General features: G+C 70.6%; 51 protein-coding genes (2 of these 51 cut by a window edge). 15 read left to right on the top strand and 36 right to left on the bottom strand.

The window, feature by feature from the left end; translation table 11 throughout:
* The 4 genes from AB0L45_RS11465 to AB0L45_RS11450 form a co-directional block, all read left to right on the top strand.
* A protein-coding gene (locus AB0L45_RS11465; protein ID WP_365838476.1) for a toxin glutamine deamidase domain-containing protein crosses the window boundary here: on the top strand, positions 1-5357 show its 3' portion. It extends 322 nt beyond the left edge of the window; the window shows 5357 of its 5679 coding nt (coding positions 323-5679); its start codon lies beyond the left edge, outside the window; its stop codon occupies positions 5355-5357.
* A complete protein-coding gene (locus AB0L45_RS11460) occupies positions 5354-5623 on the top strand; it encodes a DUF6406 domain-containing protein (RefSeq protein ID WP_365838474.1) in 270 nt (89 codons plus the stop codon). The genes AB0L45_RS11465 and AB0L45_RS11460 overlap by 4 nt, the downstream gene beginning before the upstream one ends.
* Before the next feature lie 75 nt (positions 5624-5698).
* Complete coding sequence (locus AB0L45_RS11455; RefSeq protein ID WP_365838472.1) at positions 5699-5968, top strand: DUF6406 domain-containing protein; 270 nt, start codon at positions 5699-5701, stop codon at positions 5966-5968.
* 54 nt (positions 5969-6022) lie between these two features.
* Positions 6023-8245, top strand: coding sequence for an SUKH-4 family immunity protein (locus AB0L45_RS11450; protein WP_365838470.1), 2223 nt, complete (start codon positions 6023-6025; stop codon positions 8243-8245).
* Between the two features lie 125 nt (positions 8246-8370).
* Here AB0L45_RS11450 and AB0L45_RS11445 read toward each other — a convergent pair whose 3' ends face one another.
* The 6 genes from AB0L45_RS11445 to AB0L45_RS11420 all read right to left on the bottom strand — a co-directional run bounded on the left by AB0L45_RS11445 (position 8371) and on the right by AB0L45_RS11420 (position 15569).
* Positions 8371-9690: an SUKH-4 family immunity protein gene (locus AB0L45_RS11445; RefSeq protein WP_365838468.1), complete on the bottom strand. Its 1320-nt coding sequence runs from the start codon at positions 9688-9690 to the stop codon at positions 8371-8373.
* Between the two features lie 234 nt (positions 9691-9924).
* Positions 9925-12084: an ATP-binding protein gene (locus AB0L45_RS11440; protein WP_365838467.1), complete on the bottom strand. Its 2160-nt coding sequence runs from the start codon at positions 12082-12084 to the stop codon at positions 9925-9927.
* Between the two features lie 220 nt (positions 12085-12304).
* Positions 12305-13303, bottom strand: coding sequence for a 2,3,4,5-tetrahydropyridine-2,6-dicarboxylate N-succinyltransferase (gene dapD, locus AB0L45_RS11435; RefSeq protein ID WP_365838465.1), 999 nt, complete (start codon positions 13301-13303; stop codon positions 12305-12307).
* A gap of 146 nt (positions 13304-13449) precedes the next feature.
* Entirely contained in the window at positions 13450-14541 is a 1092-nt protein-coding gene (locus AB0L45_RS11430) for a hypothetical protein (protein WP_365838464.1), read from the bottom strand.
* Between the two features lie 168 nt (positions 14542-14709).
* Complete coding sequence (locus AB0L45_RS11425; protein WP_365838462.1) at positions 14710-15249, bottom strand: TetR family transcriptional regulator; 540 nt, start codon at positions 15247-15249, stop codon at positions 14710-14712.
* Positions 15249-15569: a multidrug efflux SMR transporter gene (locus AB0L45_RS11420; RefSeq protein ID WP_365838460.1), complete on the bottom strand. Its 321-nt coding sequence runs from the start codon at positions 15567-15569 to the stop codon at positions 15249-15251. Before AB0L45_RS11420 ends, AB0L45_RS11425 begins: the two co-directional genes overlap by 1 nt.
* Before the next feature lie 101 nt (positions 15570-15670).
* Here AB0L45_RS11420 and AB0L45_RS11415 point away from each other — a divergent pair, with 101 nt between their 5' ends.
* Complete coding sequence (locus AB0L45_RS11415) at positions 15671-16555, top strand: alpha/beta hydrolase (RefSeq protein WP_365838587.1); 885 nt, start codon at positions 15671-15673, stop codon at positions 16553-16555.
* Positions 16556-16565: 10 nt separating this feature from the next.
* Here AB0L45_RS11415 and AB0L45_RS11410 read toward each other — a convergent pair whose 3' ends face one another.
* The 3 genes from AB0L45_RS11410 to AB0L45_RS11400 are packed head-to-tail and all read right to left on the bottom strand — an operon-like array spanning position 16566 to position 17983.
* The gene (locus AB0L45_RS11410) at positions 16566-16931 is read right to left on the bottom strand and encodes a VOC family protein (protein WP_365838458.1); all 366 of its coding nucleotides are present in this window, start codon (positions 16929-16931) and stop codon (positions 16566-16568) included.
* 40 nt (positions 16932-16971) lie between these two features.
* Entirely contained in the window at positions 16972-17172 is a 201-nt protein-coding gene (locus AB0L45_RS11405; protein ID WP_365838456.1) for a DUF397 domain-containing protein, read from the bottom strand.
* A complete protein-coding gene (locus tag AB0L45_RS11400) occupies positions 17159-17983 on the bottom strand; it encodes a helix-turn-helix transcriptional regulator (RefSeq protein WP_365838454.1) in 825 nt (274 codons plus the stop codon). The genes AB0L45_RS11405 and AB0L45_RS11400 overlap by 14 nt, the downstream gene beginning before the upstream one ends.
* Before the next feature lie 118 nt (positions 17984-18101).
* On the opposite strand from AB0L45_RS11400, the gene AB0L45_RS11395 reads away from it, so the two are divergent.
* The gene (locus tag AB0L45_RS11395) at positions 18102-18326 is read left to right on the top strand and encodes a hypothetical protein (protein ID WP_365838452.1); all 225 of its coding nucleotides are present in this window, start codon (positions 18102-18104) and stop codon (positions 18324-18326) included.
* Positions 18327-18410: 84 nt separating this feature from the next.
* Here the strand turns inward: AB0L45_RS11395 and AB0L45_RS11390 are convergent, their stop codons facing one another.
* Genes AB0L45_RS11390 through AB0L45_RS11355 form a run of 8 tightly spaced genes read right to left on the bottom strand, consistent with a single transcriptional unit; the run spans position 18411 to position 25081 of the window.
* Positions 18411-18743 carry a metal-sulfur cluster assembly factor gene (locus tag AB0L45_RS11390; protein ID WP_365838450.1) on the bottom strand — a complete coding sequence of 111 codons (333 nt, stop codon included), beginning with the start codon at positions 18741-18743 and terminating at the stop codon, positions 18411-18413.
* Positions 18740-19198, bottom strand: a complete 459-nt coding sequence (sufU, locus tag AB0L45_RS11385) for a Fe-S cluster assembly sulfur transfer protein SufU (RefSeq protein WP_003983960.1) — start codon at positions 19196-19198, stop codon at positions 18740-18742. Before sufU ends, AB0L45_RS11390 begins: the two co-directional genes overlap by 4 nt.
* A 20-nt stretch (positions 19199-19218) precedes the next feature.
* Entirely contained in the window at positions 19219-20475 is a 1257-nt protein-coding gene (locus tag AB0L45_RS11380) for a cysteine desulfurase (protein WP_365838448.1), read from the bottom strand.
* A complete protein-coding gene (sufC, locus tag AB0L45_RS11375; protein WP_003983958.1) occupies positions 20472-21236 on the bottom strand; it encodes a Fe-S cluster assembly ATPase SufC in 765 nt (254 codons plus the stop codon). Before sufC ends, AB0L45_RS11380 begins: the two co-directional genes overlap by 4 nt.
* A gap of 6 nt (positions 21237-21242) precedes the next feature.
* Entirely contained in the window at positions 21243-21578 is a 336-nt protein-coding gene (locus AB0L45_RS11370; protein ID WP_365838446.1) for a non-heme iron oxygenase ferredoxin subunit, read from the bottom strand.
* On the bottom strand, positions 21575-22759 hold the full coding sequence (gene sufD, locus AB0L45_RS11365; protein WP_365838445.1) for a Fe-S cluster assembly protein SufD: 1185 nt from the start codon (positions 22757-22759) through the stop codon (positions 21575-21577). Before sufD ends, AB0L45_RS11370 begins: the two co-directional genes overlap by 4 nt.
* Positions 22760-22814: 55 nt before the next feature.
* Entirely contained in the window at positions 22815-24236 is a 1422-nt protein-coding gene (gene sufB, locus AB0L45_RS11360; RefSeq protein WP_365838443.1) for a Fe-S cluster assembly protein SufB, read from the bottom strand.
* Positions 24233-25081: an ArsR family transcriptional regulator gene (locus AB0L45_RS11355; RefSeq protein WP_365838441.1), complete on the bottom strand. Its 849-nt coding sequence runs from the start codon at positions 25079-25081 to the stop codon at positions 24233-24235. The genes sufB and AB0L45_RS11355 overlap by 4 nt, the downstream gene beginning before the upstream one ends.
* 317 nt (positions 25082-25398) lie before the next feature.
* Here AB0L45_RS11355 and AB0L45_RS11350 point away from each other — a divergent pair, with 317 nt between their 5' ends.
* The 3 genes from AB0L45_RS11350 to AB0L45_RS11340 all read left to right on the top strand — a co-directional run bounded on the left by AB0L45_RS11350 (position 25399) and on the right by AB0L45_RS11340 (position 28288).
* Positions 25399-26361, top strand: coding sequence for an ABC transporter ATP-binding protein (locus AB0L45_RS11350; protein ID WP_365838439.1), 963 nt, complete (start codon positions 25399-25401; stop codon positions 26359-26361).
* Positions 26358-27164, top strand: coding sequence for an ABC transporter permease (locus AB0L45_RS11345; protein WP_365838437.1), 807 nt, complete (start codon positions 26358-26360; stop codon positions 27162-27164). The genes AB0L45_RS11350 and AB0L45_RS11345 overlap by 4 nt, the downstream gene beginning before the upstream one ends.
* 95 nt (positions 27165-27259) lie before the next feature.
* The gene (locus tag AB0L45_RS11340; RefSeq protein WP_365838435.1) at positions 27260-28288 is read left to right on the top strand and encodes a COX15/CtaA family protein; all 1029 of its coding nucleotides are present in this window, start codon (positions 27260-27262) and stop codon (positions 28286-28288) included.
* Here the strand turns inward: AB0L45_RS11340 and AB0L45_RS11335 are convergent.
* The 3 genes from AB0L45_RS11335 to AB0L45_RS11325 all read right to left on the bottom strand — a co-directional run bounded on the left by AB0L45_RS11335 (position 28252) and on the right by AB0L45_RS11325 (position 30890).
* Complete coding sequence (locus AB0L45_RS11335) at positions 28252-29307, bottom strand: amidohydrolase (protein WP_365838433.1); 1056 nt, start codon at positions 29305-29307, stop codon at positions 28252-28254. The genes AB0L45_RS11340 and AB0L45_RS11335 overlap by 37 nt on opposite strands.
* Before the next feature lie 126 nt (positions 29308-29433).
* Positions 29434-29805 (bottom strand): hypothetical protein, encoded by a 372-nt coding sequence (locus AB0L45_RS11330; RefSeq protein ID WP_365838431.1) that lies wholly within the window; start codon positions 29803-29805, stop codon positions 29434-29436.
* 134 nt (positions 29806-29939) lie between these two features.
* A complete protein-coding gene (locus AB0L45_RS11325) occupies positions 29940-30890 on the bottom strand; it encodes a heme o synthase (RefSeq protein WP_365838429.1) in 951 nt (316 codons plus the stop codon).
* A 520-nt stretch (positions 30891-31410) separates the two neighbouring features.
* Here AB0L45_RS11325 and tkt point away from each other — a divergent pair.
* The 5 genes from tkt to pgl are packed head-to-tail and all read left to right on the top strand — an operon-like array spanning position 31411 to position 38079.
* Positions 31411-33489 carry a transketolase gene (gene tkt, locus AB0L45_RS11320; RefSeq protein WP_365838427.1) on the top strand — a complete coding sequence of 693 codons (2079 nt, stop codon included), beginning with the start codon at positions 31411-31413 and terminating at the stop codon, positions 33487-33489.
* A gap of 35 nt (positions 33490-33524) precedes the next feature.
* A complete protein-coding gene (gene tal, locus AB0L45_RS11315; protein WP_365838425.1) occupies positions 33525-34643 on the top strand; it encodes a transaldolase in 1119 nt (372 codons plus the stop codon).
* A gap of 6 nt (positions 34644-34649) precedes the next feature.
* Positions 34650-36173, top strand: a complete 1524-nt coding sequence (zwf, locus tag AB0L45_RS11310; protein ID WP_365838423.1) for a glucose-6-phosphate dehydrogenase — start codon at positions 34650-34652, stop codon at positions 36171-36173.
* Positions 36170-37300, top strand: coding sequence for a glucose-6-phosphate dehydrogenase assembly protein OpcA (gene opcA, locus AB0L45_RS11305; protein ID WP_365838421.1), 1131 nt, complete (start codon positions 36170-36172; stop codon positions 37298-37300). Before zwf ends, opcA begins: the two co-directional genes overlap by 4 nt.
* On the top strand, positions 37297-38079 hold the full coding sequence (pgl, locus tag AB0L45_RS11300) for a 6-phosphogluconolactonase (RefSeq protein WP_365838419.1): 783 nt from the start codon (positions 37297-37299) through the stop codon (positions 38077-38079). The genes opcA and pgl overlap by 4 nt, the downstream gene beginning before the upstream one ends.
* A 326-nt stretch (positions 38080-38405) precedes the next feature.
* Here the strand turns inward: pgl and AB0L45_RS11295 are convergent, their stop codons facing one another.
* The 15 genes from AB0L45_RS11295 to AB0L45_RS11225 form a co-directional block, all read right to left on the bottom strand.
* The gene (locus AB0L45_RS11295) at positions 38406-38669 is read right to left on the bottom strand and encodes a hypothetical protein (RefSeq protein WP_365838417.1); all 264 of its coding nucleotides are present in this window, start codon (positions 38667-38669) and stop codon (positions 38406-38408) included.
* On the bottom strand, positions 38669-40321 hold the full coding sequence (gene pgi, locus AB0L45_RS11290) for a glucose-6-phosphate isomerase (protein WP_365838585.1): 1653 nt from the start codon (positions 40319-40321) through the stop codon (positions 38669-38671). Before pgi ends, AB0L45_RS11295 begins: the two co-directional genes overlap by 1 nt.
* Positions 40322-40560: 239 nt before the next feature.
* Complete coding sequence (locus AB0L45_RS11285) at positions 40561-40896, bottom strand: RNA polymerase-binding protein RbpA (RefSeq protein ID WP_003986538.1); 336 nt, start codon at positions 40894-40896, stop codon at positions 40561-40563.
* 157 nt (positions 40897-41053) lie between these two features.
* Positions 41054-41290 carry a preprotein translocase subunit SecG gene (gene secG / locus AB0L45_RS11280; RefSeq protein ID WP_003986537.1) on the bottom strand — a complete coding sequence of 79 codons (237 nt, stop codon included), beginning with the start codon at positions 41288-41290 and terminating at the stop codon, positions 41054-41056.
* 133 nt (positions 41291-41423) lie between these two features.
* Positions 41424-42200 (bottom strand): triose-phosphate isomerase, encoded by a 777-nt coding sequence (gene tpiA, locus AB0L45_RS11275; protein WP_365838415.1) that lies wholly within the window; start codon positions 42198-42200, stop codon positions 41424-41426.
* Between the two features lie 6 nt (positions 42201-42206).
* Positions 42207-43418, bottom strand: coding sequence for a phosphoglycerate kinase (locus AB0L45_RS11270; RefSeq protein WP_365838413.1), 1212 nt, complete (start codon positions 43416-43418; stop codon positions 42207-42209).
* Positions 43419-43533: 115 nt separating this feature from the next.
* Positions 43534-44538 (bottom strand): type I glyceraldehyde-3-phosphate dehydrogenase, encoded by a 1005-nt coding sequence (gene gap, locus AB0L45_RS11265; protein WP_365838411.1) that lies wholly within the window; start codon positions 44536-44538, stop codon positions 43534-43536.
* 171 nt (positions 44539-44709) lie between these two features.
* Positions 44710-47667, bottom strand: a complete 2958-nt coding sequence (locus AB0L45_RS11260) for a M14 family zinc carboxypeptidase (protein ID WP_365838409.1) — start codon at positions 47665-47667, stop codon at positions 44710-44712.
* A 120-nt stretch (positions 47668-47787) separates the two neighbouring features.
* Positions 47788-48684, bottom strand: a complete 897-nt coding sequence (locus AB0L45_RS11255; protein WP_365838407.1) for a GNAT family N-acetyltransferase — start codon at positions 48682-48684, stop codon at positions 47788-47790.
* 488 nt (positions 48685-49172) lie between these two features.
* On the bottom strand, positions 49173-50162 hold the full coding sequence (whiA, locus tag AB0L45_RS11250) for a DNA-binding protein WhiA (protein ID WP_003987139.1): 990 nt from the start codon (positions 50160-50162) through the stop codon (positions 49173-49175).
* Entirely contained in the window at positions 50153-51217 is a 1065-nt protein-coding gene (gene yvcK, locus AB0L45_RS11245) for a uridine diphosphate-N-acetylglucosamine-binding protein YvcK (protein WP_365838405.1), read from the bottom strand. Before yvcK ends, whiA begins: the two co-directional genes overlap by 10 nt.
* Positions 51214-52104 carry an RNase adapter RapZ gene (gene rapZ, locus AB0L45_RS11240; protein ID WP_365838583.1) on the bottom strand — a complete coding sequence of 297 codons (891 nt, stop codon included), beginning with the start codon at positions 52102-52104 and terminating at the stop codon, positions 51214-51216. The genes yvcK and rapZ overlap by 4 nt, the downstream gene beginning before the upstream one ends.
* 101 nt (positions 52105-52205) lie before the next feature.
* Positions 52206-54281 carry an excinuclease ABC subunit UvrC gene (gene uvrC, locus AB0L45_RS11235; RefSeq protein WP_365838403.1) on the bottom strand — a complete coding sequence of 692 codons (2076 nt, stop codon included), beginning with the start codon at positions 54279-54281 and terminating at the stop codon, positions 52206-52208.
* Between the two features lie 150 nt (positions 54282-54431).
* Positions 54432-55322 (bottom strand): hypothetical protein, encoded by an 891-nt coding sequence (locus AB0L45_RS11230; RefSeq protein WP_365838401.1) that lies wholly within the window; start codon positions 55320-55322, stop codon positions 54432-54434.
* Between the two features lie 4 nt (positions 55323-55326).
* Positions 55327-55977 (bottom strand): papain-like cysteine protease family protein, encoded by a 651-nt coding sequence (locus tag AB0L45_RS11225; protein ID WP_365838399.1) that lies wholly within the window; start codon positions 55975-55977, stop codon positions 55327-55329.
* 360 nt (positions 55978-56337) lie between these two features.
* Here AB0L45_RS11225 and AB0L45_RS11220 point away from each other — a divergent pair, with 360 nt between their 5' ends.
* Entirely contained in the window at positions 56338-57258 is a 921-nt protein-coding gene (locus AB0L45_RS11220; protein ID WP_365838397.1) for a hypothetical protein, read from the top strand.
* An 84-nt stretch (positions 57259-57342) separates the two neighbouring features.
* On the opposite strand, the gene AB0L45_RS11215 is transcribed toward AB0L45_RS11220, so the two are convergent.
* Positions 57343-57671, bottom strand: the 3' portion of a protein-coding gene (locus AB0L45_RS11215) for an MTH1187 family thiamine-binding protein (RefSeq protein ID WP_365838395.1). 58 nt of this gene lie beyond the right edge of the window; the window shows 329 of its 387 coding nt (coding positions 59-387); the start codon falls outside the window, past its right edge — the gene reads right to left on this strand; it ends in the stop codon at positions 57343-57345.

Raw genomic sequence — 57671 nt, 5'->3', positions numbered from 1 at the left:
TGCACCAGGTCGACCGCGATTCGGGCACCACCACGCCCGCAGCAGCCCAGGGCCCCACGCCGGGCGACTCAAGCGACGGCAACAACAACGGCAACCAGAACCAGGGCAGCGGCCGCGTCTCCATGCCGAGCGCCGCCATGCCCGGCAACGTGTCCACCGCCAGCCCCAGCCCTGGTCAGGGCCACGCGCCGACACCGTCGTCACCGACGCCGCACCACCCGGACGACGACAGCCTCGACCTCATGGGCAACGTCGCCACCATGGCGCCCCCGGCTTCCGGTACGCAGCCTGGTGACGCGGGCATCCCGCAGCAGGGGCCCTCGCCGTCCGCTACGCCCTCGACGCCGCCCCCGGGAGCCATGCCACCACCGGCGGCCGGCCCCATCCCGACACAGGCGCCGGCAGCAGGCAACCCCACGAGCACACCACGGGCCACCAGGCCCAGCGCCACGACGCCGCGTACGGAACGGCCGAGCACCAAGCCCACGACGCCTTCGCGGGACACCCAGCAGAACCGTCCCGCGTCGTCGCTGCGCACCGAGACGCCGCGCACCCAGACGCCGCGCACCGATACGCCTGGGCGCCCGGCCACGCCGCCCCGCGGCGAGCAGCCGGCGAACCGACCGGCCAACCGTCCGACGGACCAGCAGTCACCGGCCTCGTCCCCCAACCCCACCCCCACGCCGAACGACCAGGGGATGCCGGCACCGAACAACCAACAGCCACACCCTCAGCAGCCGGACGCCACCAACCAGACGCCCGACCAGCACCAGCCGCCCACTGACGGCAGCGCGCCCAAGCACCCCACGGCGCCTCCGCCGCCGCCCCAGGCGGACAGCCTTTCGGACATTCGCGACAACCTGAACATCCCGTTCGAGGGCCTGACCACACCCGACCCCGCCCATCAGCAGGACCTCGAAAACGCCCACCCGAAGAACCCCGACGGCACCCCGCAGGTGTACGCGGACCCGCGGCAGGGAAACTGGGCCGGTCTGCAGAACGACGGCGGCGTGGGGGTGCCCGGCCGGTCCAACAACTGCGCCGACTGCACCCGCTCGTTCCTCGAAACATGGTTCGGCCGCCCGACGGTGTCCGCCCCGCGCACCTTGGACCTCAACACGGACGGCACCCTGAACACCTTCTCCGCGGAGCGCGACTCGGTCGCCAACCAGGAGCGTTGGGCCGGCGCACCTGCCACGTACGCGGGCAACGACCATCCCAACCCGTACGCACGTATCGCCTACGAGCTGTCGCAGGCCGGGCATGGCTCGGCAGCCGTGATCGGCGTCAACTGGCCCGGCGGTGGCGGCCACGCCTTCGCCGCGGTCAACCACAACGGCCAGGTCCTGTTCGTCGACGCGCAAACCGGCGTCGTCAGCGAGAATCCGATCCACCTGGGCGCCCAAGAGGTCTTCTACACCCCGCTGGACGCCAATCGGAAGCCGATCACTCCGTACTTCCTGACCCCGTCGACGCCTCAGCCGTCCACTCAGAACACCCCGAGCACCCCGAACACCTCGAACACTCAGAACACTCCGAACACCAACAACAGCTCGGGCTCCGACCCGTCGACGCCCCCGGAGTCCTCCACAACGCCGGAGACGACGCCGACTCCCGAAACGACGCCGCCCCAGGATCCCGAGCCGGAGCAGGAACCCAAGCCGAACCAGGAGCCCAAGCCGGACCAGGCGTCCGAGACCACCCCGGACACGGACCCCACCCCGGACCGGGACGCGGAAACGCCCCAGGACTCGGACGCGCCGGCCCAGGACAGCCCACAGCCCGACAGCACACAGGACCAGCAGGACACCCACGCCACCCAGGACAACGCCACCCAGGACACCCAGGAGGCCCACACCCCCCAGGACGCCCACGACACCCCAACCCCTCCCGACACCGACCACCAATCGGAGTCGAGGGAACCGGTCTTCCCGGCCACCGCCACGCGCCCCTCCGGTCCGCCGGATGGTTACGACGACCCGAGCGACGCCGACAACCGCGCGCAGCGGGAGAGGTTCCCGCGCAACGAGGACGGCTCGTTCCAGCAGGCCCCTGACCCGCGCGAGGGCACCTGGGTCGACGATCTGCGCGGCCAGAACCCGGACGAGTCCGGCCGCGACGTCAACTGCCCGGACGCGTCGCTGGCGTTCGTCGAGTCGTACGCGGGCAACCCCACGGTCGCCGCCCGCCGCAGCCCGAATGAGGACGGCACCCCCGCCGACACGCCCGAGCCCAACGGCCGCGACCGTATCGAGAACGCGCTGGGCGCCGAGTTCGACGACTTCGGTGACGGCCGCGACGCGTACAACAACCTGGAGTCCACCCTCCTCAGCGAGGGCCACGGCGCCCAGGCCGTGATCATCACCCAGAACGCCGACGGCCGCGCCCACGCCTGGAACGTGGTCAACCACAACGGTCAGATCGTCTACGCCGACCCGCAGACGGGCCGGCACAGCACCACCCCGCTCCACAGCGGCGACAACGGCGTCTTCGCGATCCCGTTGGACGCCAACCGCCGCCCCATCGACACCACCAGCCGGCCCACCACGCAGCACCAGAACGGGACCACACCTGCCGATACCGCCCACGCCGCCCCCGAGCGCCCGGCCGGTACGCCTTCTGAGTCCGACCCCAGCGCGGAAGCCACTCGCAAGCGGCGCAACCAGAGCCTTCCCGACCCGGAAGCACGGACCGATGCGCATGCGGGCCTTCCTCCGGACAAAGCGCAGGGCGACCTTCGGGACAAGCGCAACGTCCATCGGATCGGCCTGAATCCGGTTCAGACGCAGATGCGGCAGTGGGCCCAGCCCCAGGGCGACCCGCCCCGGGTGCCGTTGGCCGACGTGCTGCGGGAATCCATCGTTCGCCGCCAAGCGCACGCGGAGTCGGCGAAGCTGGTACGTGCGGCCCGGCAGGACTACGACCGGGCGCTGAAGGAAGCCGCCGACGCCAAGGCGGAGCGGACCAGGGCGGCGACCGCGGAGCGGAAGGCCAAGACCGAGGACGCGAAGCAGGCGGCTCAGGCCAAGCGGGCGGCGGCGGAGCAGCGGCTCGCCCATGCCCAGCAGGCTCTCCCCCTGGCTGAGGCCGCCCACAAGTCCGCGATGGCGGCGCACCGGGCTGTTCCGATGCCGTCAACGAACTTCACCGACAGTGATCTGCGGCAGCATCTCGATCCGGCGTGGTCGCGGATGAACGACGGCCAGCGGTACACCGCGATCGCCGCGCTGGCCCGCATCAGCCAGTCCTTCCACGCCAACAACGCCGTCGGCGCGAGCCCGGATCCGGCCGCGCACAACGACGTGTACGGCAACGGGAAGTTCCACGAATCAGCGGCTCCCTGGCGACGTGAACTCGCCTCGCACCCGGACGGGACGATCCTCCGGGACGTGGAGGACCTCAAGCAACTGGTTGAGGAGACGGAGAGCAATTCTCCCGACTTCTCCGGCAAGAACTACGCGGTCGTGGAAGTTCTCGACCCGGACACCGGGGAAAGCCACTACATCGTCGATTCGTCGGTTCCGCCTGCCGTGGACGGCGCCGACCCGATGCACTCCGAATCCCACATTCTCAATTGGATCGACCAGCTCAACAAGAACCGCGAAGCCCAGAATCTAAAAAAAGTCGAGGTCAAGGGCCTCTACACCGAACGCGAGCCCTGCGGCCTGCCCAACACTCCATCCGGGCATCCCACCGGCCACGCCAACTGCTCCAAAACCATCAACGATTCCCGGGCGATGGACGGCGTGCCCGTCTACTACAGCACGACCTACCGAGCGGACCCGGACCTCAAAAATCTCAAGGCGGCCGAGCGGGACAGGCTGCGCGCGGAAGGCAAGACCGAGTCGCAGATCAAGGCTGCGCTCAACAAGTACCGCACACCGAGCCAGCAGCTCCAGGACCGGGAAATTCAGCAGCACCTGAAATTCGTCAACGACCTGGCGCAAACGCTGGCGAACCCGGGCCAGAACCCACCGCCGGCCCCCACACACGACCAGAACACACCCCCCACCCAGGCGCCTCAGTCCGGCCCGTCCCATCCCACCACGGACCCCGACCGCACATCCCCGTCCAACCCGGCAGGCACAGACCGCCGCGCCCCGGCGGCCCCCGCCGGCACGCCGACCACCGACCCGACCGGAACACCGACCACCGACCCCGCCGGAACACCGACCACCGACCCGGCCGACAGCAAGCGCACGCCTTCGGCAGACCGCCACGTTCCGCAGACGGAGACCACCATCGCGGGCACGGGAGAGACCCCGCGCCCCACCACCGCCGCCACCACAGGATCTGCCGAGCAGGCCGGCGCCCCGGCACCGTCCGCCGACGAGACTCGCGAGGGCTCCCCCGCCTCGGAGAACCAGCCGAAAAAGCCAGGCCGGCTGAAGCAGATGTGGCAGTCCATCACCCACTCAGGCCCGACCGAGCCCACCGAGCTCACCACCGAGGTGGACCAGCCGCGCTTCGGCAACCACGAGAAGTTGCCGGAGCACCAGCCCGACCGTTACGGCACCCCGCTGGATCGCCCCGACGGGACACGCGTGCCGCTGTTCGACGGACCTCCGTCGCGCGAGCAGACGCAGCAGGGTGAAATCGGTGACTGCGGCATGATCGCCACCATGGGAGCCGTCGCGAGCAGGTACCCGGATCTCCTCCAGGACATGATCCGGGAGACCGAGGACGGCAATTACGAGGTCCGTTTCCACGAGGTGCGGCGCAACAAGTACGGCAACCAGACTCCGACCGGCCGGATCCTGACCATGCGCGTCACTCCCGAGGTGCCCGTGTACAGCGACTTCCCCAACATCACCGTCTACGCCAACGCCAACGACACGGGCGTGGCCTGGCCGGTGATCATGGAGAAGGCCATTGCGGGTCTGGACCAGTTCTGGGACGACAAGAAGCGCGAGCACGAGTCACAGTTCCCCCGCAACACGGACTTCGACGGCAACCTGCTGACGGGTTACTCCCGTATCGGCCGGGGTTCCACATCGGGTGACCGTGCCGAGTTGCTCGCCCAACTGACTGGGCGTACGTCGGAGAACCACGAATTCCCGACACAGTACGATATGCACGGCCGCAGCCCGGAAAAACAACTCCTGGCCCACCTGCGGGAGCTCACGGAAAGTGGTAGGCCGGTCGTTATCGGCACCCGCTCCAAGGGCACGGGCGTGGAGAATAAAATGGAGAAGAATCTCTTGAGCTCCCACGTCTACGAGATCGTATCAGTTGACGACAAGGGCATGATTCACTTGCGCAACCCGCACAACAAGAGGCATCCTCAGCCGCTGTCCATCAAGGAATTCATGAAATACTGCAGCGACCAGTACACGTCTTTGGAGGACGAGAAGTGAGCCGCGACACCATTCAGCTCTGGCACGGAATTCAGCGAAACGCCGAGAAGGCGAGCTTCGCCGTGATGGACATCTACAGGGAGTCCGACGCCTCGATCAGGGTCAAGCTAGGGATCGTCACCACCGAAGAGCACTATTACACCCTCCGCGTTGGCGAAACCTTTCCCGTGAACGACGAGACGTGGCAGCTCGCCGAGTTGACCGGCTGGCCGAGCGAGGACGGCTGGACCGTGCTCCTGCACCGGGTCACCGCTGCCCCGGCCTGAATCGCCACCGCTCCACCCGGGTCATGCGACAGCGATGACCCGGGCTCAGCCACGCGACCTTTCGGAGGATGAGACGTGAGCGTTGACACGATTCAGCTCTGGCACGGGATCCAGCGAAAGTCCGAGAACGCGAGGTTCGTAGTGGGCGATATCTACAGGGAGTCCGACGCCTCGATCAGGGTTCGGCTCGTGAGCTTCGCCACCGAGGAGCAGAGTCACATCCTTCGCATCGGCGAAACCTTCCCCGTGAACGACGAGACCTGGCAGCTCGCCGAGTTGACCGGCTGGCCGAGCGAGGACGGCTGGACCGTGCTCCTGCGCCGCGTCACCGCTGCCCCGGCCTGACTATTCGTACCCAGCCACACGTAGGGTCGCATCACCGCGCAACTGAGGAGGACCATGCCCGAGCCCACCCCCGGCACCCCCCGCACCGCCGGAATCCCCGAGGAACAGGTCGCCGGTCGCGTCGGCGCGTGGTGGCGTGCGGGTGGGCTCGGTGGCCGTGTGGCCTTTCTGGTTTCTGCGGGTGGTCAGGACGTTTCGGCCGTTGTGCGGGAGGCGCACGAGTGCGTGCCCGGCAGTGTTGTCGTCGACGCCACCGGTCTGACCGCCGAGCAGGTCATGCACCAGGCCCTCACGGCGCTGGGAGTCGACCTGTCCGCGGACGAGCGGGACGACTGGCATTTCGCGCTCGGCGCGTGGCCCGAGGAGCGGTTGCTGCTGGTCGTCAACGCCCATCGGGCCGGGCCGACACGGCGGTCGTACGAGCCGGAGCGGTTGGTGACCCGGACCCTTCCGTGGCTGGCGCGTGGCAAGTTGGCCGTGCTGGTCCATGTGGTGCCCGAGTTGCTGCCGGCTGACGATGATCCTGGGGCGGTGTTCCGGCTGTCCGCGGCAGCCGTCGAGGTCCCGCCGGCGGTGACGGAGTCCATTGCCGTGCGGGCGTTGGCACTGGCCGAGCCCCGTTTCGTACCCGTTCCTGTCTGGGCCCAACTGGTCACCGCGCTGACCGGTGAAGCGGCGTCCGAGGACGAACTCGCTGAGTTGGCGAGGGAAAGGTCCGGAATTCTTCGGCTCGGCCCGCTCGGGGTTTCCTTTGTCGACGAAGGTCTGGCCGAGGCCTTGCGCCGGGAGACCGAATCTGTCGAACTGTCCCGGGTCAGCGGGCATATGGTGGCTTGGCTGACGCGCTCGGCTCCGGATTTCACCCACCCCGAGGGGTGGTCCAGGCGCAGTGCCGTCGGTCTGTATGCGGCCACGGGGCTCGCCATGCACGCCGTACAAGCGGGCACGTACGACGAACTCCTCCGGGACGGGCGTGTCGTCGCCAACCTGCCGCAGACGGCGCTCATGGACGCGGCACGCAGCAGCACGTACTTCGTTCCCGGAAACACGGCCGCCGCCGACGCGATTCATCTGTGGGGTTGGTGGGTCACTCCGCGGCATCAGGCGGAATGGGCTTCGTGGCTGCACCTGATGGCGCTTTCACGCGGCGATCTCGAATTCGCGTCGGCGGTCGCCTCCTCTCGTGTGGCACTGCCCTGGCAGGCCAAGTGGGCCCACTGGCGGCCGCCGGGTGGCTTCCATGCGCACTATCTGCGGGCCGGGAGGTTCGCCGCGCTGGCGGAGGTGCGCTGGCAGGGGCGACCCGCCATTGCCGGTTTGCAGCAGCGGACGGTGGAAGAAGAACAGCAGCCGTATGTCTCGATCTGGGACGCGGAGACCGGAGACCGTGTCGCGGGCCCTTGGGAGTACGACGAGATTCCGCAGGAGCATCGTGCGGATCTCACCTGGCCCGCGTCAGCCACGGGCCACTCCGCTTCGCCCGCTCTCGTCCGGGAACTGTTCGCCTCGTCCTCCCCCCGGCGAAGCAAGCAGGCTTTTGTCCTGCCCTGCACTCCATTGGCCGTGGGTGACGTCGTCATTTTCGCGGGCGACTCGGGGCTGATCGCCATCCGGCCTGCGGACGGTGCGGGCGGTATGGACGGTGTCGACATCTCCGGCTTCGGCGCCCGGCAGCAGCCCCTGAGCTGGGATTACGCCGATGCGGGCCCGAGCTGTCCGAGCGGCGCACCGGCTCCGAGCCACGAGGACGTCAGCATCCTGTTCGGCGAGGACGCGATCTATCCCATCGAGGTCGAGGATTTCCCTGATCGGCTCACTCACGCGGCGACCCGCGAACTCCTCCTGGAATTCGGGCTGCCGGTCATGAACGAGGGAGGCATGGGGCTGTTCCCGTACGGCAACTGGGAGATGGGCATTCTCGACGAACTGCCCTCCTGGCCCGAAGGAATCGAGCCCGTCCCCGAAACCGGGCCCTTCTTCCAGATCGGTAAGTGGATGGGCGGCAAGCTCGTGGTCGACGGGCCCACCGGACACGTCCTGCGCGTTCCCACGAAGCCGGGCCAGGAGCACCTCGCCGCTCTCCCCGCCGCGCACAGCCTCGAAGATTTTCTCACCATGGTCACGCTGTGCGTCACCGGACTGCGTAGCCGGAATGTCCTGCCCCCGGGCGGTTCCGAACGAGATCAGATCACCTATTGGGTCCTGGGAGCACTGGCCGAGGTCGATGAGACGGGCGGTGAGCAGCCCGCCTGGGCGTACGTACTCCACAACACGTGACGCCGATCAGCCGCAGAGGCAGGCGTGCGTACGGAGAAACCGTACGCACGGAAAACCCGTACGTACGCGAAGAGGCGCGGCGCGTCATCAGCAACGCGTCGCGCCTCCACGGCGATCGGGGCGGATCAGAACAGTCCGTGCCACATCTGCTCGACGATCACCGACCACCAGTTCCTCGGGTCGTCCAGGGCCGACGCGTCGATGGCGAAGAGCTGGTCCTGGAAGTCGGCGACGGCCCGGCCCGCCATGACCGGGTCGAGCCCGGTCATCCGCTCGCGGGTGGTCTCCAGGAGCGCGAGGGAGCGGACGAAGGCGGCCACCGAGGCGTTGACGCGGCGGCCCGCGCCGTTTTCCGGAGTGACGGCCCAGAGCTGGCCGACCGGCTCACCCTCCAGGTCCGACCCCGTGCACTGGACGGTGATCAGCGCGACCCCGTCGGTGCCGATCCTGACGTGCCCCTCCAGGAACGCGAGGGTGTCGTCGCTCGCCTGGGTGCCGACCCGGCGCAGATACGCGGCGGCATTGCCGAACAGGCCGCCCGGAATCTCCGCTTCCGGGCTGTCGGCCGTGAAGAAGAACGGGACGTCGGCCGGAAGCCCGGCCCATATCAGCGTGGCCTTGGCGGCCTCGGGGAGCGGGGTGCCCGCCACGTCGTCGGCGTCGTAGCGATGTACCTCGTCAGCGCCGAAGGCCTCCGTCAGCTCGCGGCCCAGGGCGACGTCGCGGAGCGGCTCGGCCGGCTCGACATCGGTGCGTACCGGCACGCGGTGCGGCCGGGGCGGTGGCTGCTGCCCCGCGATCTGGTGCATCATCTCGACGTGCTGGAGCAGCCCGGCGACCGCCTCGGCGCGCTCCTCGCCCCGCAGGCCGTATTCCTGCACGCAGGAGAACCGGACGTTGGGGTAGGCACGGCTGATCAGCCGGCCCGGGTACCCGCCGGGGAGCAGGCTGGAGCTGAGGTCGGTGTGGATCGCGACCACGTTCTCCGCGGGGACGTCGAGGTCCTGGATCTCCGCCAGGGCCTGGTACTCGGAGTGCGGCAGGCCGGGGGCGGAGTTCATGGAGAGGTTCTTCTCCTCTCCGGTGCGCGGGTCGACGTAGGTGACGACCGTGGTGTTGCCGGGGCCGGTGACCGGCGGCTGCGCGGGCGGCGCGGCCTCCTGGCCGCCGCCGTGCTTCTGCTGGTACATCCGTACGACCTCCTCGACCGGCACGGACGGCCAGGTGCTCAGCTCGCCGGTGCGGCGGTCGACCACGCCGCAGGAGTGGCCGATCGTGGCCGGCGGCCGGCGCTTGCCCGTGACCGGGTCACGCTCGGCCGGCGGGGCCGCGGCCCACACCACCCAGCCCAGATCGAACTCCTGCATCCGCACCTCACGGCGCTCCTGTCCCTCGGGGTTGAGCCACCCCTCGGCGGTCGCGAGCGCCTGCTCCTGGCTGATCACGGGAACTCCCTTCGAAATCTTCGGGCGGACGAGGCCGGTGCGGCCGGGGTCGGTGCCGGTGCAGTCGGGGTCGGGCCCGGTGCAGCCGGGGTCGGTGCCGGGCGGACTCCGCGGCCCTCGTCCGAGTGGGCCTGAGTGCAGGCGGTCTGATACGGGCGCCTTCGCAAGGCTTCGGCGCTTGGGTGCTTGGGTGCCTCGGCGTTCGGCTTTGAGGCTAGCGGTCTGCGGTGGGTGTCAGGGGGCCGGGTGAGCACCAGGCTGCGCCGGGCGGATCTGCAGCGCTTTGACACTGCTTTCCGTGGCGACAAGGAGGATGCCGTCGGGAGAGAGATCGGTTCCCGTGAAGGGCGTGGCGGAGATCAGGACCGTGACGATCTCCTCGTCGCCCTGCTGTTCGCCACGACGCCAGACGCGTACGTAATCGGCGCCGCGGCTGAATCCGAGCGCTCCGGTGGCGCGCTCGCCGTGCGAAGGGCGCTGGATCCGGGCCGGGTCGGCATCGATGACGGCGCCGGTGGCGAGGTCCTGCACCAGCACGGCAGCGGCCGTGGGGTCGTCGGCCCGCAACGGGCTCGCCCCCGGAGTGCCGTACGGCACCACGCTCACGGCGACCGCCTGCGCGGCGCCGTCCGACACGGCCGCGGGCGGGGCCGGGGCCGGGTCCACGGACGGGGACGGGGCCGGGGCCGGGTCCACGGACGGGGACGGGGCCGGGGCCGGGTCCACGGACGGGGACGGGGACGGGGCCGGGTCCACGGACGGGGACGGGGACGGGGCCGGGTCCACGGACGGGGCCGGGTCCACGGACGGGGACAGTGTGCCGACGGTCACGGCATCAGCCCCGGCGACCGGCACGCTCCACAGGGTGTGCCAGGGAAGCGCGGGCACGATGCGGCGCAGCACCGCCGCGTACTCCGGCAGTCCGTCTTCGACGAACGCGGTCTCCAGGAGCGCCGCCCGAAGGGTGGCGGGTGCCTGGGTACGGGTGAGCAGCGGGGCCGTACGCAGATAGGTGCGTGCCGGAGCGTCCAACTGCTCCGGCGGTACGGCCTCCACCGCGGCGCGCAACCGCACCGGATCGGCGTGGGCGAACAGACCGGGGTCGGTGAGGAGCTGGGGAAGCAGGCCGGCCTCCAAGGTGTGTCCCGCGATGTGATCGCGGACGTACGTCCCTGCCTTCGCCCAGTCCTGATCGGGTACGGCCTCCAGCAACGCGATGGCGATACGCGCCTGAGCGCCCGGAACATCCGCAATGCCCGCCCGAACGGCCTCGCCGATGCCCGGGTGCTGCAATCCGAGGAGGGTCCGCTCGTCCTCGGGGACGCCTTCGCCGGCCCTCCCGACCGGCCGGATGAAGGGGGCGGCGAGCAGCATGCCCCGCGCCATGTCCTCGCTCAGGTCCCGCTCGGCGACCGCGGAAGCGAGCGGGGTCAGCAGGTGCACGGGCAGGCCGTCGCCCTCGGCAAGGGCGAGGGGCGCGAGGATCTGCCGCAGGATGCGGGGGTGGGCGCCGAGTCGCCGGGCGTGCAGGTCGAGCGCTTCGTCGACGCTGCCGGGCAGGTGGTCCGCATCCGCCGGGTCGAACCCCTCCGGGTGCATCAGGATCGACTGCACGGCGAGCTGTACGGTCAGGCGGCTGCCCGCGCCGTCTCCCGCGCGCCGGGCGATCGCCTCGGCGAGCGCGCGCCGAGCGTCAAGGTCGATCGTGAAGGGCAGTTCCGGGGCGCCGAAATGCGGATCGAGCAGCGTCTCGGCCTGTAGCGCCAGCCCTTCGGGGTCGGCCCACTCGGGTGCGTCCAGGTCGATGATCTGGGCCACGCCGGGCGGCAGGCTCTCGGCGAACCCGGCGGCGAGCTCCCGGGGTACGTCGGCGAGCAGCCGTACGGAATCGAGGGCGGCGAGGGGCTTCAGCACGTCCCGCACCACGCGCGCGGGCTCACCCGTCCCCCGTACCGGACCGGCCCGGTCCACATCCGGCACCACGATCGTCACCGGCTGCCCGGACGACCGGAGTTGACCAAGTTCGGGAACGATGTCGGCAGTGCGGCGCGCGGCCAGCCCGTAGTGATCGGCGAGCAGCCACAGGGTCTGCGCCGCCGTCAGCCCGGCGACGCTCGGCACCGCGGGCGCGGGCAGGTCCGGAGGCACGGTCGCCGGATCGAGCGCGTCCAGTTCGAGCCCCTTGCGGTGCTCCGGGTCGCAGAGCATCAAGAACCCCGTGAGCAGCCGCGAGCACCCGGTGCCGGGGCTCCCGGTCAGGATGACGACCCGAGGGGCGCCCGGCCACTCCATCCGCCACGCGGCGAGCGCGCTCAGCGCGGCATTGCGTCCACCGATGTAGGGGTGGGGTTCATGGGCCTTTGTCTGTTCTGGGGCCTGGGTCGGGCTGGTCATTGTCTCCCCGTTGTACTGTCCGTCCGGCACCGTCAAGCCGCGTTGATCGTACGCCGTTCATCCTAGGGCGCTTTTCCCTGATCACACGGCGGATCACACGGCGGATCACACGGCGGATCACCCGCAGATCTCCCCTGACGCACGAGTGCCCTCCCGGGCCGCTCTGGAGCGGTGGAAGGGCACTCAGGCGGCCGCGGGTGGGCCGGCCGCCGCGGGGTGATCAGTTGTGGCTGTGCAGTACGTCGTTCAGGCCGCCCCAGTTGGCCTTGTTGGGGCGGGCTTCGACGGTGCCGGTGGTGGAGTTGCGGCGGAAGAGGATGTTGTCGGCGCCGGAGAGTTCGGCGGCCTTGACGATCTGGCCGTCGGGCATGGTGACGCGGGTGCCCGCGGTCACGTACAGGCCGGCCTCGACCACGCACTCGTCGCCCAGCGCGATGCCGATGCCGGACTCCGCGCCGAGCAGGCAGCGCTCACCGATGGAGATGATCTGCTTGCCGCCGCCGGACAGGGTGCCCATGGTGGAGGCGCCGCCGCCGATGTCCGAGCCGTCGCCGATGACGACGCCCGCGGAGATGCGGCCCTCGACCATCGAGGTGCCGAGGGTGCCCGCGTTGAAGTTGACGAACCCCTCGTGCATGACGGTGGTGCCGGCGGCGAGGTGCGCGCCGAGCCGGACGCGGTCCGCGTCGGCGATCCGTACGCCCGCCGGGGTGACGTAGTCCGTCATCCGCGGGAACTTGTCGACACTGGTGACCGCCATGTGCAGGCCCTCGGCGCGGGCGTTCAGGCGCGCCGTCTCCACCTGGTCGACGGGCACCGGGCCGATCGAGGTCCAGGCGACGTTGGCCAGCAGACCGAACATGCCCTCCAGGCTCTGGCCGTGCGGCTTGACCAGCCGGTGGCTGAGCAGGTGCAGACGCAGGTACACGTCGTGCGCGTCCAGCGGCTTGTCGTCCAGCGAGGAGATGACCGTACGGACGGCCACGACCTCGACACCACGGCGCGGGTCGGGCCCGACCGCCTTCGGCGCGGCCTCGCCGAGCAGCTCGACGGCGCGCTCGTCGGTCAGCCGCTCGGTACCGGCGGGGCCGGCGTCGGCCACCAGCTCGGGCGCGGGGAACCAGGTGTCGAGGACGGTGCCGTCGGTGGTGACGGTCGCCAGTCCGGCGGCGACGGCGCCAGTCGTACGGGAGGAGGTGGAGGTAGCAGCATCGGTCATGTCGAAAACTTAACCGGGAGAGGGCTGCCGAGGCGAACCGGTCCGGGAGGCGGGACGCCGGCCGGACACGGGGCCGGGAGGCGGGTGGCAGGACGCCGACCCGAGGCAGGGCCGGGCCCGCCGCCCGGCCCCCGGCCCTCCGGCCTTCAGATGCGGCTCACGGTGCCACAGCCGGCCCCCTTGTCCTCGCTGGCGCGGCCCTTGCTGGGGCGGCCCTCGCTGAGGTCCTCGCTGGGGCCCTTGCTGGGGTCCTCGCGGGGGTCCTCGCCGGAATCCTTGCCGAGATCCGCGCTCAGGTCCTTGCTGCGGTCGTACGGGTCGGTGGCCGGCCCCGACGTCATGGGTCCGGGACGGCCGTCCGTGAACCGCGGGTGCAGGAACCCGTCGTACACGTCGCAGGTGTGGTTGCCGGCCTCGTACGCGTAGCCGGACAGGGACAGCTTGCCCGGCGTCATCTCGAAGTGCCCGGGGTCGTCGATCCGGAAGTCCACCACCCGGCGGACCACCGTACGGGTCACCTCGGAGGCGCCCTGCGCGGCTTGCACGACCGGGTAGACGAAGGTGTGATCGGTGTGTACGGCCAGTGCGCCGTCCTGGCCCTCCTTGAACGTCATCCGCCCCCGCGTCTTGACGACGTCACCGACCAGCCGCACCTCGTGCGGGTCGAACCGGGTGAACAGCTGCAACGGGTCGTGTGCGCGGTCCGGTTTCGCCAGCCCGGTCTCCAGGTCCTGCCGCAGCTGCGGCTGGAGCGGGTCGATGAGGTCCAGCGCCGCCGTGGGGCGGTCGCCACGCAGCGTACGCGGGTTCAGGTTGGCGTCGGTGAGGAGCGCCTTGACCTTCCGCAGTACGTCCGCCACCTCGTCCTTCGACAGCCGGCCGACGGGCTTTGCCTCCGGGGGGACGATGCCCGCCGCGCCGTCCGCGTACTGCACGGCGGGCGAGCCCGCGAAGGGGGCTTCGAGGGTGGCGACGGGAGCGGCGGGGGACGCCGCTTCGGCCTGCGCGTCGCCGCCCGGCCGCCACGGGAGCTTCGACCGTACGTCGCCCGGGTTCAGGACCAGCACCGCCACTCCGGCCGCGACGGCCACCCCGGCGCCGATACGTATCCGCTTGCGCCGCCGCGCGGTCCGCCCGTCCCGGTCCCGCCAGGCCGGCCCGGTGTACCAGTTCTCGGTGCCGTCCGTGCCGTCCGCGCCGTCCGTCTGCCCGCCCGCGCCCGGGGCCCTGCTCTTCACGTGTGGTTCTCTCGCCTCGTACCGCCGGGCGGCGACGGTCACGAAACGCCGTACGAACCCCCCGAATGATCATTAACGAACAAGATCTACACGGGGACGGGCAGACACCACAAGTTGACTGCTGAACCAGCACCGGAGCGACAGCTCGCACGACCACCGAGAACCGCGTCAGCCGATCACCTTCGCCACCGAGTCCCGCACCTCCACCCGGTCGAACTCCCGCCCCGTCAGCAAGTACTGGAGCACCAGCCCGTCGATCAGCCCCACCAGCGCCCGCGCGGTGCCTTCGTCGCCGGTCCGCCGCCGCAGCAGCGCGACCATGTCGTCGATGCACTCGGCCGCGAGCGGACGCACCACCTCGTGCCGCAGCGCCGCGAGATACAGCTCGTACTCCAGCTCCACCTGCGCCCGATCGTCGCCCAGCAGCTCCTCGACCAGCCTCGTCAGCTCGTCCGCGAGCGGAACCGAGGGGTCCACCCCCCGCTCCCACGCCTCGATCCCGGCCAGCCACTCCGCGTTGGACTGCCGCAACGCCGCCACCAGCAGATCGTCCAGCGAGGCGAAGTGGTACGTCGTGGATCCCAGCGGTACGTCCGCCTCGGCCGCCACCGCGCGGTGGCTGAGCCCGGCGATGCCCCGCCCGCCCACCACGCGGATCGCCGCGTCGATGATCCGCTGCCGCCGGTCCGGGTCGTAACGGCGCGGCATCAGTGCGCCCCGCCCAGATTCAGCACGACGACCCCCGCGATCACCAGCAGCAGCCCGATGATCCGCGCGGCGCTCGCCGCTTCCCCCAGGAACACCATCCCGATCGCGGCGACCACCGCCGTCCCGGCCCCGGCCCAGATCGCGTACGCCGTGCCGACGTCCATCGACTTCAGCGTCTTGGCGAGCAGCGTGAACGCGACGATGTAGCCCAGCACGGTCCCCAGTGAGGGCCACAGCTTGCTGAAGCCGTCGCTGTACTTCATCGCGGTCGTCGCGAGGATCTCGGAGACGATCGCTCCGGTAAGCGTCAGGTACACCATGCGTACGAGCGTACACAACGATGCGTACGGACGTACACAGCGACGCGTACGGGCGCACACCCGCGGAAAGTCGGGTGCGGGGCACCCTGCTCCTGGCCATGATGTCGATCGTGTCGGAATATGTGGATGCACCTGATCGGCTGGGCGAGAGCGTTCTGCCTGACGGGCGGTTGCTCGGCTGGGCCGAGTGGGGGCCGCCGGACGGCGTGCCCGTTCTGTTGTGTCCGGGTGCGGCTACGAGCCGGTGGCTCGGCTTCGGCGCGGACGTTGTCGACGCGCTCGGAGTGCGCCTCGTCTCCGTGGACCGTCCGGGGCTCGGCGCCTCGACGCCCGCCCCCGGGCGTACGTTCTCCGCGTTCGCCGACGACCTGCGGCACCTCTGCCTGCTGCGCGGACTGGGGCACCCTGCCGTGGTCGGGAACTCGCAAGGCGCCCCGTTCGCTCTCGCCTGTGCCGCGGCGGGGGTCGCCTCGGCACTGGCCGTCGTCTCCGGTGCGGACGAGGTCGCCGCGCCGCACTTCGCTTCCGTTCTGGACCCGGGCCTACGTGGTCTCGTCGAGCGGACCGCGCGCGATCCGGCCGGCGCCGAAGAGCTGTTCGCGAGCTTCACCGCGGACGCGATGTGGAACATGGTCATGGCCGGAAGCCCGCCGTGCGACCTCGCCGTGTACCAGGATCCCGAGTTCGCGGCCGGTTACCGCAGGGCCTTGGACGAGGCATTCGCCCAAGGCGCCGCCGGTTACGCCCGCGATACGGTCCTGGCGATGGGACGGTGGCCCATCGCCCTCGACGAGATCCGCGTCCCGGTCGACGTCTGGTACGGCGAGCAGGACACCAGCCATTCGCCCGACAACGGGGCCCTGCTCGCTGCCCGTATACCCGGCGCACGCCGTCATGTCGTGCCGGGAACCGGCGGGGCACTGCTGTGGACACATGCCCGGTCCGTCCTCACGCCGCTGGTCGAGAGAACCGCCTCCGGCAGGTAACTGACGTCGGTCAGTCCAGCAGCGACTTCTTCGGCCGCAGCACGCAGAACTCGTTCCCCTCCGGGTCCGCCAGCACCACCCAGGTCACGTCGCTCCCCTGCCCCACGTCCACCCGGCGCGCCCCGAGCCCGATGATCCGCTCGACCTCGACCGCCTGGTCGTCCGGCGCGAGGTCGAGGTGCAGCCGGTTCTTCCCCGCCTTGGCCTCGGGTACGGCGAGGAACGTGATCCCCGGCAGCGCGTTCTCGTCCGCCGCGATGATCACCTCTTCCGCGTCCTCGTAGATGATGCGCCAGTCCAGGACGCGGGCCCAGAAGGTGGCGAGCCCCTTCAGATCATGGACATCGACAGCGAGTTGATACAGGGAAACGACCATGCCCGCCAGTGTGCCGGGCGGGCATGGTCGTGTCAGGGGGTCAGGACAGCCGGACAGCCCCGACGAACGACGCGAAGGCCGCGGCGGAGAAGATGAGCGCCGGACCGTCCGGATTCTTGGAGTCCCGCACCAGGACCGTCCCTGTCGCCCCATCCGCCACTTCGAGGCAGTTGGCCGCGCTGCCCCCGCTGTAACTGGACTTGCGCCATGCGTCCGAGACAACGCGCCTATCGCTCTTCATGTTCGTACTCCTCTGCAACAGCCTTGATCAGGACCAGCGAGTCCGTGTGCGACATGGCATCACTCAGGGCAAGAGCGTAGGCGGTCTGTCCGTTGCGCACTATTGCCGGATCGTCGTACAGGGCACCGGTATACAGCCCCTCCACATAGGCGATGGATGGCGCGTCATCGAAGCACAGGAGCATGAGACCGCTTTCCATCAACGGGTGCGCGCCAGCCGAGAAGGGGAGAACATGCAAGCGGACACGCTCACGTTCGCCCAACTCCGCAATGTGACGCAGTTGGGCAGCCATGACAGCCGGCCCCCCGACGGGTCGGCGCAACACCGCTTCGTCAAGGAGCACCCACAGTACGGGTGGGTCCGGGGCATCGAGGATTTTGGCGCGCTCCAGCCGAGTGACGACCGCGCTGTCACATTGCTCGGTGTTCTTCGGCGGAAAGAACGACCCGAAAACCGCACGCGCGTACGCCTCGGTCTGGAGCAGGCCGGGCACCAATGTGGCCGCGTACTCACGAATCATCGTGGTCTGCTGCTCGAACAGCGCCACCTGCTCGAAATGATCGGCCATGAGCTTCCCGTCAAGCGTCGGCAGAAACCGGGCGAGAACGCCACCCGTGCTCAGCACTTGGTCCAGACGCCGCGCATCGTCCATCGAAGGCCTACGGCGCCCTGCCTCGATGTGAGCGATGTGGGTGCGGGACATGATGACCATCTCACTCAACTTTTCCTGGGTGAGGCCGGCGGCCTCCCGCTGCGCTTTCAACTCCTCTCCATAAGCCGTACGGGACTTTGGAATGCGCTCACCGGCCATACGGGCAACTCCCTTGCGTGACCCACGTTTTGTCACTCCGTGTCTGCTGGCGAGCGTACTCATGAAACTCCACTCTGTAAGCGGAAAGAACCAACCCGCCCCCACGGAGGCACACCACATGACCCCCCGCTTCGAAAACCTCTCCCCCGCCGAAACCGCCCGCGAAATCATGTGCGACCTCGGCGAGGCCGCACGCGCCGTCGGCGTGCAGTTCCCCAGCCTGCGGCTGGACCCGCATCCGGTCGCCGGGCTCGGTGCTCCTACGCACCTCATCGACACCGGCCGTATCAACCTCACCACCGCAATGCAGATGACCGACGTGTTCCGCGCGGCGGTCAAGTAAGCACGAAGACACGAAAACGGCTGTGCCCGCCGGGCAAAACCCGGCGGGCACAGCCGAAAACAATCCCTGCGGGATCAGAAAAGATCAGACGTTGAACCCGAGCGCCCGCAGCTGCTCACGCCCATCATCCGTGATCTTGTCCGGACCCCACGGCGGCATCCAGACCCAGTTGATCTTCAGCTCGTTGACGATGCCGTCCGTGGCGGACTTCGCCTGGTCCTCGATGACGTCGGTCAGCGGGCAGGCCGCCGAGGTGAGCGTCATGTCGATGGTGGCGATGTTGGCGTCGTCGACGTGGATGCCGTAGATCAGGCCCAGGTTGACCACGTCGATGCCCAGCTCGGGGTCGACGACGTCGTACAGGGCCTCGCGGACCTCTTCCTCCGAGGCCGGCTTCGTGGATACTGCGTCGGTCATGCGGTCTTCGCCTCCTCGGACAAAGCCTTGGCCGTGGCGTCTTTCCAGGCCATCCAGCTCAGCAGCGCGCACTTCACGCGTGCCGGGTACTTCGAGACACCGGCGAACGCGACGGCGTCCTCCAGCACCTCCTCCATCGCGTCGTCCGGCTCCAGCTGACCGCGCGACTGCATCAGTTCCAGGAAGGTCTCCTGGATCTTCTGCGCCTCGCCCAGCTCCTTGCCGACCAGCAGGTCGTTGAGCACGGACGCGCTGGCCTGGCTGATGGAGCAGCCCTGGCCCTCGTACGACACGTCTTCCACGGTCGCACCGTTGAGCCGTACGCGCAGGGTGATCTCGTCACCGCAGGTCGGGTTGACGTGGTGCACCTCGGCGTCGCCGTCCCGAAGACCGCGCCCGTGGGGGTGCTTGTAGTGGTCCAGGATGACGTCCTGGTACATGGAATCCAGCTTCACGGCTCAGTCAGTCCTCGTCCTCATCCGAAGAAGTTGCGGACGTGCTCCAGCCCCTCGACGAGGGCGTCGACCTCGGCCGGAGTGGAGTACAGGTAGAAAGACGCTCGCGTGGTCGCGGGAATTCCGTACCGCAGGCAGACCGGCCGCGCGCAGTGGTGGCCGACCCGGACCGCGATGCCCTGCTCGTCCAGCACCTGGCCCACGTCGTGCGGGTGGATGTCGCCGAGCGTGAAGGAGATCGTCGCGCCGCGGTCCTCGGCCGTGGAGGGACCGATGATGCGGAGGTCAGGGACCTCCAGCAGCCGCTTGACGGCGTACTCGGTCATCGCGTGCTCGTGCGCGGCGATGTTCTCCATGCCGATCGAGGTGAGGTAGTCCACGGCCGCGCCGAGGCCGACGGCCTGGGCGATCGGGGGCGTACCGGCCTCGAACTTGTGGGGCGCGGGGGCGTAGGTCGAGGAGTGCATGGACACCGTCTCGATCATCTCGCCGCCGCCGAGGAACGGCGGGAGGTCCTCCAGCAGCTCCTGGCGGCCCCACAGGACGCCGATGCCGGTCGGGCCGCACATCTTGTGGCCGGTGAAGGCCACGAAGTCCGCCTGGAGCGCCTGGACGTCCAGCGGCATGTGCGGCGCCGCCTGCGAGGCGTCGATGCAGACCAGCGCGCCGACCTCCTGGGCGCGGCGGATGATCGCCTCGACCGGGTTGACGGTGCCCATCAGGTTGGAGACCAGCGTGAAGGAGACGATCTTCGTGCGGTCGGTGATGACCTCGTCGATCGTGTCCAGGTCGAGCCGGCCGTCGTCGGTCAGCCCGAACCACTTCAGCTTCGCGCCGGTGCGCTGCGAGAGCAGCTGCCACGGCACGATGTTGGAGTGGTGCTCCATCTCCGTGATGACGATCTCGGTGTCCTGGTCGACGCGGTACGGCTCGTCGGCCCAGCCGAGCATGTTCGCGACGAGGTTGAGCGACTCCGAGGCGTTCTTGGTGAAGATCACCTCGTCGCGGCTCGGCGCGTTGATGAAGGCGGCGACCTTGTCGCGCGCGCCCTCGTACAGCGCCGTGGCCTCCTCGGCGAGCACGTGCACGCCGCGGTGGACGTTGGCGTTGTAGCGCTCGTAGTACGCGTTCAGCGCGTCGAGCACCTGGCGGGGCTTCTGCGAGGTCGCCGCGTTGTCCAGATACACGACCTTCTTCCCGTCGTGGATCTGTCGGTCCAGGATGGGGAAGTCCTTGCGGATCGCCTCTGTGTCGAGGAGGCCCGGCAGCTTTGTCACGCGGTTGCGCCACCCTTCACGTACGCCTCGTAGCCCTCGGCCTCCAGCTTGTCCGCCAGCTCCGGGCCGCCGGACTCGGCGATCCGGCCGTTGGCGAAGACATGCACGTGGTCGGGCTTGATGTACCGGAGGATCCGGGTGTAGTGGGTGATCAGCAGGGTGCCCACGTCACCGGACTCACGGACGCGGTTGACGCCCTCGGAGACGATCCGCAGCGCGTCGACGTCCAGGCCGGAGTCGGTCTCGTCGAGGATCGCGATCTTCGGCTTGAGCAGCTCCAGCTGGAGGATCTCGTGGCGCTTCTTCTCACCGCCGGAGAAGCCCTCGTTGACGTTGCGCTCGGCGAAGGCCGGGTCCATGGACAGCCGCTCCATGGCCTCCTTGACCTCCTTGACCCACGTACGCAGCTTCGGGGCCTCGCCGCGGATGGCGGTGGCCGAGGTACGCAGGAAGTTGGAGACCGAGACGCCGGGGACCTCGACCGGGTACTGCATGGCGAGGAAGACGCCGGCGCGGGCGCGCTCGTCGACGGACATCTCCAGGACGTCCTCGCCGTCGAGGGTGACGGTGCCGCCGGTGATCGTGTACTTGGGGTGACCCGCCAGCGAGTAGGCGAGGGTGGACTTGCCGGAGCCGTTGGGGCCCATGATGGCGTGCGTCTCGCCCTGCTTCACGGTCAGGTCGACGCCCTTCAGGATCTCGCGCGAGCCGTTCTCGGCTTCGACGGAGACGTGCAGGTCGTGGATCTCAAGCGTTGCCATGGGGACTCAGGACTCCTGGGTGACGGAGACGAGCACGGAAGCGTCCGGGCCCTCTCCTTCGATCTTTACGGGGTATACGGGGACGGGCTGCGTGGCGGGGAGGCCGGACGGCTTGCCGGTGCGCAGGTCGAAGCTGGAGCCGTGCAGCCAGCACTCGATCGCGCAGTCGTCCACCTCGCCCTCGGACAGCGAGACGTTCGCGTGCGAGCAGATGTCGTTGATCGCGAACACCTCCCCTTCGGTACGGACGAGGGAGACCGGTACGCCGTCGATCTCGACCCGCTTGGGGCTGTCCTCCTCCAGCTCGGCCAGCCCGCAGGCGCGTACGTAGGCCGGGCTCATGCCACGGACGCTTCCAGCTCGGCCTCGATCTTGGCGATCAGGCGCTCCTCGACGTCCGGCAGACCGATCTGCTGGACGAGCTCGGCGAAGAAGCCGCGGACGACCAGGCGGCGGGCCTCGTCGGCCGGGATGCCGCGGGCCATCAGGTAGAACAGCTGCTCGTCGTCGAAGCGACCGGTGGCGCTGGCGTGCCCTGCGCCGACGATCTCGCCGGTCTCGATCTCCAGGTTGGGCACCGAGTCGACCCGGGCGCCGTCGGTCAGCACCAGGTTGCGGTTGAGCTCGTAGGTGTCCGTGCCGGTGGCGGCGGCGCGGATGAGCACGTCACCGATCCAGACGGCGTGCGCGTCCTGGCCCTGGAGGGCGCCCTTGTAGACGACGTTGGAGCGGCAGTTCTGCGCCTCGTGGTCGACGAAGAGGCGGTGCTCCTGGTGCTGGCCGTTGTCGGTGAAGTACAGACCGTAGAACTCGGCCTCACCGCCGGGCGCCGCGTACGTGACGCGCGGGTGCAGCCGGACCACGTCGCCGCCGAAGGTGACGACCACGGACTTGAAGCCGGCGTCCCGGCCGACCAGCGCGTTGTGCTGGGCGACGTGGACGGCGGTGTCGTCCCAGTCCTGCACCGAGACGACGGTCAGCTTGGCGCCGTCGCCGATGAGGTAGTCGACGTTGGCGGCGAGCGTGGCGTCGCCGGTGTGGTCCATCACGACGACGGCCTCGGCGAACGCGCCCAGCTCGATGACCTGGTGGCCGAAGGCGGTGCCGCCCTCGCCGTGCACGGCGATGCGGATCGGCTCGGTGAGCACCGTCTCCTTGGGCACCGTGATCACGGACGCCTTCTCGAAGGAGCTGTACGCCTGGGCGGCGATCCGGTCGACGGGCTTGCCGGCCTTGCCGACGCGCGGGTCGTCGCGCTCGACCAGTTCGTGGGTGACGCCCTCGGGCGCCGTGATGTCCACCTTCAGGTCGGCGCCCGAGGCGACGGCGGTGCCGTCGTGCAGGCCCTTGAGGCGCGCGAGGGGCGTGAAGCGCCACTCCTCCTCGCGGCCGTGCGGCACCGGGAAGTCCGCCACGTCGTAGGACGGCGGGGCGCTCATCCGGGTGGCGACGGTGGACTCGGCGGCCACCGCGATCGAACCGGTGGTCGTGGAACCCGCCGGAATTGTCTGAGCCTCAGCCATGGCTGTCGTCGTGCTCTCTTCCTCGTTGAGAATCAGTCGCTGCTCGCTGCGGCCGTCAGCCGACCGCGCCTTCCATCTGCAGCTCGATCAGCCGGTTCAGCTCCAGCGCGTACTCCATGGGCAGCTCGCGGGCGATCGGCTCGACGAAGCCGCGCACGATCATCGCCATCGCCTCGTCCTCGGACAGGCCGCGCGCCATCAGGTAGAAGAGCTGGTCGTCGCTGACCTTGGAGACGGTCGCCTCGTGGCCCATGGTCACGTCGTCCTCGCGGACGTCCACGTACGGGTAGGTGTCCGAGCGCGAGATCGTGTCGACGAGCAGGGCGTCACAGAGCACGTTGGACTTGGAGCCCTCCGCGCCCTCGCCGATCTCGATCAGACCGCGGTAGGAGGTGCGGCCGCCGCCACGCGCCACCGACTTGGAGACGATGTTGGACGAGGTGTGCGGGGCCATGTGGACCATCTTGGCGCCCGCGTCCTGGTGCTGGCCCTCGCCGGCGAAGGCGATGGACAGGGTCTCGCCCTTGGCGTGCTCGCCCATCAGGTAGACGGCCGGGTACTTCATCGTCACCTTGGAGCCGATGTTGCCGTCGACCCACTCCATGGTCGCGCCCTCGTAGGCGACGGCGCGCTTGGTGACCAGGTTGTAGACGTTGTTCGACCAGTTCTGGATCGTCGTGTAGCGGCAGCGGCCGCCCTTCTTCACGATGATCTCGACGACCGCGGAGTGCAGCGAGTCGGACTTGTAGATCGGCGCCGTGCAGCCCTCGACGTAGTGGACGTAGGCGTTCTCGTCGACGATGATCAGCGTCCGCTCGAACTGGCCCATGTTCTCGGTGTTGATCCGGAAGTAGGCCTGGAGCGGAATGTCGACGTGCACGCCCGGGGGCACGTAGATGAACGAGCCGCCCGACCACACCGCGGTGTTCAGCGAGGCGAACTTGTTGTCACCGGCCGGGATGACCGTGCCGAAGTACTCCTTGAAGAGCTCCGGGTGCTCCTTGAGCGCGGTGTCGGTGTCCAGGAACAGGACGCCCTGCTGCTCCAGGTCCTCACGGATCTGGTGGTAGACCACCTCGGACTCGTACTGCGCGGCGACGCCCGCGACCAGCCGCTGCTTCTCCGCCTCGGGGATGCCCAGCTTGTCGTAGGTGTTCTTGATGTCCTCGGGCAGGTCCTCCCAGGAGGCGGCCTGCTGCTCCGTGGAGCGCACGAAGTACTTGATGTTGTCGAAGTCGATGCCCGACAGGTCCGAGCCCCAGTTCGGCATGGGCTTCTTGCCGAAGAGCTTCAGGCCCTTGAGGCGGAGCTTGAGCATCCACTCGGGCTCGTTCTTCTTCGCCGAGATGTCGCGGACGACCTCTTCGGACAGGCCGCGCTTGGCGGAAGCGCCGGCCACGTCGGAGTCGGCCCAGCCGTATTCGTACGTGCCCAGGCCCTCAAGCTCAGGGTGAGCAGTCTCCGTGGGGAGAGTCATGCGGGGTTCCTCCCGGCCGTGCTTGCAGAAGCATTGGTGGTCTTGGTGGTGCTGTGGGCGGTCTTGCCGGCGGCCTCGCGGCCCTTCGGGACGAAGGTCGTGCAGACACCGTCGCCGTGGGCGATGGTGGCAAGACGTTGCACGTGGGTTCCCAGCAGGCGGGAGAAGACCTCGGTCTCCGCCTCGCACAGCTGCGGGAACTGCTCGGCGACGTGGGCGACCGGGCAGTGGTGCTGGCAGAGCTGCTCACCTAGCTGATGACTGGGCGCGCTGCGTGCCGTAGCAGCGTACCCGTCCGCGGTCAACGCCTCGGCAAGTGCCTGCGTACGTCCTTCGGGGGACGCGGCCTCGACGGCGGAGCGGTAGCCCTCGGCCAGCGCGCCGAAGCGGGCGCGGGCGAACGCCGCGATGGCGGCCTCGCCCAGCTCGCCGCCGCCCGCGCTCTCCGCGATCCAGCGCAGCGCGTCGGCCGCGAGCTGGTCGTAGGACTGGTCGAAGGCGTCCCGGCCGCAGTCGGTGAGCGCGAAGACCTTGGCCGGGCGGCCGCGGGTGCGCGCGCCGTAGACGCGCTTCTCGCGGGGCTCGACGACGTTCTCCGCGACGAGGGTGTCGAGGTGGCGGCGGACGGCCGCCTGGGTCAGCTCCAGGCGCAGGGCCAGCTCGGCCGCGGTGGACGGACCGTGGTCGAGGATGGAGCGCGCGACGCGGTTGCGCGTGCCCTGCTGCTCGTCGTGGGTCGGCGCGGCACCGGCTGCGGACCGCGGCGCCCGTGCGGGCGCGAGGCGGTCCGGCCCGCCGGCCGGGCGGGCCGCGGTGCCTTCCTGGTCCTCGCTCGCGTATTTCACAACGCCATTGTTGCGTAATTCCTCAGGCCGATACAAGCCTCGACCGGATCACGGACTGGTGGCCTCGATCACTTAGGGTCACCTAATTGCCGCATCCGGACGGACGCCGTACGGACGTACTGGCACCCCACCTGACCTGCGCTTTTCGTAACCGCCGACCGCCTCGGACCGGCCTCCGCCGACTCCTGGCCCAGGACGCGGATGATCTACGCACCGCACAGGACCGCACAGGAACGCCCCACTCCCCCACCCGAGGGAGCCCCCGCCTTTTCGCCCCCGCTCCTGTGGGCACCCCCGCGCTTCGTAGACTGCCGGTCATGCGCAGCGCCTCCTCCGGGGACACCCCCCGGACCCCCGGCCGTCCGCCTGCCGTCGAGGTCACCGGCCTGGTCAAGCGGTACGGGACCAAGACCGCGGTGGACGGCCTCGACCTGCGGGTCGAGGCGGGCTCGGTCACCGCCGTCCTCGGCCCCAACGGCGCCGGGAAGACCACCACCGTCGAGATCTGCGAGGGCTACCGCCGCCCCGACGCGGGCACCGTCCGCGTCCTGGGCCTGGACCCGGTCGCCGATGCCGCGTCGCTACGGCCCCGTATCGGCGTGATGCTCCAGTCCGGCGGCGTCTACGCGGGCGCGCGGGCCGAGGAGATGCTGCGGCACACCGCGAGCCTGCACGCCCACCCCGTGGACGTGGACCTGCTCATGGACCGGCTGGGCCTGGGCAGCTGCGGACGCACGAGCTACCGGCGGCTGTCCGGCGGCCAGCAGCAGCGCCTCGCGCTGGCCATGGCCGTCGTGGGCCGCCCCGAGCTGGTCTTCCTGGACGAGCCGACGGCCGGGCTGGACCCGCAGGCCCGGCACGCCACCTGGGACCTCGTACGAGAGCTGCGCGCCGACGGCGTCAGCACCGTACTGACCACCCACTTCATGGACGAGGCCGAGCAGCTCGCCGACGACGTCGCGATCATCGACGGCGGCCGGGTGATCGCCCAGGGCAGCCCCGAGGAGCTGTGCAAGGGCGGCGCCGAGAACACCCTGCGCTTCACCGGCCGCCCCGGCCTGGACCTCGGGGCGCTGCTCAAGGCGCTGCCCGCGGACAGCGCGGCGGCCGAGCTGACCCCCGGCACGTACCGGGTGACCGGCAGCATCGACCCGCAGCTGCTGGCGACCGTCGCCTCCTGGTGCGCGCAGCACGGCGTGCTGCCGGACGCCATAGCCGTGGAGCGGCACACCCTGGAGGACGTCTTCCTCGAACTGACCGGCAAGGAGCTGCGTTCATGACCGCCACCGGCACGACGGACCGGAGCGGCGCGGCCGGCGCCGCCGGCACCTTCGCTCCCCGGCCCGGCGCGGCACCGCTGCCCCGGATGATCCGCGCGCAGGCCCTCCTCGAAACGAAGATGCTGCTGCGCAACGGTGAGCAGCTGCTGCTGACCGTCGTCATCCCGACACTGCTGCTGGTGCTGTTCTCGGCCGTCGACATCGTCGACACGGGTGAGGGCAAGGCGGTGGACTTCCTGGCACCGGGCATCCTGGCGCTGGCCGTGATGTCCACCGCCTTCACCGGGCAGGCCATCGCCACCGGCTTCGAGCGTCGCTACGGGGTCCTCAAGCGGCTGGCCGCCTCCCCGCTGCCGCGCTGGGCGCTGATGACGGCCAAGACCTGCTCGGTGCTGGTCACCGAGATCCTTCAGATCGTGCTGCTGACGGTGATCGCGTTCGTGCTGGGCTGGTCCCCGCACGGCAACCCGCTGTCGGTGGTGCTGCTGCTCGTCCTGGGCACGGCGGCGTTCTCGGGCCTCGGGCTGCTGATGGCGGGCACCCTCAAGGCGGAGGCGACGCTCGCGGCGGCCAACCTCGTCTTTTTGCTGCTGCTGGTGGGCGGCGGTGTGATCGTGCCGCTGGAGAAGTTCCCGGACGCGGCGCAGTCGGTGCTGGGGCTGCTGCCGATCTCCGCGCTCTCGGACGGTCTGCGGGACGTCCTCCAGCACGGCGCCGGTGTGCCCTGGGCCGATCTCGGCATCCTCGCGGTGTGGGCGGTGCTCGGACTGGGCGCGGCGGCCAAGTTCTTCCGCTGGGAGTAGCTGGACAGGGGCCGTGGCCTGCGGGTACGCGGCGGGCCCGCGCGTTGCCCACCCCCTCGTGAAACTTTGCACAAGCCGCGGCCTACGATGGCTGCGTGCCGAACACGTGGAACCCCTTTGAGCTGATCGCGCGCCGCTGGCAGCCGAGCGCCGCCTTCGTACGGCGGGCCGCGCTGGCCACCGTCGTGATGTCCGTCGTCATCGTCGTGACCGGCGGCGCCGTCCGGCTCACCCAGTCCGGGCTGGGCTGCTCGACCTGGCCCAAGTGCACCCCGGACAGCCTCACGCCGACCGCCGCGATGGGCATCAACGGCCTGATCGAGTTCGGCAACCGGCTGCTGACGTACGTGCTGTGCGCGTTCATCGGCGTGTTCATCATCGCGGCCCGGGCCCGCGCGCCCCGGCGCCGCTCGCTCACCCGGCTCGGCTGGGCGATGTTCTGGATCGTCATGGGCAACGCCGTCTGGGGCGGCATCGTCGTCCTGACCGGCCTGAACCCGTACCTGGTCGCCGCGCACTTCCTCCTGACCACCACCCTGCTCACGGTCTCCGTGCTGGCCTGGCGGCGGGCCGCGGAGGGCGACGAGGCACCGCGCGACCTGGTCGCGCGACCGGTGCGCCAGCTCGCCGGGCTGCTGGTCCTGGCGACCGGCGTGCTCACCGTCATCGGCACCGTCGTCACCGGCGCCGGACCGCACGCGGGCGACGCCAAGAAGGTGCACCGCATCCCGGTGGACTGGCACGAGATCACCCAGCTGCACGTCGACTTCGTCTACATCGTCGTCGGCCTCTCGGTGGCCCTGTGGTTCACGCTGCGCGCCGTCAAGGCACCGGCCGCGCCCCGCCGGATGATGCTGGAGCTGTTCGGCTGCATCCTGCTCCAGGGCGTCATCGGCTACGTCCAGTACTTCGCGGGCCTGCCGGAGATCGTCGTCGGCCTGCACATGCTGGTCTCCACGCTGGTGTGGATCTGCGTACTGCGCATCCACCTGGCGCTGCGCGACCGGGGGCCCGTACCGGTCGGTGCGGGCGAGTCCCCCGCGGGCGGCGCCGAGGTGCCCGCGCCCGCCACCGGGGCCGCCGAGCCTCAGCCCGCCGCCGGCACCTCCGCCTCCAGCCGGTAGACGCGGCGCGCCGTCCCGGACGCGACCATGGCGGTGATCCGCCGCGCGTCCGCGGGCGCGCACATGCCCTCCTCCACCCACTCCTGCACGACCCGCTCCACGGCCCGTACGAAGAAGCGCGCGCCCGTCACGTACAGCTCGGGCAGCGCCCGCGCCCCCGTGGAGAACAGCAGCTTGCCGAACGGGGCCTGCGCCAGCGTCTCCTCCGGGTCCGGTCCGGCATCCGCGTACACATGCGGGTGGACCGCGGCCAGCTGCGCCGCCCGGCGGTGGTGCGGCGGCCGGGGCAGCAGCACCAGATCCGTCCCGATGCCGGTGGTGGCCTGCAAGAAGCCCGCCAGCGGCAGCGGGTCGCCACCGTGCAGCTGTACGGGTACGCCGGTGGCGACCGCGCTCCACAGCAGGTGCCGCAGCAGCGCCGGCTCGGCCAGCCGCTCCCCCGGCCTGCGGCCCCGCAGCCACCGGTCGGCCGCGCGCCGCACCTCGCCCGGCTCCGGAGCGCGGCCCTCGCAGAAGGGGGCACCGGAGGCGAAGGCGGTGGCGCCCTGGGCCGCCGCGTAGACCGCTTCCGCGGTGTAGCCGATGAAGGAGTCGACGCTGCCGGAGGTGTCCGCGACCTGTTCGGCGAGCGGTTCGAGCCGTATCACCTCATGGGCGCCGGCCTCCGCCGCGGCGGCCAGCTCACCGGCCGTGGTCAGCTCGCTGGGCGCGCCGGTCTCCAGCAGGAACGTGCCGATGCCCGCGCCGCGCAGCAGCAGGCGGCTCGCGCGGTAGGCGCCCAGCTCCCGCCTGCGGGCGAGGTAGCGGGCGGGCGGGCAGTGGGCCTCCAGGCCGAGCAGCGGCGGGCACCAGCGGCGTACGCCGAGGCCGGTCCAGCTGTCGAAGAAGGTGGTGCCGGCGGGCGCCGGGCCGTGTCCGCCGGAGGCGGCGGCCAGCAGCGCCTCGAAGGCGCCGAGCCCCAGGTCGCCGTGGAGCGCGCCGTGACTGTGCTGGTCCACGAGCGGTGGCAGGTGGTCCATCCGCCCCTCCTCGCCGAAGCCGAAGGCGCCCGTCGCGCCGAAAGCCCACCAGGTGCGGCACGGGTGCCGCCCCTGGTGGGCTCAACGGGCGACGCGGGCGTCAGGTAGCGGCCCCGGCGCAGGGGTTCAGGTGTTGGCCGGACCGCCCACCTGGATGCCCGCCATCCGGGACCATTCGTACGGTCCGGTACGTACCTTGGCCGCCAGTTCGCCGTCGAACTCCTCGTGCAGCTCGGCGCCCGCGCGCTCGACGGCGGCCCGTGCGATGTCCTGGCTGTCGGCGACGAGGTTGCCCCACTGGCCGTCGCCGCCGACCAGCGCGATGCGGACGCGGCCGCGGCCGATGTGGGCGAGCTGGGCCCCGGCGCTGCCGCCGTGGGCGCCGGCGAAGGCCCGTACGGCCTTGGCGAGGGCGGCGGTCCGCCGCTCGTCACGCTTGCTCGTCCCGCCGTCCGCGGTCTGCTCGTCCGGCGCGTCCGCCTGCTTGGTGTCTGCCATGAACAGGATGCTACCCGCCGGTAATCAGCGGGGGAAGAGCCACCCGGCGCGCCGGAAGACGGCCCGCCCGTACGCCGAAGGCCCGCCACGAACGCGTCGTGACGGGCCCTCGGGAAACCTCCGGAGAACGTCCCCTACCGCAGGAACGGGTCCACGGCGATGGCGACGAACAGCAGCGACACATAGGTGATCGACCAGTGGAACAGCCGCATCTCCTTGAGCTTGGGGCCCGTGATCCCGGCCTTGGCGCGGGACTGGAGGGCGTGCGCCTCCTTCAGCCAGAAGGCGCCGCACAGCACCGCCACCACCGTGTAGAACCAGCCCGTGTAGCCCAGCGGCTGGAGCAGCAGCGACACCAGGACCATCACCCAGCTGTACGCCACGATCTGCCGCGCCACGGCCTTGTTCCCCGCGATGACCGGCAGCATCGGCACGCCGACCCGCTCGTAATCGTCCTTCGCCTTCATCGACAGCGGCCAGTAGTGCGGCGGCGTCCAGAAGAAGATGACGAGGAAGAGGACGGCGGAGGCCCAGGAGACGGTGTTGGTGACCGCGGACCAGCCGATGAAGACCGGCATGCAGCCCGCGATGCCGCCCCAGACGATGTTCTGCGCGGTACGCCGCTTGAGGATCATCGTGTAGACGACGACGTAGAAGAGCAGGGCGCCGAGCGACAGCGCCGCCGACAGCGGGTTGACCAGGAACCAGAACCAGGCCGTCGAGCCGACCGCCAGCGCGGTCGCGAAGACCAGGCACTCGCGGGGCGAGACCATGCCGGTGACCAGTGGCCGCTGCGAGGTGCGGTCCATCAGGGCGTCGATGTCGCGGTCGATGTACATGTTGTACGCGGCCGCGCCGCCGGCGGAGAGGTAACCGCCGACGCAGGTGGCCAGCACCAGCCAGAGGTCGGGGACGCCACCGGCCGCCAGGAACATCACCGGCACCGTCGTCATGAGCAGCAGCTCGATGACGCGCGGCTTGGTGAGCGCCACGAACGCCTTGACACGGGCCCCGAACGGACGGTGACCTGAACCCTGCGGGCCCTGGGCTAGGACCCCGGCAGGACGGGATTCGACGGCCGTCACGCACACCCCTGGAAGTAACATCAGCGGCTTGCGCCGCGAAGATAAGGCCAGCAAGCGTCCCCGGTGGTGAAGACCCGGTTAAGGCTTGCGCGTACCACGCCACTTTAGACGTTGGCCATACGACGGCCTTCGCGGGGGTGGGGTCGTGTTGAGGGGGCGCCGGGGCCGCTCCGGCCGCGTCGCCCACCGGCCGCCGCGCGCGTCGCGCACCGTTTCCGGCCGCTCCGCCGCGCGCCGCGGCCACCCGGCCGCGGTGGCGCTTCCCGTACGCGCCACCCGCCGTTCACGCCGTTCAGGAGGCGGAGGCGGGCCCCGCCCGGCAGTCTGGAGTGGTGGCCGTCTCGTCCGGGGCGGGAATGTCCGGAGTCCGGATTTGGTTGCCTAAGGCGTCGAGTTTCGTCATCGCGAGCCGTCGACGCTCCGTCGAAAAGACGCGCGTACATGCAGGGGTAGGCTCGACAACGCCCGGCGGACAAACCGTCCCCGGCATTCGACATGTGGAGAGGAGCCCTGACTCAGGGTGAGCACCAAGCCGACCACCACAGATTTCGAGTGGACCGATCTGGACCAGCGGGCCGTCGATACCGTCCGCGTCCTGGCCATGGATTCCGTGCAGAAGGTCGGTAACGGCCATCCGGGTACCGCCATGAGCCTCGCGCCGGCCGCCTACGTTCTCTTCCAGAAGCTGATGCGGCACGACCCGGCGGACGCGAAGTGGACCGGCCGCGACCGGTTCGTGCTGTCCGCGGGCCACTCCAGCCTGACCCTCTACATCCAGCTCTACCTGGCCGGCTACGGCCTGGAGCTGGACGACCTGAAGGCCTTCCGCACCTGGGGCTCCAAGACCCCGGGCCACCCGGAGTACGGCCACACGGTCGGCGTGGAGACCACCACCGGACCGCTCGGCCAGGGTGTCGCCAACGCGGTGGGCATGGCCATGGCCGCCCGCTACGAGCGCGGCCTGTTCGACCCGGACGCCGCCCCCGGCACCTCCCCGTTCGACCACACCGTCTGGGTCATCGCCGGTGACGGCTGCCTCCAGGAGGGCGTGTCGGCCGAGGCGTCCTCGCTCGCCGGCCACCAGAAGCTCGGCAACCTCGTACTGCTGTGGGACGACAACCACATCTCCATCGAGGGCGACACCGAGACCGCCATCTCCGAGGACACCATCAAGCGCTACGAGTCGTACGGCTGGCACGTCCAGCGCGTCGACCAGCTGCCCAGCGGCGACCTCGACCCGGTCGGCCTGGCCAAGGCGCTCAAGGCCGCCCAGGAGGAGACCGAGCGTCCCTCCTTCATCGCAGCCCGATCGATCATCGCCTGGCCCGCCCCGAACGCCCAGAACACCGAGGCCGCGCACGGCTCCGCGCTGGGTGACGAAGAGGTCGCGGCCACCAAGAAGGTGCTGGGCTTCGACCCGGAGAAGACGTTCGAGGTCTCCGACGAGGTCATCGAGCACACCCGCGCCGCCTGGAAGCGCGGCAGCGAGGCGCACGCCGAGTGGGACAAGAAGCTCGCCGCCTGGCGCGAGGCCAACCCGGAGCGCGCCGCCCAGTTCGACCGCATCCAGGCCGGCGAGCTGCCGGACGGCTGGGAGAAGGCGCTGCCCGCCTTCGAGACCGGCAAGGGCGTCGCCACCCGCGCGGCCTCCGGCAAGGTCCTCCAGGCGCTGGGCGCGGTCGTGCCCGAGCTGTGGGGCGGCTCCGCCGACCTCGCCGGCTCGAACAACACCACGATCGACAAGAACTCGTCGTTCCTGCCCGAGGGCAACCCGCTGCCCGAGGCCAGCCCGTACGGCCGCACGGTCCACTACGGCATCCGCGAGCACGCCATGGGCTCGACCATGAACGGCATCGCGCTGCACGGCAACACCCGCATCTACGGCGGCACCTTCCTGGTGTTCTCCGACTACATGCGCCCCGCCGTCCGGCTCGCCGCGCTCATGCAGCTGCCGGTGACCTACGTGTGGACGCACGACTCCATCGGTCTCGGCGAGGACGGCCCGACCCACCAGCCGGTCGAGCACCTGTCCGCGCTGCGCGCCATCCCGGGCCTGAACATCGTGCGCCCGGCCGACGCCAACGAGACCGCCACCGCCTGGGCCGAGATCCTGCGCCGCCACCGGTCCAAGCCCGCGCCGCACGGCCTCGCGCTCACCCGCCAGGGCGTGCCGACGTACGAGGCGAACCCGGCCGCGGCCAAGGGCGGCTACGTGCTGTTCGAGGCCGAGGGCGGCGAGCCGCAGGTCATCCTGATCGGCACCGGCTCCGAGGTGCAGCTCGCCGTCGAGGCGCGCGAGGCACTCCAGGCCGAGGGCATTCCGACGCGCGTCGTCTCGATGCCGTCCGTCGAGTGGTTCGAGGAGCAGGACCAGGGGTACCGCGACAGCGTGCTGCTGCCGACGGTCAAGGCCCGGGTCGCGGTCGAGGCCGGCATCGGTCTGACCTGGCACCGCTACGTGGGCGCCCAGGGCCGCATCGTCTCGCTGGAGCACTTCGGTGCCTCGGCGGACGCCAAGGTCCTCTTCCACGAGTTCGGCTTCACCGCCGACGCGGTCGCCACGGCGGCCCGGGAATCGCTCGCAGCGGCCACGCGCTGACGCCCGTACACGAACAAGTAGGAGATGCAAACCCCATGACAGACGCACTCAAGCGCCTCTCCGACGAAGGCGTCGCGATCTGGCTGGACGACCTGTCCCGCAAGCGGATCACGTCCGGCAACCTGGCCGAGCTGATCGACCAGCAGCACGTCGTCGGTGTCACCACCAACCCGTCGATCTTCCAGAAGGCCATCTCGCAGGGCGACGGGTACGACACCCAGCTCACCGACCTCGCAGCCCGCAAGGTGACCGTCGAGGAAGCCATCCGGATGATCACCACGGCGGACGTCCGGGACGCGGCCGACATCCTGCGCCCGGTCTTCGACGCCACCGACGGCCAGGACGGCCGGGTCTCCATCGAGGTCGACCCGCGTCTGGCCCACAACACCCGCGCCACCGTCGCCGAGGCCAAGCAGCTGGCCTGGCTGGTGGACCGCCCCAACGCGCTCATCAAGATCCCGGCCACCAAGGCGGGGCTGCCGGCGATCACCGAGACGATCGCCCGGGGCATCAGCGTCAACGTCACGCTGATCTTCTCGCTGGAGCGTTACCGCGCGGTCATGGACGCCTACCTGGAGGGTCTGGAGAAGGCCAAGGCCGCGGGCCTGGACCTGTCCAAGATCCACTCGGTGGCTTCCTTCTTCGTCTCCCGCGTGGACACCGAGACCGACAAGCGCCTGGACGCCATCGGCACCGACGAGGCCAAGGCCCTCAAGGGCAAGGCCGCCGTCGCCAACGCCCGCCTGGCCTACCAGGCGTACGAGGAGGTCTTCTCCTCGGACCGCTGGGCCGCGCTGGACAAGGCGCAGGCCAACAAGCAGCGTCCGCTGTGGGCCTCGACCGGCGTCAAGGACCCGTCGCTCAAGGACACCATGTACGTCGAGGAACTGGTCGCGCCGAACACGGTCAACACCATGCCCGAGGCCACCCTGGAGGCCACCGGCGACCACGGCGAGATCTCCGGCGACAAGGTGCGCGGCAGCTACGAGCAGGCGCAGGCCGACCTCGACGCGCTGGCGAAGATCGGCATCTCGTACGACGACGTCGTGCAGGTGCTGGAGGACGAGGGCGTCGAGAAGTTCGAGGCGTCCTGGAACGACCTGCTCAAGTCCACTGAGGCGGAGCTCAAGCGCCTCGCTCCTTCGGAGGGCTGACCCACTTTGTCCAGCAGCAATCCGCTGCGTGACGCCGCGGACCGACGGCTCCCGCGTATCGCGGGGCCGTCGGGCCTCGTCATCTTCGGCGTCACGGGCGATTTGTCCCGTAAAAAGCTGATGCCTGCCGTCTACGACCTGGCCAACCGCGGGCTGCTGCCGCCGGGCTTCTCCCTCATCGGCTTCGCCCGCCGCGAGTGGGAGCACCAGGACTTCGCGCAGGAGGTGTACGAGGCCGTCAAGCAGCACTCCCGTACGCCGTTCCGCGAGGAGGTCTGGCAGCAGCTCGTGCAGGGCTGCCGGTTCGTCCAGGGCAACTTCGACGACGACGAGGCCTTCGAGACCCTCAAGGACACCATCGAGGAACTCGACAAGGCCCAGGGCACGGGCGGCAACTTCGCCTTCTACCTGTCGGTGCCGCCGAAGTTCTTCCCCACCGTCGTCCAGCAGCTCAAGAAGCACGGCCTGGCCGACCAGCAGGGCGACTGCTGGCGCCGCGCCGTCATCGAGAAGCCCTTCGGACACGACCTGGCCAGCGCCCAGGAGCTGAACCGGATCGTCCACGAGGTCTTCCCGCCCGAGTCGGTCTTCCGCATCGACCACTACCTGGGCAAGGAGACCGTCCAGAACATCCTGGCGCTCCGCTTCGCCAACACGCTGTTCGAGCCGCTCTGGAACCGGTCCTACGTCGACCACGTACAGATCACCATGGCCGAGGACATCGGCATCGGCGGCCGCGCCGGCTACTACGACGGCATCGGCGCCGCCCGTGACGTCATCCAGAACCACCTCCTCCAGCTGCTCGCGCTGACCGCCATGGAGGAGCCCGCCTCCTTCGACGCGGACGCGCTGGTCGCCGAGAAGACCAAGGTGCTCGGTGCCGTACGGCTCCCCGCCGACCTGGGCAAGGAGACCGTGCGCGCCCAGTACGCGGCCGGCTGGCAGGGCGGCGAGAAGGTCGTCGGCTACCTGGAGGAGGACGGCATCGACCCGAACTCCCGTACCGACACCTATGCCGCGATCAAGCTGGAGGTCGACAACCGCCGCTGGGCGGGCGTCCCCTTCTACCTGCGCACCGGCAAGCGCCTGGGCCGCCGCGTCACGGAGATCGCGGTCGTCTTCCAGCGCGCGCCGCACTCCCCCTTCGACCACACCGCCACCGAAGAGCTGGGCCAGAACGCCCTGGTCATCCGCGTCCAGCCGGACGAGGGCGTCACCATGCGCTTCGGCTCGAAGGTGCCCGGCACCTCCATGGAGGTACGGGACGTCTCGATGGACTTCGCGTACGGCGAATCCTTCACCGAGTCCAGCCCGGAGGCGTACGAGCGCCTGATCCTGGACGTCCTGCTCGGCGACGCCAACCTCTTCCCGCGCGTCGAGGAGGTCGAGCAGTCCTGGCGGATTCTCGACCCGATCGAGGAGTACTGGGACCGGCACGGCAAGCCCGCCCAGTACCCGGCCGGGACCTGGGGACCGGACGAGGCGGACGAAATGCTCGCACGAGACGGACGGAGCTGGCGTCGGCCATGAAGATCGATCTGACGGAAACCACGGCCAGCAAGGTCAACAAGGCGCTGGTCCAGGGCCGTCGTACCATCGGCACCCCCGCCATCGGCATGGTGCTCACCCTCGTCATCGTCACCGACGAGGAGAACGCCTACGACGCCCTGAAGGCCGCCAACGAAGCGTCCCGCGAGCACCCCTCGCGCACCCTCGTCGTCATCAAGCGCGTCAGCCGGTCGCCCCGCGACCGCGCCAAGGCCCGCCTGGACGCCGAGGTCCGCGTCGGCGCGGACGCCGGTACGGGTGAGACGGTCGTCCTGCGGCTCTACGGCGAGGCCATCAACCACGCCCAGTCCGTGGTCCTGCCGCTGCTGCTGCCGGACGCGCCGGTCGTCGTGTGGTGGCCGGTCAACGCGCCGGTGGACGCCGCACGCGACCCGCTCGGCGCGCTCGCCCAGCGGCGCGTCACCGACATGTACACCGCCGAGAACCCCATCCGGGAACTGGCCGAACGCGCCGACGCGTACTCGCCCGGCGACACGGACCTGTCCTGGACCCGCATCACGCCCTGGCGCTCGATGCTGGCCGCGGCGCTCGACCAGCTGCCCTGCAAGGTCGCCGAGGTCGAGGTCGAGGGCGAGGAGTTCAACCCCAGCGTCGAACTCCTCGGCATGTGGCTCGCGGACCGCCTGGGCGTGCCCGTCCGGCGGCTCCTCTCGGCCGGTCCCGGCCTGACGGCCGTCCGGATGGAGACCGACTGCGGTCCCATCGCGCTCGACCGCGCGGACGGCTCGCTGGCCACGCTCTCCATGCAGGGCCAGCCCGACCGCAACGTCGCGCTCAAGCGGCGCGAGACCGCGGAACTCCTGGCGGAGGAGCTGCGGCGGCTCGACCCGGACGACACGTACGCCTCCGCGCTGAAGTACGGCGTCGACCGGCTCGGCGAGCCGCAGCGGGCGCAGACGCCGCTGGCGGCGAAGGCGGCCGCGTCGTCCGACGAGCCGGCGGATGCGGATGCCGCTGACGCGGCGGAGGCTTCGGACACGGCTGAGACCACGTCCGACGCTTCCGGCGCCAAGGCCAAGGCCCCCGCCAAGAAGTCCGCTTCCAAGAAGGCGGCCTCGAAGGCGGACGCGAAGGCGGCCTCCGAGTGAGCGCGCCGCAGGTCGTCGTCCACCGGGACAAGGAGCTGATGGCCAAGGCCGCGGCGGCCCGGCTGATCACGAAGATCGTGGACGCGCAGGCCGCCCGCGGCTCCGCCTCCGTCGTCCTGACGGGCGGCCGCAACGGCAACGGGCTGCTCGCTGCCCTCGCCGAGGCGCCCGCCCGGGACGCGGTGGACTGGTCGCGCCTGGACCTGTGGTGGGGCGACGAGCGGTTCCTGCCGGACGGCGACCCGGAGCGCAACTACACGCAGGCCCGTGAGGCCCTGCTGGACAGCGTTCCGGTGGACCCGGCCCGGGTGCACGTGATGGCCCCGTCCAACGGCCCGTACGGCAACGACGCGGACGCCGCGGCGGAGGCGTACGCGGTCGAACTGGCCGCCGCGGCGGGCCCGGAGGACCACGGTCCCGTCCCGTCCTTCGACGTCCTGCTGCTGGGCGTCGGCCCGGACACGCACGTCGCGTCGCTCTTCCCCGAGCTGCCGGCCGTCCGCGAGACGGACCGCCCGGTCGTCGCCGTCCACGGCGCGCCCAAGCCCCCGCCCACCCGCATCTCCCTGACCCTCCCCGCGATCCGCGCGGCCCGTGAGGTCTGGCTGCTCGCGGCGGGCGAGGACAAGGCGAAGGCCGCGGCGATGGCGCTCTCCGGCGCCGGGGAGGTCCAGGCCCCGGCCGCGGGCGCGTACGGCCGCAGCCGCACGCTGTGGCTCCTGGACGAGGCGGCTGCGTCGCAGTTGCCGCGGGGGCTGTATCCGCCCGCGTCGGCCTGACGCGCGTTCGTACGTCGAGCGGCCCCGTTCCCTTCCGGGAACGGGGCCGTTGTCGTATCGCCCGGGGTTTCGGCGGCCGGTGGCGGGCCGGACGCCGTGGCCGACTCCCTGCCCGTACCGGGCGGCGCCCGCCTCGGCCCGTGTACGGGACCGGTCCTCCAGACTTCGTCCTACGGCCCGCCCCCTTCCGCCGTACGGCGACGGACGGCCGGTGGGGGCAGGCGTCCCCCCACCCCGTACGTGTCAGGCTGACGCGTACGGGAGGGTTCGGGACCGTAGGACGGAGTCTGGAGGGCCCGGGCCACGGGCCACCGGGCCTCAGCCCGTCACGACCGTCGTTCCTGTTCCTGGCGGACCATCGCGTTGGCGAGGTGGCCGGGGTCCTGGAGGTCGCCGACGGCGACGCCCTCCACCTGTGTGTCGTGGGTGTCGTACCGGCCCAGGCCGGGTTCCTTGTCGCCCTGTACGGCTTCGAGGTGACGGGTCGCCACGTCGCGCTGTTCGGCCTCCGGGAGACTCTGGAGCCATGCCCGGTTCTCCGGGGTGAGGAGGTCCAGGAAGCTCGCCAGGACCTCCTCGTCCGCCGCCATCAGCGGCCCCGCATCGCGCGGTACGTGGCGACCAGGGACTTCGTCGAGGCGTCCAGGCCCTCGACCTCGGCGCCTTCGGTGAGCGCGGGCTCGACCCGCTTCGCCAGGACCTTGCCGAGTTCGACGCCCCACTGGTCGAAGGAGTCGATGTTCCAGATCGCGCCCTGGACGAACACCTTGTGCTCATAGAGCGCGATGAGCTGGCCCAGGACGGACGGGGAGAGTTCCTCGGCGAGGATCGTCGTGGTGGGGCGGTTGCCCTGGAAGGTCTTGTGCGGGACCAGTTCTTCGGGGGCTCCCTCGGCCCGTACCTCGTCAGGGGTCTTGCCGAAGGCCAGTGCCTGGCCCTGGGCGAAGAGGTTGGCCATCAGCAGGTCGTGCTGGGCGACCAGGCCCGGCTGGAGGTCCTCGACGGGCTTGGCGAAGCCGATGAGGTCGGCCGGGATGAGCTTGGTGCCCTGGTGGAGGAGCTGGTAGTACGCGTGCTGGCCGTTGGTGCCGGGGGTGCCCCAGACGACGGGGCCGGTCTGCCAGTGGACGGGGTTGCCGTCGCGGTCGACGTACTTGCCGTTGGACTCCATGTCCAGCTGCTGGAGGTACGCGGTGAACTTCGAGAGGTAGTCGCTGTACGGCAGGACCGCGTGCGACTGCGCGTCCCAGAAGTTGCCGTACCAGACGCCGAGCAGGCCGAGCAGGAGCGGGACGTTCTCCTCGGCGGGGGCACAGCGGAAATGCTCGTCGACGAGGTGGAAGCCGGCCAGCATCTCGCGGAACCGCTCCGGGCCGATCGCGATCATGAGCGAGAGGCCGATCGCGGAGTCGTAGGAGTAGCGGCCGCCGACCCAGTCCCAGAACTCGAACATGTTGTCGGTGTCGATGCCGAAGTCGGCGACCTTCTCGGCGTTGGTCGACAGCGCGACGAAGTGCTTGGCCACCGCGTCCTCGCCGGCGCGCAGGCCGGTCAGCAGCCAGTTGCGGGCGGAGGTGGCGTTGGTGATCGTCTCGATGGTGGTGAAGGTCTTCGAGGCGACGATGAAGAGCGTCTCGGCGGGGTCGAGGTCGCGGACGGCCTCGTGCAGGTCCGCGCCGTCCACGTTGGAGACGAAGCGGAACTGCATGTCGCGGTGGGTGTAGGCGCGCAGCGCCTCGTACGCCATCGCCGGGCCCAGGTCGGAGCCGCCGATACCGATGTTGACGACCGTCTTGATGCGCTTGCCGGTGTGGCCCTTCCACTCGCCCGCGCGCACCCGGTCGGCGAAAATCTGCATCTTGCGCAGGACGGAGTGCACGGCCGGTACGACGTTCTCGCCGTCGACCTCGACCGAGGCGGACTCGGGGGCGCGCAGCGCGGTGTGCAGGACGGCGCGGTTCTCGGTGAAGTTGATCTTCTCGCCGCGGAACATCGCGTCGCGCAGGCCCGCCACGTCCCGGGCCGCGGCCAGCTCGCGCAGCAGGCGCAGGGTCTCGTCGGTGACCAGGTGCTTGGAGTAGTCCAGGTGCAGGTCGCCGACCTTGAGGGTGTAGCGTCCGGCGCGCTCCGGGTCCTGGTCGAACAGCTCGCGCAGTCGCACCTCCCCGAGCTGTTCCCGGTGCTTGCTCAGCGCGGTCCACTCAGGCGTCTGGTCGAGCCTGTTGCGGCCTTCTGCGTTCATCTCGGACATCAGCCTTCTTCTTCTCGTACCGGCCCCGCCGTCTCCCAACCTAATTGATCAGGGTGCGGGATGAGGTGTCCCCCCGCTGTCGGTGCCCCGGGAAACGGGTTCGGCACCCCCTGCCCGTACGTGGCCGGTCCGCCTTCCGGCTCCCCGCCGCCGGCCGGACACGCGAGCGGCCCGGCCGGAGGGGCGGCGTCCACCCTCCGGCCGGGCCGGTCGAATCGTGTGCTGGTCCGTCAGATCTCTCCGCGGAGCTTGGCGAGGGCCTCGGCGAGGATCGCCTCGCCGTCGGCGTCGCTGCGGCGCTCCCGGACGTACGCGAGGTGCGTCTTGTACGGTTCGGTGCGCGGCGGGTCCGGCGGGTTGTCCCGGTCCTTGCCTGCCGGGAAGCCGCAGCGCGGGCAGTCCCAGGTGTCAGGAATCTGCGCGTCGCCGGCGAAGCTGGGCTGAGTCTCGTGCCCGTTCGAGCACCAGAAGGAGATGCGGATGCGCGGTGCGGACTCGCCCCGCTCCGCCTCCCCCATCGGCCCCGCCCCGACCCGACTTCCTCGGATCGCGTTGCCACTTGCCACGGTTGTAACTCCCTGCGTAATGGTGCTGCGAAGCATCGAACAGCAGTCGCGCTGCGAGCGCCCCAGTCTACGTAAGGCCCAACGCGCGTCCAGTGACAGGAGTTACACCCCCACCGAGGACGCCGCCTTCATGATAGGCCGCGTCCCCGATGCGGCGTCAGCTGTCCAGCTTCATCAGGACGCCGAGTACGACGATGCAGGCGAACCAGAGCAGGGCGATCACGATGGTGATGCGGTCCAGGTTGCGTTCCGCGACGGAGGAGCCGCCGACCGAGGACTGCATGCCGCCACCGAACATGTCGGACAGGCCGCCGCCCTTCCCCTTGTGCATGAGCACCAGCATCATCAGCAGCAGGCTGAAGACGATGAGGGCTACCGAGAACCCGATGACCACGGCTGGACCAACTCTCTAGGACTGACGGACGGGACGTACCGAAGAAGATCGAATGGTACGGGGCCGGGCGGCGCTGGTGGCACCGGGCCCGGCCCCGACAGGGTACGACGGGCCTGGCCCGTCGTCATAGCTGCTACTGGTCGCGGAACCGGACGATCTTGACGAACTCGTCCACGTCCAGCGCCGCACCGCCGATCAGGGCGCCGTCCACGTCCGGCTGCGCCATGATCGCGGCGACGTTGCCGGACTTGACCGAGCCGCCGTACTGGATGCGGACCTTGTCGGCCAGCTCCTGGCTGTACAGCTCGGCGAGGCGGCGGCGGATCGCGCCGCAGACCTCCTGCGCGTCCTCGGGCGTGGCGACCTCGCCGGTGCCGATGGCCCACACCGGCTCGTAGGCGATGACGATCGTCTCGGCCTGCTCGGCCGGGATGTCCTTCAGCCCGCCGTCGACCTGGGCGAGGGTGTGCGCGACCTGGTTGCCGGCCTTGCGGACGTCCAGGCCCTCGCCGACGCACAGGATCGGGGTGATGCCGTGCTGGAAGGCGGCCTTGACCTTGGCGTTGCAGATCTCTTCGGTCTCGCCGTGGTACTGGCGGCGCTCGCTGTGGCCGACGGCCACGTAGCTGCACTTGAGCTTGGCGAGCATGCCGCCGGAGATCTCGCCGGTGTACGCGCCGGAGTCGTGCGCCGAGAGGTCCTGGGCGCCGTACTTGATCTTGAGCTTGTCGCCGTCGACCAGCGTCTGCACCGACCGCAGGTCGGTGAAGGGCGGCAGGACCGCGACCTCGGTGGCCTCGTAGTCCTTGTCGGCGAGCGCGAAGGCGAGCTTCTGGACGTGCGCGATGGCCTCAAGGTGGTTGAGGTTCATCTTCCAGTTGCCCGCCATCAGCGGGGTACGGTCAGTCACGGTTCTTCAGTCCTCCAGAGCGGCGAGGCCGGGGAGCGTCTTGCCTTCGAGGTATTCGAGGCTGGCGCCGCCACCGGTCGAGATGTGGCCGAAAGCATTCTCGTCGAAGCCGAGCGAGCGCACGGCCGCGGCCGAGTCGCCACCGCCGACGACGGTGAAGCCGTCGCAGTTCAGCAGGGCCTGCGCGATGGCGGTGGTGCCGCCGGCGTAGTCCGGGTGCTCGGCGACGCCGACCGGGCCGTTCCAGAAGACGGTCTCGGCGTCGGCGATCTTCGTCGCGAACAGCTCGCGGGTCTTCGGGCCGATGTCCAGGCCCTCCTTGTCGGAGGGGATGCTGTCGGCGTCGACCGTGACGAAGTCGGCGGGCGCCTTCGTCTTCAGGTCGGGGAAGTCGGCCGAGGCCAGGATGTCGACCGGCAGGACCAGCTCGACACCGTTCTTCTCGGCGCGCTCCATGTACTCCGTCACGGCCGGGATCTGGTCCTCCTGGAGGAGGGAGATGCCGACCTCGTAGCCCTTGGCCTTGAGGAAGGTGTACGCCATGCCGCCGCCGATCAGCAGCCGGTCGGCCTTGCCGAGCAGCTCGTCGATGACGGCGAGCTTGTCGGAGACCTTGGCGCCGCCGAGCACGACCACGTAGGGGCGCTTGACGTCCTCGGTGAGCTTCTTCAGGACGGTGACCTCGGCGGCGATCAGGTCGCCGGCGGCGTGCGGCAGGCGGGCCGGCAGGTCGTAGACCGAGGCGTGCTTGCGGTGCACGGCACCGAAGCCGTCGCCGACGTACACGTCCGCCAGCTCCGCGAGCTGGTCCGCGAAGGCGCCGCGCTCGGCGTCGTCCTTGCTGGTCTCGCCCGGGTTGAAGCGCAGGTTCTCCAGGACGGCGACCTCGCCCTCGCCGAGCCCGGCGACGACGGAGCGGGCGGACTCGCCGACCGTGTCGGTGGCGAACGCGACGTCGCGGCCGATCAGCTCACCGAGCCGCTCGGCGGCGGGGCGCAGCGAGAAGGCCGGGTCGGGGGCGCCCTTGGGACGGCCCAGGTGGGAGGCGACGATCACCTTGGCGCCGAGCTGGGCCAGCTTGGCGATCGTCGGCTGGACGGCGCGGATGCGGCCGTCGTCGGTGATGGTGGTGCCGTCCAGCGGCACATTGAGGTCCGCGCGGACGAAGACCCGCTTGCCGGACAGCCCTTCCTGGGCGAGATCGTCGATCGTCTTCATGCGAAGTGACTCCGTTGCGTAGGTCGGTCATGGGACGGGGCCCGTACGGCGCTTCGGCGCGCCCTACGAGCCCCTTCCGCACAGCTACGTGCCCTTTGCCTGGATCAGGCGGATGTCAGAGCTGGCCGCCGACGAAGACGGTCAGGTCCACCAGGCGGTTGGAGTAGCCCCACTCATTGTCGTACCAGCCGATGACCTTGACGCTCTTGCCCTGCGCCATCGTCAGGGAGGAGTCGAAGGTGCAGGAGGCCGGCCAGTTGACGATGTCCGAGGAGACGATCGGGTCCTCGGTGTACTCCAGGATGCCCTTGAGCTGGCCCTCGGCCGCCTTCTGGAACGCGGCATTGATCTCGTCCTTGGTGACCTCGCGCTCCAGCTCGATGACCAGGTCGGTCACGGAGCCGGTGGGGACCGGGACGCGCATGGCGATGCCGTCCAGCTTGCCTTCCAGCTGCGGGAGGACCAGCGCGGTGGCCTTGGCGGCACCGGTCGTGGTCGGGATGATGTTCTCCGCGGCGGCGCGGGCGCGGCGCAGGTCCTTGTGCGGGAAGTCCAGGATGCGCTGGTCGTTGGTGTACGCGTGGACGGTCGTCATCAGGCCCTTGACGATGCCGAAGTTCTCGTCGAGAACCTTGGCCATCGGCGCCACGCAGTTGGTGGTGCAGGAGGCGTTGGAGATGACGTGGTGGTTGGCCGCGTCGTACTTGTCCTGGTTGACGCCCATCACGACCGTGATGTCCTCGTCCTTGGCGGGCGCGGAGATCAGGACCTTCTTGGCGCCGGCCTGGATGTGCTTCTCGGCGTCGGCCTTCTTGGTGAAGATGCCGGTCGACTCGATGACGATGTCGGCGCCCAGCTCGCCCCAGGGCAGGTTGGCGGGGTCGCGCTCGGCCATCGTCTTGAAGGTCTGGTTGCCGACCGTGATGCTGTCGTCGGTGTGGCTGACGTCCTGCTTCAGGCGACCCAGGATGGTGTCGTACTTCAGCAGGTGAACCAGGGTGGCATTGTCGGTCAGGTCGTTGACACCGACGATCTCGATGTCCGCACCCTGCTCCAGGAGCGCGCGGAAGTAGTTGCGACCAATGCGGCCGAATCCGTTGATGCCTACGCGGATCGTCACGAACCGATCTCCTCGTTGGTGCGCCGGTGCAGTACCGGCGAGCTGTATGGGATGTCCCCGACCGCCTCCGACCCTACCCCCAATACGAGACGTACGTGACATTGACAGGGGCGGTCCGGGCCCACTCTGGGGCCACGGGCCGCCCTGTTCGCCGAGAGAGGACGGGCGCGGTCAGCCGTCGAGTGCCCGGAGCGCCGCCCCGGCCAGTTCCGACCGTTCCGTGGCGGTCTGTACGTGCTCCAGGCCGAAGCCCAGCAGCACGGTGTCACGCGTGGTCACCGCGCCGGCGGCCCGGAACAGCTCCTTGGAGCGGGCCCAGTCGCCGGTGGCGGGCGGGCTGCCGGCGGGCGGCCCGGGGACGGTCCAGGGCCCGAGCGAGGTCTCGAAGCCCTCCGGCGGCTCGCCGCCGGTGCCGGTGGTGAGCCGGGTGTCGTCGACGAAGACGCCCCGGCCGCCGGTGCCGGGATCGGTGATGTAGGAGAGCGACAGCTCGACGCGCTGCCCCGCGTAGGCGGACAGGTCGACGGCGACCGGCCGCCAGCCGTTCGAGGCGCCGGTGAAGCGGTTCCAGGCACCGGTGGTGCCGGTGTTGCGGCACTCGGTGCCGGTGCGGGTCAGGTAGTGCTGGAGGAAGGGGTGGGCGGCCAGGTAGTAGCCCTGGCCACACTCGGCGGGTACGCCGGTGCCGGTGCCGCCGTTCGCGTCGGGCAGCGTCGTCCAGTCGTCCCGGCCGGCGGTGTGCGCCTCGACGACGGCGTTGTCGAAGCCGGCCTCGGTGTCGTGGCTGAGCATGAACTGGAGGGTGGGCCGGTCGGCCGCGGTGACACCGGTGAGGTCCACGGTCCTGGCCAGCCGCATGTACGCGCTGTCGCGGTGCCGTGCGGCGGCGAACCAGTCGCCCTCGTACGGCTGGAACGGCGTCCGTACGCCCGGGTACTCACCGGCCGCGGCGCTGGCGAACTGGGGGAACGTCGCCGGCGGCAGCTCGTCGGAGATCACCGCGTGCGCGCCCGCCGAGTCCAGCGGGTTGCCCGGCGCGTCGCCCAGCTTCACCTGCGTACCGGCCAGCTTGCCGGCGCCCTTGAAGGAGGGCGGGTTCTTGACCGGAACCCGGCCGCCGACGCCCAGGTAGTACTGGCTGAAGTCGTCGGTCACGGCCCGGCCGACCTCCGTGCTGCCGCCCGCCTGCTCCCCCGCGGCGAGCAGCTTGCCGCCTTCGTTGAGGTAGTCGCGTACGGCCAGCAGGGTGGCGCCGCCCGGACGGCCGGCCCCCGTGTACCAGACGACGTTCTCGAAGTGGCTCAGTACGCCGAGCGCGTCCGGGGCGCCCTGCCGGGCGACGTCCCAGACCGCGGCGCGGTGGCCGTTGGCGGCGAGGGCCTTGGTGTACGCGGCGGTGTGCCGCGCGGGGGCGGTGCCGCCCTCCTCGGCGAGGACGAGGGTGTCGGCGCGGGGCCGCTCGGCGACGGTGTAGGTGAAAGGTTCACTCTTGGTGGTCTTGCCGTGGCGCGTACGGCCGGAGAACCAGACCTCGACCTCGTCCCCCGGCTCGGCGCCTTCCACGGCCGCCCGGTACTGGTCGAAGTGCAGGTTGTCCTCGCCCCCGTAGGTCTCGCCGCCCTTCCACGGCTCCAGCTCCTCGGTGTGCCGGCGGCCGCCGTTGACGCGGTAGTTCAGCTCCTTGTCGCGTACGGACTTGCGGGCGGTGACCGCCACCTCCTGGTCCTCGCCGCGGGCGTAGGAGGTCGTGAAGGCGTGCGGGGTGAAGTCGGGCGCCTTCAATCCCACGGACGAGACGGGCTGGTCAGGGCGCTGGGCGCTCTCGGCGACGGAGAGCGCGAAGGGGATGTTCTTCTCGAACTCCGCCTGGATGAGCTTCTCGGAGTCGGGGAAGTTGAAGACCGACTGGCAGTCGGCGGCGTGCCACTCGTCGTTCGGGTCGGCGTCGGACACCGTCTGACAGGTCGACATCTCCGGGGTGAACATGGGGATGCCGTTGACGTTGGACGCGTGGCCGTCGGCTTCGCCGTTGGTGGTGTACAGCTCCGAGGAGACCTGCGGGCGGTATCCGGGGATCGCCGACTTCTCCGGCGTACCGGCCAGGGCCCGGTAGAGGACGTCGTCCGGGGTGGGCGTGGCCACTTGCCAGCCGACGCCGTACAGGATCAGCTCGGCGGCGGAGTGGTAGTTGATGGCGTACCGGAAGCCGATGCGCTTCTCGAAGGCGTCCAGCGCCTTGGTCTCGGGCTCGGAGGCGGCGGCCGGGCCGCGGTAGGTCTCGCTCGCCGGATTCGGGGACGAACCCTCGTTGTCGTAACCCCACTTGTAGGTGAAGTTACGGTTGAGGTCGACGCCGTCGCCGGGGGTGGTCTTCCCGTCGCCGTTGTTGTCGCGCAGGTTCTTGCGCCACAGGCGGTTCTTCGGGTCCTCGAAGGTGTAGTCGTAGCCGTCCGGGTTGGCGGAGAGCACGAACCACAGCTCGGTGGTGTCCAGGATCCTGGTCAGCCGCGGGTCCTTGCCGTACCCGGCCAGGTAGTACCGCATCAGCCGGCGGGTCATCTCCGGAGTGATCCACTCCCGCGCGTGCTGATTGGACAGGTACAGCACCGCGGGCTTGGCGCCGTCCTCGGTCGTGCCGGCGTTCTTGGTGAGCTTCAGGGCCATGATGTCGCGACCCTTGACGGTCTTGCCGATGCTGACGATCTTCGCGAGCTCCCGGTGGGAGCGGGCGGTGTCGATCATCTCCTTCATCAGCCCGTTGGCACCCGTGTACGGACGGAAGACCCGGTCACCCTGGGCCTTGAGCTTGCGCTGCGCCTCCGAGGAAACGATTTTGCGGGTCAGCTGGACCCCTTGTTTGCGCAGCCCGGCCGCCTGCGCGGCCGACAGTTGCACCTCGACCTGCCCCTTACCGGTCTTCGGCACCTGCGCGCCCAGCTCGTGACCGTCCACACCGGCCTTCAGCAGCAGCGGCACCTGCGCCGCGCTGACCTGGCCGCTCCACGTCCCGATGGCGTCCCGGTCCCCTCCCCCGCCGTCCCGCGCCTGCGCCTGCGCGGCCGGCACCGCCGTCACCCCGCCCAGCAGCAGCGCCGCCGCCGCGAGCAGTGATCTCGCCTTGCGTCTCATGAACCCCCCTTGCCGTCGTCCACCTCGTGAATGGGCGCTCGCCAGACTGGTCACGCTGCATGATCATGTCAATACAGCCCCTGGCCAAAAGCGGTGGCCGTACGGGGGTGCCCGTACGGCCTACAGGAAGTGCCCGGCCGCGAGGTACGGCGCCGGCACAGGCATCCCGCGAACGGCGATGTACCCCTCCTGGCTGATGGCGAGCCCGGCGGCGAGACCGACGTCGATCGCCCATTCGTTGGGGGCGGTGATGCAGTTGACGAGGGTGTCCCCGTACGACGCGGCCAGCGCTTCCCACAGCAGCCGCTGCGCGGTGTCGGCCCGCTCGGCGGCCAGCAGCACGGCGCGCCCCCGGTCGTCGACGTACACATACCCCGGCCGGGACCGGTCGCGGGTGACGACCAGCCGGTGGGCGGCGAGCAGACAGCCGTGGTCGGGGCCGTGCCCGGCGCCCCGCAGGTCACGGTCCAGCCGGTCCATCCACACGAAGTCGTCCGGACCGCCGTCCCGGAGCCCGTCCACCACGGGCAGGGCGGACCGGTCGACGGTCCCCACCATCTGCATCTGCGGATGCAGCGAGAAGCCGGCGAGCCGGTAGCGGCGGGTGGCGCCGGGATGGACGCTGGAGGAGAAGATGCCCGGACGCCCGTCGGCGTGCGCGAGGACGGTGTCCAGCAGGCGCTTGCCGATGCCGCGGCCCTGGTGGCCGGGCAGAACGCCATAGGTGGCGAGGTACCAGAGGTTGCCGCGGTTCTGGGAGACGGCGAAGCCCACCACCTGATCGGTGCCCGCCTCCGTACCGACGTCCACCGCGACCCAGCAGCCGCCCGGGTCGACGTCCAGGTAGTAGCGCATCCGGTCGATCCAGCGCCGGGCGGCAGCGGCGGGCCGCAGCTCGGGCTCCGGGTCGCGGGCCCTGCGGGCAAGCCGGTCCGCGTCGAGAAACGTCAGCGCCGAAGCGCGCTCCGCCGAAGCGAGATCGTCCGCCCCCATCGGTCTGATCCGCAATGCGTCCATTTGCCGGAGGCTAGGGGGCGGCTGGGGTGGGCCGCACAGGGTTTTCCGGGGGTACCGGTTGCCCTCGGTGCGCCCGGTACTGGCGCGGGCCCGGCCCCTACGGACTTCGTCCTCCGGTCCCGACCCCTCCCGTACGCGTCAGCCTGCCGCACCGCGGGGGGGGGACGCCTGCCCCCACCGGCAGACCGTCGCCGTACAGCAGGAGGGACTGGACTGGAGGACGAAGTCCGGAAGTCCGGGCCCGTACCCGGGCGCGGGCAGGCGGCTACCGGCAGGGGCACGGGCCTTACAGACTCCGTGCTCCGGTCCCGACCCCTCCCGTACGCGTCAGCCTGCCGCACCGCGGGGGGGGGGACGCCTGCCCCCACCGGCAGACCGTCGCCGTACAGCGGAAGGGACTGGGCTGGAGGACGAAGTCCGGAAGTCCGGGCCCGTACCCGGGCGCGGGCAGGCGGCTACCGGTCGTGGCGCGCGCTCAAGCGCATGCCTCAGCCGACCATCCCGTCCGCCATCTCCTCCGACAGATTCGACTCCGTGCCGGGGATGCCCAGGTCCTGGGCGCGCTTGTCGGCCATCGCCAGGAGGCGGCGGATGCGGCCGGCGACCGCGTCCTTGGTCAGGGGCGGGTCGGCGAGGGCGCCCAGTTCTTCCAGGGACGCCTGCTTGTGGTCCATGCGCAGGCGGCCGGCTGCGGCGAGGTGCTCGGGGACCTCTTCGCCGAGGATCTCCAGGGCGCGCTGGACCCGTGCGCCCGCGGCCACCGCGGCGCGCGCCGAGCGGCGCAGGTTAGCGTCGTCGAAGTTGGCGAGGCGGTTGGCGGTGGCGCGGACCTCGCGGCGCATCCGCCGCTCCTCCCAGGCGAGTACGGACTCATGCGCACCGAGGCGCGTCAACAGCGCGCCAATCGCATCACCGTCACGGACGACGACGCGGTCCACGCCGCGTACCTCGCGGGCCTTGGCGCCGATGCCGAGCCGGCGGGCCGCGCCGACCAGGGCGAGGGCCGCCTCGGGCCCGGGGCAGGTGACCTCCAGGGAGGACGAGCGGCCGGGCTCGGTGAGCGAGCCGTGCGCGAGGAACGCCCCGCGCCAGGCCGCCTCCGCGTCGCAGGTGGCCCCGGAGACGACCTGCGGGGGCAGGCCGCGGATGGGCCGGCCGCGGCCGTCGACCAGGCCGGTCTGGCGGGCGAGCTGGTCGCCGCCGGCGACGACCCGTACGACGTAGCGGCTGCCGCGCCGCAGGCCGCCGGGGGCCATCACCACCAGGTCGGAGGAGTGGCCGAAGATCTCCAGGATGTCCTTGCGCAACCGCCGGGCGGCGATGCCCGTGTCCAGCTCCGCCTCGATCACGATGCGCCCGCTGACCAGGTGCAATCCACCCGCGAACCGCAGGATCGACGAGACCTCCGACTTCCGGCAGCAGGTCCGGGTGACGGGGAGCCGGGAGATTTCATCCTTCACCGCTGCCGTCATCGCCATGGGCCGATCCTTCCATGCATCCGAAAAATACGGTCGTACGCGGCGGCCAGCAGCTCCGGGTCGTGCCGGGCGGCACCCTTGTGGGTCTCCGCCGTGCCGCAGGGGCTGCCGGGCGCGGCGACCGCCGCCAGCTCGACCTCGCTGCCGACGAGCTGCTTGGCAGCGACGGTCAGGCTCTCGATGTCGGGCACGGCGGCCCGGTCGGCCAGCACCACGTCGAAGGCGAGTTTAGGGGCGTGTCGGGCCAAAACCTCCAAATGACGCTGCGGGGAAAAGCCGTCGGTTTCACCCGGCTGGGGTGCCAGGTTCAGCGAGAGGACCTTGCGGGCCTTGGTCTCCTCCAGCGCCTCGCGCAGCTCGGGCACGAGCAGGTGCGGGATGACGGAGGAGAACCAGGAGCCGGGGCCGAGCACCACCCAGTCCGCGTCGCGGACCGCGGCGACGGCCTCGGGCACCGCGGGCGGGTCCTCCGGGACGACGTGCACGGACTGCACCTCGCCGGGGGTCAGCGCGACCGTGGCCTGGCCGCGGACGGTGGTGATGTCGTCGGGGCGGGTCTCGTCGTGGCCCTTCACCAGGGCCTGGAGCTCCAGGGGTACGGCGGACATGGGCAGCACCCGGCCGTGCGCCCCGAGCAGCTTGCCGACCAGGTCCAGGGCCTGCACGTGGTCGCCGAGCTGCTCCCACAGGGCGACGATGAGGAGGTTGCCGACGGCGTGGTCGTGCAGCTCGCCCTCGCTGGTGAAGCGGTGCTGGATCACCCGGGACCAGGTCTGGCCCCAGTCGTCGTCCCCGCACAGCGCGGCCAGCGCCTTGCGCAGGTCACCGGGCGGCAGCACGCCCAGCTCGTCGCGGAGCCGCCCGCTGGAGCCGCCGTCGTCGGCGACGGTGACGACGGCGGTCAGGTCGCCGGTGATGCGGCGCAGCGCGGCCAGCGAGGCGGACAGGCCCATGCCGCCGCCGAGCGCGACGACCTTGGGCGTGGCGCCCCTGCCGGAGCGGCTGCCCGGGACCAGCTTGCGGACCCGGCGCAGCCGCAGGGGACGGGCGGTCATTCGCGCCCCATGTCCCGGTGGACGACGACGGTCTCGACGCCTTCGGAGACCAGGCGGTGGGCGAGCTTCTCGGACATGGCGACGCTGCGGTGCTTGCCGCCCGTACAGCCGACCGCGATGGTGACGTAGCGCTTGCCCTCGCGGCGGTAGCCCTCGGCGACGATGCGCAGCAGCTCCGCGTAGCCGTCCAGGAACTCCTTGGCGCCGGGCTGGCCGAAGACGTAGCCGGAGACCTCGTCGTTCAGGCCGGTGTAGGGGCGCAGCTCGGGCACCCAGTGCGGGTTGGGGATGAAGCGGCAGTCGATGACCATGTCGGCGTCGACGGGCAGGCCGTACTTGAAGCCGAAGGACATGACGGTGGCCCGCAGCTCGGGCACCTCTTCGCCGGCGAACTGGGCGTCCATCTTGGCGCGCAGTTCGTGAACGTTCAGGCTGGAGGTGTCGATGACCAGGTCGGCGTCGCCGCGCAGCTCGCGCAGCAGGTCGCGCTCGGCGGCGATGCCGTCGACGATGCGCCCGTCGCCCTGGAGGGGGTGCGGGCGGCGCACGGACTCGAAGCGGCGCACCAGGGCCTCGTCGGAGGACTCCAGGAAGACGATGCGGCGCTTGACGTTCTGCGCGTCGAGGGTGGCCAGGGACTCCTTGAGGTTGTCGAAGAAGCGCCGGCCGCGGACGTCCACGACGACGGCGATCCGCGCCACGTTGCCCTGCGAGCGGGCGCCCAGTTCGACCATGGGCGGGATCAGCTCGGGCGGGATGTTGTCGACGACGAACCAGCCGAGGTCCTCCAGGCACTTGGCGGCCGTGCTCCGGCCGGCCCCGGACATCCCGGAGATGATCACCAGCTCGGGGATGGCGGCGCTCTCCCCCGTGTCGGCATCGCGCATCGTGCCCGTACTCACCTGTGCACCGTCTCTCTCGGTCTCGCGGGAAGGCGGCGTGTGCTGGGCTTCCCGCATGTCGTGCTTGTGCTGCTCGGTACTGCTGCTCATCGTTCCTGCCCCCGTTCTGATGACAACGCGGCCGGCGGGGTCACGTCATCCTCAATGATCTCTCCTGTGGCGGTGTTCACCGCCGGGGCGGCCGGAGCCGCGCCGGCCAGCGCCGCCGCGATGGTCTCGGCCGTCTTGCGGCCGATGCCCGGCACCTCGCAGATGTCCTCGATCCGGGCGGCGCGCAGCCGCTTGACCGAGCCGAAGTGCTTGAGCAGGGCCTGGCGGCGACTCTCGCCGAGGCCGGGGACGCTGTCCAGTGGCCCGGCCTTGAGGCGCTTGCCGCGCTTGTTGCGCTGGTAGGCGATGGCGAAGCGGTGGGCTTCGTCACGGACGCGCTGGAGGAGGTAGAGGCCCTCGCTGCTGCGGGGCAGGACGACGGGGTCGTCGTCGTCCGGCAGCCAGACCTCTTCGAGGCGCTTGGCCAGGCCGCAGACGGCGACGTCGTCGATGCCCAGTTCGGACAGGGCCCGCTGGGCGGCGGCGACCTGCGGCCGGCCGCCGTCGACGACGACGAGCTGGGGCGGGTAGGCGAAGCGCTTGGGGCGGCCGTCGTCGTCCGTGGGGCCGGTGGACACGGGGCCGTCCTCGGTGACGGGCGCGGTGGCGGGCCCGTCGGCGGTCTGCGCGTCCGCCCCGGCGGGCGCCTCCTCGTCCCACTCCCCCGTCTGCTGCTTCTCCTGGAGGTAGCGCCGGAAGCGGCGGCCGATGACCTCGTGCATGGCCCGGACGTCGTCCTGGCCCTCGAAGGTCTTGATCTGGAAGCGGCGGTACTCGCTCTTGCGGGCCAGGCCGTCCTCGAAGACGACCATCGAGGCCACCACGTCGTCGCCCTGGAGGTGGGAGATGTCGAAGCACTCGATGCGCAGCGGCACCGAGTCCAGGCCGAGGGCCTGGGCGATCTCTTCCAGGGCGCGGGAGCGGGTGGTCAGGTCGGAGGCGCGCTTGGTCTTGTGCAGGGCCAGGGCCTGCTGGGCGTTGCGCTGGACCGTGGCCATCAGGTCCTTCTTGTCGCCGCGCTGCGGGATGCGCAGCGAGACGTTGGAGCCGCGGCGCTCCGTGAGCCACTGCTGGACCGGTTCGACGGGGTCGGGTAGGGCCGGGACCAGCACTTCCTTCGGTACGGCGTCGCCGCTCTCCTCGCCGTAGAGCTGCTGGAGGGCGTGCTCGACGAGGGCGGCGGTGTCCACGTTCTCGACCTTGTCGGTGACCCAGCCGCGCTGGCCGCGCACCCGGCCGCCGCGGACGTGGAAGATCTGGACGGCGGCTTCCAGCTCGTCCTCGGCGAGCGCGATCAGGTCGGCGTCGGTGGCGTCGGCGAGCACGACGGCGCTCTTCTCCATCGCCCGCTTGAGTGCGTCTATGTCGTCGCGCAGGCGGGCGGCCCGCTCGTACTCCATCTCCTCGGCCGCCTCCTGCATGGACCGCTCCAGGCGGCGGATGTAGGCGCCCGTGCGGCCGGCCATGAAGTCACAGAACTCCTCGGCCAGTTCGCGGTGCTCCTCGGGGGAGACGCGGCCGACGCAGGGCGCCGAGCACTTGCCGATGTAGCCGAGCAGGCAGGGGCGGCCGATCTGGGCGGAGCGCTTGAAGACGCCGGCGGAGCAGGTCCGTACGGGGAAGACGCGCAGCATCAGGTCGACGGTCTCGCGGATGGCCCAGGCCTGGCCGTACGGGCCGAAGTAGCGCACGCCCTTCTTCTTGGCGCCGCGCATGACCCGGACCCTGGGGAATTCCTCGTCGAGGGTGACGGCCAGATACGGGTAGCTCTTGTCGTCGCGGTACTTGACGTTGAACCGCGGGTCGTACTCCTTGATCCAGGTGTATTCGAGCTGGAGCGCCTCGACCTCGGTGTTGACGACGGTCCACTCGACGGAGGCCGCGGTGGTGACCATCGTGCGCGTCCGCGGGTGGAGGTTGGCCAGGTCCTGGAAGTAGCTGGACAGGCGCTGGCGCAGGCTCTTGGCCTTGCCGACGTAGATGACGCGGCGGTACTCGTCACGGAATCTGTAGACCCCGGGCGAGTCGGGGATCTGTCCCGGCTTGGGTCGGTAACTGCTGGGGTCTGCCATGCCGCCCACCCTACTTGGGGGCGGTGACAGCGGGCGGACCGTGGGCGGTGGCGGGCGGGTACGCCGGGGGTACGGCACGGGGGGAGGCGCTGCCGTACGCGCGGGCGCGGGGCACCGGCCCGGACGGGTGGGGTCCGTCCGGGCCGGGTCTCAGCGGCTGTGGCGCCTGCGCAGCGCCGCGGCGCCGGAGAGCCCGAGGGCGAGCAGCGCGGCGGTGCCCGCGACGGCCGAGGCGGCGGTCACCGGGCCGCTGCTGTCGCCGGTCGTGGCACCGGCCGTGGTGCCGGCCGCGACGGGCTGCCCGTGCGGGCCCGCCTCCGGGGCCCCGGGAGCGGCCTGCGGGCCGTAGCCGCCGGCGGCCCCGCGCCGGTCGTACGCGGAGCCGGGCAGCTTGTCGCCGTACGCCTCGGCCACCCGCTTCTGGTACGCGGCGACGGTGGTGCCGCCCGCGCCGACCGCCTTGCGCGCCTCGGCGTCCAGCGGCCGGATACGGTCGCCGCGCTGTTCGTACCAGGCGTTGATCTGCGGTTCCTGGAAGACCGTGCCGCCGTCGCCCGCCGCGCTGTAGCGGGTCTCGTCGTCGCCGGTCGCGATGTTGACGACCTTCCAGGCGCCGCCGGTCTCGGCGGTCCACACGGAGGCCTTCTGCCCGTCGGCGGAGACCGCCGTGCTGGCCAGGAACTCCAGCTCGGAGACGGGTGCCCCGGCCTTGCCGCGTACGAAGTCGGCCGAGAGCACGTAGACGGGCACGGTCCGGCCCTGGATCCGCGGCTGCGCCTTCGTCCGGGCGACCGCGCCGTCCCGGGCGAAGAAGCGGGCGAGGGTGGCGAGGGTGTCCGGCGCGGTGGCCGCCGTACGGGCGGCGGTGACGGCCGACGCGGCGGGGGCGGGCGGCGGTGCGGGGGTGGCGGCCAGCGCGCCCTGCGGCGCCAGGCCGAGGAAGGCGGCGGTGAGCGCGCCGGTGGCGGCGGCCCGTATGGCGGCGCGGCGGGCCCGGGTGCCGCGCCCGGCGGATGCGGCCGGAGCTCTGTGCTCGGTCATGGCCTCAGGCTCCGATCCGGTAGAGGGAGTGGGTCCAGGAGAAGGAGTCGCCGTTGACGTAGTAGTTGTAGTCGCCCCAGTTGTAGCGGCTGTTGGACCCCCACGGATCTCCCCAGTACACCCAGTTCTTCGCGGTGTCGAAACCGTAGATCACGTGCATGTGCCCGCCGCCCGAGGACCACTGGATGCGGGTCTCCACGGGGCGGCCCGCGTTGATCTCGTTCTGGACGGTGCTGTAGCGCAGGTAGCCCGTGACGTACGAGCCGGGGTTGACGCCCATCCAGTCGAAGGCGTTCTGCACGTTGCCGAGTGTGGCCTGGTTGTTGGGGCAGCTGCTGCCCTGTGAACGGTTGAAGGCGGCGTTGCAGAACTGGTTCTGGCTGTACCTTCCCCCGTAGAAGGTGGCGATGGTGTTGCCGGAGGCGGCCCAGCACCAGTTGGTCTTCTCCTGGGCCTGCATGGAGATGTCGAGCCGGTTGGCGGCGAGCATGCCCTGTGGGGCGGGCGCGGCGGGTGCCGTCCGGGCCACGGCGCCGGTGGGGGCGGACGCCGCGGTGGCGGGTGTGACGGGTACGGCGGTCAGTGCGGCGGCCGACAGTGCCGCGGCCGACAGCCATCTGCGGCGCGAGCCGCGTATGCGTGGTGCACAGCTCATGGCGTTCCTCTCCCGATGAGGGGGGTGGGGATGGAGGAGCGCATCCGGATGCTGGTCAGGAGCATCGGGTGTTGTCGGGAGCAGGTCAACACGCTTCAATGCGGGGTGACATGGGGGTGTGGACGTCCGGTGCCGGGTGTGAACGGCCCGTGCCCGGCGTACTGCAATGGACAGGCATGACCAGCGCACGGAGTGAAGTCCGGTTGTGAACGTTCACCGCGCGCGCCGGAGGGTTGGGCGATGACACAGCACATGACACAGCAGGCACCACATACACCTCATGAACATCAGGAAGCGCACGAGAAAACTCCGCACCAGACACCCCGGGAGCACCCGGCGAACGAGCCGGTTCCTCCCCCTTTGACCGAACTGGCACAGATCCTGCGCACCGGCCCGTTCCACCTGGCCCTGCGCGCCGCCCTCGCCGCGCGCGGCCTCGCCCTGCACCGCGTCCAGCACAAGCTGGCGCAGCGCGGCATCAAGGTCGGCGTGACCAGCCTGAGTTACTGGCAGCAGGGGGCACGGCGCCCGCAGCGCCCCGAGTCGCTGCGCGCCGTACGGGCCCTGGAGGAGGTCCTCGACCTGCCCGCGCACTCCCTGCACCGGCTGCTGGTTCCCGAAGGCGGCCCCCGGGCCGAGACGGCGGAGCGCCCCGCCGCCCGCTCCTACCGCTCGCTCTTCGACCCCTCCGACGCCCTGCACGCGCTCTTCGCCGAGCTGGAGGCGCCCGCGGACGGCGGGCTGCACACGGTCGGCCATCACGAGTGGGTGCACATCGGAGCCGGCCGGGAGCTGAGCGAGCGCCGCTCCCTCCAGGTGGTGCGTGCCCATCGGGACGGCGTGGACCGCTACATCGCCATCCACCAGGGCGACGCGGGCTGCGATCCGTCCCGGGTGACCGTCACGGCCGGGGAGAACTGCCGCCTGGGACGGGTCCGCCGGAACGCGGCCAACGCGATGGTGGTCGCCGAACTGCTCTTCGACGTCCGGTTGCGGGCCGGCGACACCCACGTCTTCGGCCACTGTTTCGAGGACGGCACCGGTGGCCAGAGCGCGGAGTACGTACGCGGCTTCCGCTTCGCCGGCGGCCAGTACGTCCTCCAGGTGCGCTTCGACGAGGCCGCGCTGCCGGTGCGCTGCCGCCGCTTCACCCAGACCAAGGCGGGCGCCCCGCGCTCGGGCCGCCAGGAGCTGACGCTGAGCGGGCAGCACCGGGCCGTACACCTGGTGGAGCAGGGTGTACGGCCCGGGATCGTGGGGATCGGGTGGGACTGGGTGTGATCCGCGGGGGCGCGTCCTGAGAGGCGGCCCGAAAGGGGGTGTCCAGGGGGCGGCTCCCGGAAGGTGGCCCCTGAGACGCGTCCCCTAGGAGGCGGAGTCCGCCCCGGTGGCCGGGACGCCCGACGCGTCGGCGTCCGTGGCCGCCGGGCGGCCGTCCAGCGCGCCGACGGTGGCCGCGTTCTCCGCGACGCGCCGCTCCAGCATCTCGATCTTTCCGTCGAGCGGCCGGTCCATCCCCGGCCACACGTCGATCTTGATGCTGGCCTGGACGCGCGGCACTCGTTCGGCGACCGCCTCGGTCGCGCGCTTGACGACGTCCATGACCTCGTCCCAGTCCCCCTCGATCATCGTGTACATGGAGTCCGAGCGGTGCGGCAGCCCGGACTCCCGGATGATCTTGATGGCGTCGGCGA

The organism is Streptomyces sp. NPDC052496, from assembly GCF_040679095.1.
Taxonomy (GTDB): Bacteria; Actinomycetota; Actinomycetes; order Streptomycetales; family Streptomycetaceae; genus Streptomyces.
Note: the sequence above shows the minus strand (reverse complement) of the source record. Positions and strands in the feature narration are given on the sequence as shown.

Coding starts and splice junctions, on each gene's coding strand:
- whiA (WP_003987139.1), bottom strand. CDS start 50,162: ATGGCGATGACGGCAGCGGTGAAGGATGAAATCTCCCGGCTCCCCGTC.
- sufB (WP_365838443.1), bottom strand. CDS start 24,236: ATGACTCTCCCCACGGAGACTGCTCACCCTGAGCTTGAGGGCCTGGGC.
- AB0L45_RS11390 (WP_365838450.1), bottom strand. CDS start 18,743: ATGACCGACGCAGTATCCACGAAGCCGGCCTCGGAGGAAGAGGTCCGC.
- AB0L45_RS11395 (WP_365838452.1), top strand. CDS start 18,102: ATGACCCCCCGCTTCGAAAACCTCTCCCCCGCCGAAACCGCCCGCGAA.
- AB0L45_RS11260 (WP_365838409.1), bottom strand. CDS start 47,667: ATGAGACGCAAGGCGAGATCACTGCTCGCGGCGGCGGCGCTGCTGCTG.
- AB0L45_RS11425 (WP_365838462.1), bottom strand. CDS start 15,249: ATGCCGCGCCGTTACGACCCGGACCGGCGGCAGCGGATCATCGACGCG.
- AB0L45_RS11410 (WP_365838458.1), bottom strand. CDS start 16,931: ATGGTCGTTTCCCTGTATCAACTCGCTGTCGATGTCCATGATCTGAAG.
- AB0L45_RS11230 (WP_365838401.1), bottom strand. CDS start 55,322: ATGACCGAGCACAGAGCTCCGGCCGCATCCGCCGGGCGCGGCACCCGG.
- AB0L45_RS11420 (WP_365838460.1), bottom strand. CDS start 15,569: ATGGTGTACCTGACGCTTACCGGAGCGATCGTCTCCGAGATCCTCGCG.
- opcA (WP_365838421.1), top strand. CDS start 36,170: ATGAAGATCGATCTGACGGAAACCACGGCCAGCAAGGTCAACAAGGCG.
- AB0L45_RS11255 (WP_365838407.1), bottom strand. CDS start 48,684: ATGGACGCATTGCGGATCAGACCGATGGGGGCGGACGATCTCGCTTCG.
- AB0L45_RS11405 (WP_365838456.1), bottom strand. CDS start 17,172: ATGAAGAGCGATAGGCGCGTTGTCTCGGACGCATGGCGCAAGTCCAGT.
- AB0L45_RS11335 (WP_365838433.1), bottom strand. CDS start 29,307: ATGGACCACCTGCCACCGCTCGTGGACCAGCACAGTCACGGCGCGCTC.
- uvrC (WP_365838403.1), bottom strand. CDS start 54,281: ATGGCAGACCCCAGCAGTTACCGACCCAAGCCGGGACAGATCCCCGAC.
- yvcK (WP_365838405.1), bottom strand. CDS start 51,217: ATGACCGCCCGTCCCCTGCGGCTGCGCCGGGTCCGCAAGCTGGTCCCG.
- AB0L45_RS11295 (WP_365838417.1), bottom strand. CDS start 38,669: ATGGCGGCGGACGAGGAGGTCCTGGCGAGCTTCCTGGACCTCCTCACC.
- pgi (WP_365838585.1), bottom strand. CDS start 40,321: ATGAACGCAGAAGGCCGCAACAGGCTCGACCAGACGCCTGAGTGGACC.
- AB0L45_RS11415 (WP_365838587.1), top strand. CDS start 15,671: ATGTCGATCGTGTCGGAATATGTGGATGCACCTGATCGGCTGGGCGAG.
- AB0L45_RS11270 (WP_365838413.1), bottom strand. CDS start 43,418: ATGAAGACGATCGACGATCTCGCCCAGGAAGGGCTGTCCGGCAAGCGG.
- AB0L45_RS11330 (WP_365838431.1), bottom strand. CDS start 29,805: ATGGCAGACACCAAGCAGGCGGACGCGCCGGACGAGCAGACCGCGGAC.
- rapZ (WP_365838583.1), bottom strand. CDS start 52,104: ATGCGCGATGCCGACACGGGGGAGAGCGCCGCCATCCCCGAGCTGGTG.
- AB0L45_RS11370 (WP_365838446.1), bottom strand. CDS start 21,578: ATGAGCCCGGCCTACGTACGCGCCTGCGGGCTGGCCGAGCTGGAGGAG.
- dapD (WP_365838465.1), bottom strand. CDS start 13,303: ATGACCGATGCTGCTACCTCCACCTCCTCCCGTACGACTGGCGCCGTC.
- tal (WP_365838425.1), top strand. CDS start 33,525: ATGACAGACGCACTCAAGCGCCTCTCCGACGAAGGCGTCGCGATCTGG.
- sufC (WP_003983958.1), bottom strand. CDS start 21,236: ATGGCAACGCTTGAGATCCACGACCTGCACGTCTCCGTCGAAGCCGAG.
- AB0L45_RS11440 (WP_365838467.1), bottom strand. CDS start 12,084: ATGACCAGCCCGACCCAGGCCCCAGAACAGACAAAGGCCCATGAACCC.
- sufD (WP_365838445.1), bottom strand. CDS start 22,759: ATGGCTGAGGCTCAGACAATTCCGGCGGGTTCCACGACCACCGGTTCG.
- AB0L45_RS11450 (WP_365838470.1), top strand. CDS start 6,023: ATGCCCGAGCCCACCCCCGGCACCCCCCGCACCGCCGGAATCCCCGAG.
- AB0L45_RS11350 (WP_365838439.1), top strand. CDS start 25,399: ATGCGCAGCGCCTCCTCCGGGGACACCCCCCGGACCCCCGGCCGTCCG.
- AB0L45_RS11400 (WP_365838454.1), bottom strand. CDS start 17,983: ATGGCCGGTGAGCGCATTCCAAAGTCCCGTACGGCTTATGGAGAGGAG.
- AB0L45_RS11225 (WP_365838399.1), bottom strand. CDS start 55,977: ATGAGCTGTGCACCACGCATACGCGGCTCGCGCCGCAGATGGCTGTCG.
- AB0L45_RS11345 (WP_365838437.1), top strand. CDS start 26,358: ATGACCGCCACCGGCACGACGGACCGGAGCGGCGCGGCCGGCGCCGCC.